Consider the following 55754-nt stretch of genomic DNA (forward strand, 5'->3'; position numbering starts at 1 on the left):
CTGGATCATACTGGATAATCAACACCCTTGTTATATTTTATTGAAATAAAGATAAGGAAAAACGGCGACGTTCCTTATTACTACGGATACGAATGATCATATTTGGCTTTTTCATTTATTGCATCGACAAGTCTGCGATACGCATCGTATATTTCCTGTTCGGTTGCGTTTTTGTTGGCGACGACAGCCTCAGCATGTGCAATAGCTTCGGCGAAAGTGTCATGTAGTGCATACGGATATTGGTAAGGATTTTCCTTTATCTCTTCCCATTCGAATGTGGCAATACGAAGTTGAGTAATTAATTTCCACTTATCGGCGGGCAGTGCGTGTTGGCTGGCATAGAAATCAATCCGAGCAGAAACGTCCCGCTTCCTGTTTGCTGTGTGTTTATGAGTGTCGGAAGCTTCCTATCTTTAAGAACAAAGGACGCATAGCTTATTGCAAATGTCGGATTTTTGCGCAAGTCATGAATTCCCGCAGTTATAAGTGCTGCCTCTTCGAGCGGCTGATTTTGATCGAAGCCGACACGTAATACACGGGAGGATGCCTGAGCAAGATGCTGTATGGGGATGATTTTACCCCGGCTGGTTACTTCCAGAAGAACATCTTTATCAAGCCATGCCTGACGCAGGGCATTGAAGTCAAAAGGACGGGAAAACGTAATGTATATGTCGCTTGCTCGATCAGAAGCTGCTTTTGTGATTTTATTGATGGATTGTCGGCTACGTATTTCCTGTATCGGCTGGTCAATCCTCTGATTGAGGATGGTTCGCCATTCGCTGCCTCCGCTTCCCAGTATCAGCGCAAAATCACGAAGCAGGGGAGTAGCCTGTAGCCGGGAAATCCCTTTCTTCTCCGCTGCGGAGAAGAAAGATGATAATTCTTTCAATGAAGTCAGTGAAATTAACTTCTCAGGCTGTACTTCTTTTTCTTCAGAGGGAATTTCCTTTTTATCCGGCTCAGAAGCAATAGGGGCGGTGAGTGCGTGTACAGAAGCGGGTATGACCATTACACAAAAAAGTAAAGTAAGAGAAAGACGACGTAAGAGAGAAGAGAAACAATACATACAATCCTCCTTAAAAAACATTGCTTGCTTATATTGTAAAAAGAATGAAAAGATTGAAAATGGTTCATTCTCACTCTCTTTGCAATTGAAATGGATACAAAAGATACAGCAAGGAGGAAGGAAAAGTTGTCGTATAAAGCGTTACCTGTGCGTATATTTGGATAAAAAAGGATTATAACAATAGAAGCATAAAGGAAGGGGAGCTATGATGCATCAAGATGATAAGAGCAAGGAAATGGTGAAACGGCAGTTTGCACAACACGCGGATAAGTACGTAGCCAGTGAATCACATGCAAAAGGAAACGATCTGGCTTTATTAGTAGCGTGGTTGCAGCCGCATTCGGCATGGGTAGCGCTTGATGTAGCGACAGGGGGAGGACATGTGGCAAAGACGCTGGCTCCACATGTTGCGCATGTATTCGCCACCGATTTGACACCCCGAATGTTGATGCGAGCAGCAGAGCATTTACGGCCAGAATGCCCAAATATCTGGTATATGGTAGCGGATGCTGAAGCGTTGCCATTCCTGGATAGGACATTTGATGCGGTAACGTGCCGTATTGCTCCTCACCATTTTCCCCGACCAGAGGAGTTTATCCGTGAGGTGGCACGTGTATTAAAGCCAGGTGGAAGGTTTTTGCTGATTGATAATGTATCGCCTGAGGATAAACAGCTAGGTTTATTTATAAATAAAATAGAAAAAACAAGAGATGAGAGCCATATCCGCTGTTTAACGATAGAAGAGTGGAGAACGCTTTTTGCAGCGGCTGGTTTAACGGAGCGGAGGGGGGCATTACGAAGAAAAACGTACGATTTTCCAGTATGGGTGGCGCGTATGGCACGCGATACAAAGCAGATTGAAGCTGTTGAAAAGTTATTGATAGAAGCTGTGGACGAAGTGAAGCAATATTTCGCAGTGAAAATACAAAATGAAAAAGTTATATCTCTACAAGTTGATGAATGGATGGTTTTATTGGAAAAATAGTATAGCAATAAAGAGCGCTTGAAAGATGCAGGCGCTTTTTTTGTGGAGCGTGAGGCATAAAAAGATAAACTGATCGGCAATGTTGGCGCGTGTTTTTCATTGGTATGGTATACTTTTTGCTTATATTATAAAGGATAATAATTTAACAAACATTGAGGAGAGATATTGTGTCGGCGAAAAGAAAGATGTTTCTGGCTAATGCTGCGCTGCTCGGCGTAGCGATTTCATGGGGCTATACATTTGTCCTGACGAAAGATTTGCTGGAGGAGATACCGCCGTTTTATTTTCTTGGCACCCGCTTCCTGCTTGCGGCCCTACTTCTTCTGCCATTCGTGTGGGGAAGTCTGAAGCGAACCGGTTGGCAAGTGTGGAAGATGGGAATTGGCTGCGGCATAGCGCTCTGGGCAGCCTTTATGCTTCAGGTTATTGGAATTGATTTAACGACGCCTGGAAAAGCAGGAGTAATTACAGGCACGATGGTGATGATAGTTCCATTTTTATACTTTGCTTGGGCGCGTATCCCGATGCAGCCAGGACCAGTGCTTGGAAGTCTTTGTGCATTTAGTGGACTTATTCTTCTTTCATGGGATGGAGGATGGTCAGGGATTAATATCGGGGACGTAGTCACATTTGTTGGCGCCATTTTTTTTGCGGTCCATATGGTTATGGTAGATCGTTCATATAATCGTAATGTTACATTTGACGCACTTGTATTCGTCATGATTCAATTGCTAGTAGTAGGCATAATTGATACCGGTATAGCTGCTTTTATCGAACCGTTTCCGCATTTGGGAAGCATTTCGCCCTACGGATGGTTTGCATACGGTTTCGACTTACTCTTTGGAACGCTTTTGGCCTATATTGTACAGGTAAAAGCACAGAAGTATTCCCCACCGACACATGTTAGTCTATTGCTTGCCTTCGAACCTGTATTTGCATTTGTTTTTTCTTGGTTGTTATGGGGAGAGGCGGTTAGCGCTGCTATCATTACAGGTGTGTTTCTAATTTTATCCGGAGTTTTTGTGACGGAGGGCTTTGATATGCTACGTGCGAAAAGCAAATCTCCTGCTCCTGAGCTTAAACGTTCTTCTTAATGTAATGAGCAGTAAGACCCTAATACGTATAACGCATCATCAGCCTAGGATGAAAAAAGCCTAAGCTGATAGAAGCTTTACTTTATATGAACCAAAGGCCGGCCTTTTTAAAAGTCGGCCTTTGGTGTATTTTTCGATTGTTTTTAGCTGCATATGGATGCTATTGATATCGCTTACTTGAGAAAGATGATATAAAATGGAGAAAATTAGGCTATGAATTTCCGCATACGCTATTCTGTTTCGCATAGTGTTAGCAACCTACTGTCTGATGGTTGATTTATCCCGAAAAGGAGATGATTGCATGGTCTATGTACTCAATCAGGATATAAACCACTTACGTTAACATAATGGTTATGGGGTGATGCGATTGAGATAACAGAAGTTTGGAAAAATTGCATAAGGCAAAGTATATCGACATTCGCCAGGTGGGGAGAGCATTCGAAAGGTATATGTTCCCCTTTAACCAAAGGATGAAGTAAAACACGAGGAAAAGATTAACGATAAATGTAGGAATTAAAGTCGGCGGAAGTATGGGGAGGAGAAGGCTTTGTTAGGGATTGAAAGACTTTTGCTGAACATCTTATTTATCATTTTACCAATTTTCCTATTTCAAATTTTCTTTGCAGAAAAATTGTTTAAAGCACAGAAGATATGGTCCACCATTATCGTTGGATTGTTTGCTTCCGCCACCATTATTTTGTGCATGACGTTTCCATTTACGTTTCTGCCCGGATATATATACGATATGCGGACGATCCCGCTCATCATTGCCACACTGTATTGCGGATATAAAACGGGAATCGGCACGCTGGCAGTATTGCTTTTATATCGCTACTACATAGGCGGAGAAGGATTCTACACGACTCTTTATACATATCCTATAATTACAATGGTCGCTCTTGCCTATGTACCACGCTTTTGGTGTGCTGCCAGGGAAAAACGGGAGACAATAGCTATTTGGTTGGCTATTTTTTCTGCCTCGCTTGTTCTCTTTATGACATTACTCCTGTTGTCTGAAGAGAATAAGATAGAGTTTAAATTCGTACAGTTTGCCTTTGAATATTCGTTGATTCAATTAGGGGGGATATGGATAGCTGTCTATCTGATTGAAAATATGCGTAAAAGTATAATGATGCAGCAGGAAATTCAACGGGCAGAGAAGCTATATGCAATGGGCGAACTGGCAGCATCGGTCGCTCACGAAATACGTAATCCGCTCACTGTTGTGCGAGGGTTTCTTCAATTGTTTGGCCGCCAGCAGATTTCTGTAGAGAAACAAGGAGACTATATCGACATTATGCTAAAAGAAATGAACAGGGCGGAAGAAATTATTAGCGATTATTTAACATTTGCCCGCCCGCATATCGAGATTCGGGAACGTATCGAAGCAGGCGAGCAAATTAAGCAGGTAGCAGGAGTTATGACTTCGTATGCACTGCTGAAAAATGTAGAGATTTATACCGAGACAGAGGAACATTTATTTCTTGAACTGAATCGATCAAAGTTCTCCCAGTGCATGATTAACATTATGAAAAACGGTGTGGAAGCGATGCCAGAGGGCGGGACTCTTACTGTACGCGCTGCTCGTCAGGATAATAAAATCGTTATCCAAATTATCGATACAGGAAAAGGAATGAGCAAGGAAGAAATAAAGCGGTTGGGTAATCCTTTCTACTCGACTAAAGAAAAAGGGACGGGCCTGGGGCTTATGGTATGCTATCGAATCATTGAGGCATGGGGAGGAAAAGTGGAGGTGCAAAGCGAAAAGGGGAAGGGAACTCATTTCTCGATTATTCTTCCAGCCGTATCTGATGAATAAAAAAACTTGTGGGCCTTGTCGAGCATGTTTTTCAAATAGTACTTTTTTATCCATAAAAAAGAAGAGGGACCACCAAAGACAGTCTCTCTTCTTTTTCCTTTATATAAAGACAGGAAGCACGGTGTATCCGGCTTCCTGTTCTTCTTATTTTCCGATTTTGGCGGATACCCGCTTTTCCAATCCATCCAGAATTTCCTTGCCTTCTTCTTTGTTCAGCAAGTCGAGACGAATCAGAAAATCTACGACACGAGAGAGACCGAACATCTGTGTATCAAGTACTTCTTCATATAAGGGGCACTTCGGCATTGTTAGGTTTGTCCGCTGTACCTCGATTAGATGTTCAATCTTATTGGCTTCCGCCCGTAACAGTTGCATGGTTTGTTCTTTCAAAGCATCCATTCAAATAGCCACCTTCTCCTTGTCCATCCTCGCAATGCTAGAAGGAAGTCTTTTTTTATACGTTATCTTGAGTATAGCAAAAATGGAGAAGAAATGTAGCCTTTCATGCGTTTATTCAAGTTTTCGGTCATCCTGAATGGTACGTCCTGGATAAAACATTTGCCCGGGATGGACGGGGTTGATTTTTCCAGTTATCCGTAGCGGCGTAATCCGGTATACGGATGTAGGGCTGCCAAGGCTGGAACGGTATTTATCCACATGTGATGAAGCAAGGGTGCTTGAGTAGTATCCGGGTACATATTTGCCCAGCATGGCTTGAAGCGCCTCTGTAGCTTCTTTAAGCAATTCGACTTTCTCTGGATAGCCGAATACCATTACGCTTCGATAGGCAGTGCTTGTGTGGGCTGGAATGGGGTGAGCGATGGTTCCCCAATCTTCTACTGCTGTAAAACAGACAGGTGCTTCTTGCTGGGCCAGAGCGTCCGTCTTCCGACCCTCACTGCTCCCATGAAAGTAAAGACTTCCATTATGCCAAACAAAATTAAGCGGTACAACATACATGCCTTCATTATCTTGCAGACCTAGATATCCGGTACGTACTGTTCTTAGGCATGTTTCTATTTCTGTCTGCGAGGTTAATTCGTTGACCGTCCGTCGGATTGGGCGTGTATTCTGATTTTTGATTTGTTCTGTCATTTTTCTTCCTCCCTTGTATTGTATGTATATAATTGTTCTGCTAGTCTGAAGGAGCAGAACAATTGGGCAAAATTTTTAGAATTATACTGAAGGGAGAATAGGATGTCAATTCCTTTTTTACATATACAAAGAGCAAGCCGGATGCCTTTATCCGAGCAAATAGAGACACAAATTATACGCGCGATTCGAACCCGACGCATGAAAGCAGGACAGGCTCTGCCGACGGTGCGCCGACTGGCGGCTTCGCTTGGGGTCAGCATAGAGACGATTCAAAAAGCATACAGCGCCTTAAAAAAGGAAGGGTGGATTGAGAGTCGGCCGCGCTATGGTACAACGGTCAGCCATACGCTTCCAGATTCTCTTCTTATGCTATCACCGAAACGAGAGGAAGAGAGGGAACCTTTTCTGGCAAGGATCAAAGAGTATAAGAAGGCAGATGGCCTTATTCCTGTATCCGGTATTTCACTGCCTCCGACAGATGGGGAATTTATGCGCGCATTCCGTCAGGCCGGAGAGGAGGCGGTTGAAGGAATGTTTGCTGCAGGAAATCCAGACCCATTCGGTCTGCTTTCGCTTCGCAGTCGAATTCAGGGGTTGTTGGCTGCACGGGGATGTTGGACGGACATAGAGGACATATGTATGGTGAATGGTACACAGCAGGCGCTCTGGCTTCTGGCGGATCAGATATGCAAGCCGGGTGATGCAGTGGCCGTACCTGCAATGTGCTATTTGCCGGCAAGAGATGTGTTTTGCGATCGGGGGTTACGCGTAATATCCATCCCGTTAGGCAGTGAAGGAATGGATATAGACACTTTGGAAAAGATATGTGAGAAGGAGAAAATTACAGCCTTATATGCAATGCCGAATGCTCATTATCCGACAGGAGCCTCCTGGTCTATGTCAACAAAACAAGCAGTGCTTGCATTAGCCGAACGGTTTGGATTTTCCATTATTGAAGACGAATACTTTGGTGAATTATATTATACGCCGTATCCGCCTTCTACATTGTATGGGATGGCAAGGGAGAAAGGAGAAGTGTCTGTTTTCTATATGAGCTCATTTAGTACCATTGTACATCCAAATCTACGGCTGGGTTATATGGTGCTTCCTCGGACATACAGAGAGAGGTTGCAACAGGCAAAATATTTGCTTGATGGAACGACGGCAGTACTAAGCCAGCAGCTTTTTCTCCATGTATGGGATCGTGTGAATTTTCCTGTTTATATGGAACGCAAGCGGGAGGAGCTCAGACAGGCGCGCAATGCGGCGATGGACAGCTTACACCGTCGTCTGCCTGCGGAATACATGTTTCATACACCAGATATGGGGGTATGTACATGGGTGTATGCACCGCAAAATTTCGATAGCCTTCGTTTTTTCGATTCATGCCTCAAACGCGGTGTGTATGTCCTTCCTGGGGCTGCATTTGCTGTAGAGGACCCCATTCCGGGATTTCAAGTGAAATTCGGATCGGTAGCACCGGCGGTGTTGGATGAAGGACTGCAATGTATTGCTGAAGTCCTGTTGTTTAATTGGTAATTCTTCGGTTTTTTTTCTGCAAATTTGCTTGACTTATACAGATAGAAGAGTATAATAAAGGTATATTAATTATAATAATTATAAATAAATAATAAATACAAATTAAAACTAACAGGAGGACGTAAAATGAAAAACATTGCTGAAGTATTGAATCAACAAATCGCAAACTGGACTGTGCTGTATACAAAACTGCACAACTACCATTGGTATGTGAAAGGCAGCCAATTCTTCACGTTACATGCAAAATTCGAGGAATTCTATAACGAAGCAGCGCTTCATATTGATGAATTGGCCGAAAGACTGCTGGCCTTGAAAGGTGCGCCGGTTGCGACAATGCGTGAATCTCTGGAACTGGCTTCCGTGAAAGAAGCAAGCAATAAGGAAGATGCACGCGAGATGGTACAAGCACTCATAAATGACTTTGAACAAATTAATAAAGAATTAAAAGAAGGTATGGAGTTGGCTGAGAAGGAAAATGATGAAGTAACGGGTGATATGCTGTTGGCGATTCATTCTTCGCTAGAGAAGCACATCTGGATGCTTACTTCCTTTCTCGGATAATTGCTACAAAAAAGCGAAGCGCAAAGCTTCGCTTTTTTGATGGATAAGAATATTGACGGATAAGTCATACAATTATAGAATGTAAAGCGTAACAATTATTATTTATTTAGATGAAGAAAGGCTACGCCATGAATAAAAGGCGAGGAGTGAGTTGAATGGCAACGTGGGATTTATCCGGCACACGGCATCATGTGTTTATTTGCAACGGAGGAAGCTGCATGAAGCATGGTGGAGAAGCGGTTACGCAGACTATTCGAAAAGCGATTGCTGAAAAAGGTGCAGACTCACTCATTCATACGACACGGACACGCTGTAACGGTCGGTGTGAGGATGCTTGTGTAGTGATCGCGTATCCGCAGGGAATATGGTATCGTGGAGTAACGCCGGAAGCATGTGCGGATATTATAGCGCATCTGCTGGATGAAGAAGAGGTACGGTCCCCGCAAGTAAGCTATACATATAATTGCACTGAAGGGTTAGTTTTTTCTGAAGAAGTGGCGACAGGAACAAAAAAGTAAACAAAAAACGCTCCGGTATGGTATGTTTTCCGGAGCGTTTTTATATGCTGATGCATTCCTTGTACATTTTTATCTATGCTCCTTGGTTCCTGCATTTGCAAACGAAAACAGCAGGAATGGGGAGGAAATTAGCAGGATGATAAATAAAATTACTTCAATCATATATATATCCATAATTCTCTCCACCTCTTAATTGAAAATAATTATTATATTCAATTATAAAGACAGCAATCGATATCGTCAATAAAAGTTCGTCTATTTTTATATTCTGCTTTTCAAGAGAAAAAAATTAGATTATAATAATTATAAAATAGTTGCTTTAATACAAAAAAATTAGACTTAAGCAAAAAATGAAAATCATTCTTAATTAGAAACGGGTATGCTGCTGTCCAAAGGGACAGCAGCATTCGTGCTTTCTGCTACAAAATTGAGATTTATTATCAGGGGTGAACACGAATGGGCGAAATGAAAACAACATGCACGCAAACGGTATCGGTAAAGCCGGATTTGAAGCAGGCAGAATGGAAGCAGGCGTTGCAGCGGCATGGCGAGAGCATTGCGGCCATAGGATGCGGTGTATTGACGTTTGGTGCATGGCTGCTGCAAGGTAGCGGAACGGCCTGGACTTTGGTTTTGTATGTACTTGCATATTGCATTGGAGGATATGTAAAGGCGAAAGAGGGCATCGTGACACTGTATAAAGAGAGGGAACTGGATGTTAATTTGCTCATGCTGCTTGCAGCGGGCGGAGCAGCCGGTATTGGGTACTGGTTTGAAGGTGCGATCCTCATTTTTATTTTCTCGTTGAGCGGGGCATTGGAGAATTACACAATGAAACGCAGCAGTAAAGATATCGCATCATTAATGGATATAAAGCCGGAGACTGCCTTGCTGTATAAGGGCGGGAAGGAGAGTCAGGTCAAGATTGAAGAATTGAACATAGGGGATTTCATCATTGTGAAGCCGGGTGAGCGTATTCCAGCAGATGGTATCGTCCGTGAAGGTGTATCATCCGTCAATCAGGCATCCATTACCGGTGAGTCGATTCCTGTGGAAAAGGAAGTGGAGGATTCAGTATTTGCCGGAACCTTGAATGGAGAAGGCGCTCTTATAATCGAAGTAACGAGTGAGAGCGAATCAAGCTTATTCTCAAAAATTATCCGCCTCGTTCAGGAAGCTCAAAGCGAGATGCCCCCTACGCAGCAATTCATCGAGCGCTTTGAAGGAACTTATGCCAAGACGGTAATTGGAATTACGGTGCTTTTAATGACAGTACCGCATTATGCTCTTGGCTGGACCTGGTCTGAGACGCTGTACCGGGCTATGGTATTTCTTGTTGTCGCTTCACCTTGTGCGCTCGTTGCTTCTATTATGCCAGCGATGTTATCTGCCATATCCAACAGTGCACGTAAAGGTGTGCTGTTTAAAGGTGGGGCGCATCTGGAGAATTTGGCTGGTATTCGTGCGATTGCGTTCGATAAAACAGGCACGCTAACAGCAGGGCGACCGGAGATTACCGATGTTGTATCATTACAGGATTATAGCGAAGAGCAACTGTTATGGATTGCTGGATCGATTGAAAGTTTATCCGAGCATCCGATTGGTAGGGCCATAACGGAAAAAGCGGAAGCTTGCGGGAGACCGTTGCTTCGGCCGAAACAATTGACGGCAGTAACCGGATTTGGTGTTATGGCGGAATTCGAGAATGAAACATGGAAGATCGGAAAAGAAGCGTTTGTGGATGAGCGGGGCAGGCACGAAATGTTAGCGGAGTTAACCAAGCGTTTGGAGATGGAAGGAAAGACGGTCATCTTCATTCAGAACGACAGGGGAATTGCGGGCGTATTGGCAGTACAGGATACGCTGCGTCCTGAGGCGAAAGCGGCAATAGCCCAATTAAAAAAATTAGGGATTACGATTGTTATGCTAACGGGAGATAAGCGCTCAACAGCAGAGGCAATTGCTAATGAAGCTGGGGTGGATGAAGTGTATGCTGAACTCCTGCCGCAAGAGAAGGTTGAAAGCGTCAAAGCACTCAGAGAGCGGTACGGTAAAGTGGCGATGATAGGAGACGGGGTTAACGACGCTCCTGCTTTGGCAACTGCATCGGTTGGTATTGCGATGGGCAACGCAGGCAGTGATGCCGCACTAGAGACGGCAGATTTAGTGCTGATGAACGACGATTTGGGAAAAATTCCGACAGCGATTCGGTTAGGGAAAAAAACAGGGCAAATCATTAAGCAGAATATTGTCTTTTCGCTTGGCGTTATTTTGCTGCTCATTCTATCTAATTTTGCGCAGTCCTTGAGTTTGCCGCTTGGCGTTATCGGACACGAAGGCAGTACCATTCTCGTTATTTTGAACGGACTTCGTTTATTGAAATCATGATGAATGGAGCTAGAGATGTTAAAAGGAGGCTAACCGTTTTTTACCGGTGCCTCCTTTTTGTTTTTTCCTGGCTATGCGTGTGAAAGAATGGGTAACAAAAAGAGGCGAATATGAATGTTCCTGCTCTTGGTCATTGCTTCCAATGCGTTTTTAAAATATAAATTGTAATTATTATTTTTTATAAATTGCTTATTAATTAAAGATTGACGATTAAATGGAGTTCTTATATTATTTAAAACGTAATAATTATTATTTGTGGTAAAGGGGAACTGAAAATGAACCAGGGGAAAATTCCTGTTACGGTATTGAGCGGATATCTGGGTGCTGGAAAAACAACTTTATTAAATCATATATTGAACAACCGCGAAGGATTAAAGGTAGCAGTAATTGTGAATGACATGAGCGAGGTAAACATTGATGCGGAATTAATTGAGAAAGGTACATCGCTATCACGGACAGAAGAGAGGCTGGTGGAAATATCAAATGGCTGTATTTGTTGCACGTTGCGAGAGGATTTGATACAGGAAATTGAGCGGCTGGCCACTGAAGGGAAATATGATTATATTTTGATCGAATCCACTGGTATTGGTGAACCGATACCGGTAGCACAGACATTTACATATCAGGATGAAGAAAGCGGAATCGACATAACGAAGTATTGTCGCCTGGATACAATGGTAACGGTAGTAGATGCCTACCGCTTCTGGAAGGATTTCTCTTCAGGTGAGAGTCTTCTGGAACGTGAGCAGGCAGTAGGTGATGACGATAGACGCGAAGTTGTAGACTTGCTGATTGATCAGATTGAATTTTGTGATGTGCTTATTTTGAATAAGTGCGATATGGTGTCGGAGGAAGAACTGGAACAGTTAGAAGGTGTACTGCGCAAGCTCCAACCTTCAGCTCGCTTTATTCGCGCATCTCACGGACAAGTGGCTCCGAAGGAGATATTGAATACTCGGTTATTCGATTTTGATAAAGCATCTCAAGCAGCTGGCTGGATTCAGGAATTGGAGCAGGAGGAACATGCGCCGGTATACGAATGAGGAATATGGTATTTCCTCATTCGTATACCGGCGCAACCGCCCGTTTCATCCAGAACGGTTAGCTACCTGGCTTGCTGATTGGCCAGCGGAAGTCATACGCGCTAAAGGCTTTATGTGGCTGGCAACCCGCAATGAAATGGCGGTTAGTGTAAGCCAAGCAGGACCGTCCATTCAGCTTGGGGCAGCCGGATATTGGATAGCGGCTATGCCAGAAGAAGAAAGGCAGCTTTATTTGGAAGAAGATCCGGAATGGGCGGCGACCTGGGACCCAAAATGGGGTGACCGGATGACGGAAATCGTGTTAATTGGGATAGGGATAAACAAGAATGAAATTGAAAAGACGCTGGATCGATGTCTGCTGACTGCAGAAGAAGAGGAGGCCGACTGGAGCTTATTCGCAGATCCGTTGCCTGTATGGGAAGAGGCGGAAGGCATACAGGAGCAGAGCGTATAGAGTGATGTAGTAGCACCCTGTGATGTGAGCAGGGTGCTTTTTTATGTTTTTCACAAGAGGAAAATTCAAGAAGCAGGCTTACCGCGAAAACGTATTGCTAACCAAAGGATAAGGCCAGCGATTAGGAGAATACTAAGTGCCAACAACCCGTAGTCATGCACAGCGACGCCGATTCGATCAATGTACCGACCAAATATGCGTCCGATAAGGAAGAAAAAAAGCGTCCAGACGAAGCCAACTGTGTAGGAAAACAGCGCATATCTTGCAAATGACATGCGTCCTATGCCAACCAGATACGGTACAAGATGGCGCACAATTGGAAACGCATAGCTAAGACATAACGAATACGAGCCGTATTTGTTAATCAAATCATATGATTTTGTTAAGTATTTATCCACGTTTTTCTTTTTCTTAAGTTTATTTAGTACTGGCGGACCCATTACTCGTCCAAGCCCATATCCGATAGATAAACCGGATATGACACCCATATACGTAATGAGAAACGCCAGAACAGGATCGAGCAGATGAAGCGAGGTTACGAAGCCGCCGGTCATGACTACGACTTCATCCGGAATTGGCATGCCGACAATGCCTAGCCATAGGCAAAAAAAGAGCGCGGCGTAACCGTACTGCTCTATAAACGTAACTAACGTATCAACATCCATTACTATCCTCCAATTCATTCAGTTTCTCCCCAATTATAAGCACTTTGGCTGAAGATTGAAAGGTTGTTGATAAATTGCACGCAGGCGTTGCAGAATGACCAGTATGTGGTACGATAGAATGAGTTTTGGGAGGAAAGAGGTAAAAGCTATGATGAGTGAGAATTTAGTTGCAGAGATGAACAAACAGATTAATTTTGAGTTTTATTCCTCTAATTTTTATTTGGCGATGGCAGCCTATTGCGCAGCGGAGGATTTGGACGGTTTTGCTAACTTTTTTACTGTTCAAGCGCAAGAAGAAAATTTTCACGCGATGAAAATTTTTCATTTTTTAAATGCTACTGGTAATCGAGTACTTATTGAAGGGCTAGAAGCGCCACAAAATGAATTTACTTCGGTCGAAGATGTATTTCGCGCGGCATATGAACATGAGCAATTAGTAACAAAACGGATATATTATCTGGCAGATATGGCTGCGCAGGAGCGCGAGCATGCGACCAGCAGCTTTTTAAATTGGTTCATTGATGAACAAATTGAAGAGGAAGCGACCTTCAGCAGCATTCTAAAAAAATTAGAGCGAATTGGCGCTGACGGAAATGCATTATACATGCTTGATGACGAACTAGGCAAGCGCACTTTCGAGCCACAGGACGCTACCACATTTAAATAAATTTGAACAAATTGTGATAATCTCTGCAAGATGTGGGTAATAATTAATTATTACTACATTTTTACAAAGGGGTTTTCACACAATGAATTGGATTGCAAAGCAGTGGCATCATGCCTGGGCCAGTTATTATGCATCCAAGGTTGAGAGCCTGGATAAAACTACAGAAGATACGTATAATGCAGATTTACGCACTTATCATTCGAAAAAATTTGTTACTCATTATGAGGCGTTATATGGAAGCGAACGTCAGGAACAAAGCAATGAAAAATCGATGCGTACATTTTAAGCTCACTGAAGATATGCCAAGCAAGGAGTCTGCTATGTAATTGCAGCAGGCTCCCTTGTCACCAAGCGGATAAACGAGTATAATAATGTATACAGCAAGAACATAGCGCTTAACAAAGGGAGTACAAACTCCCTCTTGCAAAAATCGAGCCAATTATGTATGATAATAATCAATAAAGCAAAACATATTGCCTGCGATGTACGATTCATTTTTTTGTTTCGAACCTTACGAAGAAAAAGGGAGTCTAAAATTAGGCTATGGACGCTATGCTCGCCAAGACGGGACAGCGGAAGTGGCTTTGCGGACACCCACCTGCGAGAGCGGGTTTTGAAACATAAGGGTGAAACGGCATAGGCGGGGTTTCATAATGAACTAACCAGGACGCTTTTGTATTTTATGCAAGTGTTCTTTTTATTTATAACGAATAAAAAATGCTGTGCATGTAAAAACTCTCATCATTCGATGAGAGTTTTTTGTGTCAGAGGAATTACTTCACAAAATACTCGACAATCATCATACCGATAAAGATAACCATTAAAATGCCGAACGAAAAGCCAAATCCGAGAGAAGAATCGACTACATCATTTTGGTTTTTGTCTAAATTCAGGTTTGGATTTGTCATTGTTCAATCACCTCCATTTTTTCATCATATCATAGGAGGCAGGCCGTCGCCTACGAAGGTAAGGGGCAAACAAGTGACAAATTTGCTAGTTTTTCTTAACATAAAGAATCAGGAGTCAATTAAACTCTGCACTTTACGCTCCAATTGTTCCGGGGAAAGCAAGCCATTTGCAATAAACACAATCTTTCCGCTCTTATCGACAAAAATGTTGGTAGGAAAACCTAAAACCTGATACATTTCTGTCACCTCTCCCGTTCGATCGAACAGAATAGGGAATTTTATATCGAAGAAGTGAACAAATTTTTTTGCGTTCTCTTCTTTATCATTTACTGTCACATTCACGGCCAGTATTTCGAATTTTTCGCCATATTTATTATACAAGCGGTTAAGATCCGGTGTTTCTGCCCGGCAAGGACCACACCAGGACGCCCAGAAATTAATGAGCACGGGTTTTTTAACTTCAGAGAGACGGTGTTCATTTCCATCCATCCCGATTAGAGCAAAATCCGGGGCATAGGAGCCGACTTCTGCTTTTTCTTCTTTTTTGATTAAGATTCCATTCGTATAGAGCGTGTAGCCTATAAGAGCAAGAACGATGGCGAGCGCCAAAAAGGCTTTTTTCATGTTTTTCACCTGCTTTGTTTGTTATGCGACATGTCTTAGTTTATTATAGTTTGTTATGCACGGGAAGAGGATGCACCTGTTTGTTCAATAAATATCATGGACGCTTCCGCTTTTGTTTGCGTTCCGGAGTGCCATGGAGCAATCGGTAGGCGAGTGCAGGCCGGGGAGTGATAATTCCATCTGTTCCTAAGTCGATCATCTTCTTAATCTCGGCGAGCGTATTGACCTGGTAAGGAACAACTTTTAAACCCTGTTCACCGCAGGATAACAGTAATTCCTCGGTAATCTCCTGGATGGGCGGATGAATGTATGTACATGCGTATTCTTTAGCATATTTCCATGGCTCTTTAAGCCGGCCGAAATAAAGAAACGCAATGTCAGATGCGCATCCGTTCTTGTGCAAAAGCTCCAGGCTGAACGGATTGAAGGTCGAGATTGTGACCTGTTTTTCCATGTTATGAAGACGGATTAACTCAACCACCTTCTTCTCTAGCCCGTTTCGCATGGCGAAAAAATTTTTAAGCTCAATGTTTATCATGATATTTTTGCCGGTGAACTGTTTAAATACCTGCTCCAATGTCGGTATGCGGACCCCCGCAAATGTCGTATGTTTCCAGATGCCAAAGTCCATCGTCCGCAGTTGCTTAAGCGTGTAATCGCTGATTTTTCCCCGTCGTCCAGTAATACGTTGTAAAGTCCAATCATGAAATACGACAATCTGTTCATCGCGGGTTAACTGTACATCAAGTTCAATACCGTTTGCTCCGTCCTTTATTGCACGGGTAAAAGCGGGCAGCGTATTCTCAGGGAAGCGAATAGAGGAGCCGCGGTGCGCATAAATAAGAAACATATTATTCATATACCAAGCAGCCTCGCTTATTTTTTATGATATGTTTGTATAAACTATGCAGAAAAAGCCATACTAATGATAACGTTGGACAGTAGCCAAGCGGTAAGGCACCGGACTTTGACTCCGTTATACGAAGGTTCGATCCCTTCCTGTCCAGCCATTTTTGTATCTTCATAATGATGTATTATTGATTATAAAGGGGCTAGGATCTCAGATGAGACCTAGTCTTTTAGGCGTATAGGCATTATTTTTTTGAAAACACATTAGAAAATATACACTCGCAGCCAGACGGGGTTATACTTAAATTATATGGAACGGAGGGAAAAAATAATGGATGTTTCATGGTTCGTAAAGTCATTTCAGGAGGATTATTCCACACTTTACCAGCATCGGGATGAAGAGTCAGCACGAAAAGAAATTGATGGGCTCCTCCAAAAGCTGCCGTTGCCAAAGACGGGGCGGGTGCTTGATTTCTGTTGCGGCGACGGTAGACACACACGCGCATTAGCGCGACATGGCTACGAAGTGGTCGGCTTTGATTTGTCTGAGTATTTGTTAGAGCAAGCGCATCAAAAAACAAAAGATAAAAACATCACATACTACAGATATGATATGCGTGAAATCCCGTTTGACAGTGAATTCGATATAGTATTTAATCTGTTTACCAGTTTTGGTTATTTCCCGGACGATGCGGAAAACGAAAAGGTCCTGCACAGAATGGCGCAGGCGCTCCGTCCAGATGGTCATTTTGTGATTGATTATTTGAATCCGTTGTACATTGAAGAGCACCTTGTACCGGAGTCGAGTCGTGAAGTTGAGAATAAGCACATTGTTGAGCGCCGTAAAATTGAAAATGGCTTTGTTGTGAAAGAAATTAACATTACAGAAAACGACCAGACGCGCCAGTTCTGGGAAAGGGTGCGGCTGTACAGTCTTGAAGAGATGAAAGCAATGCTCTCCCGTGCTGGTATGGAAGTCGAAAGCGTGTATGGTGATTATGATTTCCGTGCGTATTCCAAAGAAGGTAAACGAATGATCATTTATGGTCACTGTCGTAAATGAAGGGAGAATAGCGCATGCTCTCCGGCTAGAGGAACGTTTAAAATAATAAAAATAAAAAACGAGGCCATAGCGCCTCGTTTTCTTTAAAATTTACCTAAATTCGAAATTTCACCACTGATTTCAACTAGTGCTTGCAGCGCTTCGACAGATTGAAACGCGAAAATCGGGAGAGCGACGATATAGAGTAAACCTTCACCAATCATGTTCATAATGCTCATCGCAATCACTCCTCTGTAAATTTTTATATAATTATGAATTTGAAGTATAGTTAATGATAAACTATTAATATTATAATTACAATGTTAAAAATGTAATTTTCAAGTATAAATATGGCTGCAAATTTTGCAATACTACTGTATATTCAAAAATAAAATATGGGAAACTTATGTGAGCATGAAGAAAAATTAATCCTTTTATTTGTATCGTTACTTATTCGTGATAGAATAGAAATGGAGGTGTGTGTCGTGGATTACAGCAGAATGTGTCCTAAGTACGAGTCTGCTATTGAGCTTTTGGGCAAGAAATGGTCAGGATTAATTATTCGTGTGCTGCTAGGCGGCCCAAGACGCTTCAAAGATATTAAAGCGCAAATTCCGGAAATGAGCGATAGAATGCTGACGGAGCGAATTAAAGAATTCGAAGAAGCTGGTATCTTAAACCGTAAAGTATATCCAGAGACGCCAGTGCGTATTGAATATGAACTTACGGATAAAGGGCGGGCCCTGGAGCGGGTTATTGAGTCCATTCAGCATTGGGGCGAGACATGGATGTAGGGAAAGGCCAGACGGAAGCCAGACCGCTAAACGATCTGGCTTGTTTTTCATCCAGGAATATTGATGTATGTGTGTACGTAAGAGGGGAGATTTAGAAGCGGCCGCCAAGCTGTTGCTCAGCCATTTGCACCAAACGCTTGGTAATTTCGCCACCAACCGAACCATTTTGGCGGGAAGTCGTATCCGGTCCCAGCTGTACGCCAAATTCGGAAGCGATTTCATACTTCATTTGGTCAAGCGCTTGTTGTGCACCGGGCACTACCAGATTGTTAGTGTTGGAGTTGCGTTGGTTTTGAGCCATGGTTTGTTCATCTCCTTACGAGAGTTTGTATTATCAAGGATAGTTATCCTTGTAAGTATATTGTCACAAAATATTCATCATCTTAAACATGGTAAATTATAGGATTTGAAGCGGTGAGGGAGGAGCCAGATGGTCATACAACTGGTATTATATTTTGGGGGACTTGTAACGTTTGCTGTATCACTTGTCACTTATTTCGCTACTAAGCGGGCATGGCCAGCGCCTGTTGTGCTAATGCCGATGTTCGCTTTTGTATCGTATTATTCGACAAACAAGCAAATGATTTTATGGATTGGGGCTGGGTTTTCGCTGCTGGCATATCTTGTTGCACTTACTATTAAAGTTCTGATAAAAAGAGAGAAGCAGCAGGGATGAAGAAAGGAGAACTAGATGAAACAGATTACATGCCCTTATTGCGGAAAACAGGTGACTGGAAATCATCGCTATGAGGTAAAGTGTTACCATTGCGGAAATTATAGCTATCTAACCAAAGGGCTGCCGGCCGAGCAGGAAAAAAAGGAGCTTAGTGAAGCAGCTCATGAATATGCATATGCGTATGTACCGCAGCATGTTCGGGAGTATGCTGATAAGTATGGTCTGGCTCAGTCCGGCCCAACGACGCTTCGCTGGTTCCGTGATCACGAGGAAGAAGCGTACAGAACAATTGTCCAGTTCCTCGATGAGAAATTGGACGAAGAAGTACTGAGCAAGCTGCATAAAGAACATAACAGAACAATGCCATTTGTATTGTTTGCACTTGATTATCTCCATTTTCCATTGCAGCGTGCTTCGTTGGAATGGGAAGCAGATCAGACGGGCAGCAGTGAATTTTAAGTATAAATGAGATGTCCAAGCTCTTATTTGCGTATGCCGATAGGAGCTTTTCTTATAAGCTGAGGAGTTGTCAAGCAGGATTTTCCTCCGGTATCGTACAATTGTAAATCAAGGAAAAGAAAAAGGAGAGAGAGTAGAGGAATGGGTAAACTAAATCAAGTGAACGTAAATCATAAATTTGACACAAAAAAAGAGTACAAAGAAGAGCTGAAAAAATATCAACTGGAGCTTTTGCGCTTGCAGCAACAGTTTTATCAGAAAGGTATTCCGCTTATTCTTGTGTTTGAAGGCTGGGATGCAGGTGGTAAGGGGGGGGCTATTCGCCGCCTTACGGAGAAAATTGACCCACGTGGATTCCAGGTTCATGCTATTAGTGCTCCGAATGTAATCGAAGCGAAGTACCATTATTTGTGGCGTTTCTGGAACAAGCTCCCTGCTAAAGGCCAAATCGGCATTTTTGATCGCTCCTGGTATGGACGTGTGCTGGTGGAGCGAGTGGAAAAGTTGGCAACTGAAGAGGAATGGAAGCGTGCCTACCGCGAGATTAATGAGTTCGAAAAAGTGCTCGCTGATGACGGAGCAGTCATTGTAAAGTTTTGGTTACATATATCTAAACAGGAACAACTTGAACGGTTCGAGGAACGAAAAAACAATCCGTTTAAAAATTGGAAATTGACAGAAGAGGATTGGCGCAACCGTGAGAAGTGGGATGATTATGAGCAGGCGGTTGATGAAATGCTGGAGAAAACCGATAAACCTCATGCTTCATGGCATGTTATCGGGGGCAATTATAAGTGGCATGCTCGTGTGGCAGTGCTGAAAACAATTGTTAAAACGATGGAAGCCCACCTGTGTACTGAAAAATAAATATTACAACAGTTGCACGAACAATACGGGGATGGTAGATTAATGACATAAAATGTACACAAAATATGTGTAGACAAATAAGAGAAACAGCGGTGAGTGGAATGATTGAAACAATAGAACGCCTATCACAGGCTCAGGAGGAGCGGGGCCAGGTACCCGCCGAAGTGCTGTATTATAGGGTTAAGAAGCTAAAGGAAGGCTTTGCTGCCGCAGGAGATGAGAAAAACGCCAAAAAAGCGGAGCAGTTGCTCGAAAAATTATACAAGAAAGAATTTACTGTTGCTTTTTGCGGTCATTTCTCTGCAGGAAAGTCAAGCATGATTAATGCGTTAATGGGTGCTCAAGTATTGCCGTCAAGCCCGATTCCGACAAGTGCCAATGTTGTGAGCATTAAAACAGGAAAAAAATCAGCCCGTATTTTTTTGAAACATAGTGCGCCTGTCGATTTTCCGGCGAATTATGATGTAAGCGAGCTTAAGAAATATGCAGTAAACGGAGATGAAGTAGAAACAATTGAATTATATCATCCATCCAATCTGCTTGGAGAAACAGTAAGCATTATGGATACACCGGGTATTGATTCTACTGATGATGCACACAAAGTATCAACCGAGTCGTCCCTGCATCTATCCGACGCTGTATTGTATGTAATGGACTATAACCATGTCCAGTCTGAAGTGAATTTCCAATTTACCAAGACGTTGAAAGACCGGGGAGTGCCGGTATATCTGGTCATTAATCAGGTTGATAAACATGTGGACTTCGAGCTGAGTTTTGAGCAATATCGTGCAAGCGTAATTGATGCTTTCCGACATTGGGATATCGAACCGGACGGTATTTACTTTACATCTTTAAAAGATGCAAACCATCCGGAGAACGAATGGTCTAAGTTGTTGGCAAAGCTGGGACAATTGTTCAAAGAGAAGGAAACGTTGATCATTCCGAGCATCATGCGGGCTGCTATGTATTTGATCGGTGAGCATCGCAGATTTCTGCATGATGCACATGCGATACAGCGTGAGCCGCTTGAGCGTTTGCTGGAGCAGAAGGCAGAAGAGGAGAATGTGCAAGAGAAATATGCGATGCTTGAGCACCGCCTCGCTTCTTTGTTTGAACCGGCTGATAAGCTTGAAGAAGAAGGAAAGCAAGAACTACAGAACATTTTGGATAATGCACCACTTATTCCTTTTTCGACGCGCGAATTGGCCCGACTATTTTTAGAGAGCCGTCAGCCCGGTTTCAAGGTCGGCTTTTTGTTTGCAGGTGGCAAAACAAAGGAAGAGAAAGCGAAGCGATTAAAAGATCTGTATATCGAGTTGTCCGAGAATGCATCTGCCCATCTTGAATGGCATATTAAAAGTCTTTTACGTACGCTTCCGGAGAAGTATGGTTACGATGATAGCGAGTATGAAAAGAAAGTTATGGAGTTTGCTGTACCTTTTTCCGAAGAAGTGCTGGAAAATGAAGTGAAGGCGGGCGCACTGACAGGCGGGGAAGCGATTCTGAATTATTCCAAAGACATCGCAAATAGCGTGAAGAGTTTGTATCGCCGTGCTGCTCTGGAGATGATTGAGAACGCCTCGCGGAAGATGCGTGAACAGGCCGAGACGAAGGCGGTAAATATTCGGCAGGAGTTGGATGCCGTACGCGTCTTGAAGGAGGCGGAAGACGGACTTCTGGCATTGGACAATCAGGAAGCGCTGGCTGAGGAGCGCCTTTCTGATATGGTCATACAAGGTGTTCCGGAGGAAGATCAGGCTGAACCACTTCCAGCATACGAGCAGCAAGTAGCTGAACAGGTGGTTGCACCGACAACCTCCCCTGACGGCACGAAAGCTCGGAATCCGGTTAGTTTAACGAACGTGCGGGAAGAAAAACCGGCAGATGAAGCTACAACGTATTCTTCATCGATTAAAAAAGATTATAAATCGCATATGCTTGAAACGGCAGATGTGTTAAGGCAAACTTCACAGCGTGTTCATGATATTCCAGGACTCGCGGGTATCGCGCGTGCCATGGAGCAGCGTGCCGAACGATTGGAGAAAAATCGCTTTACTGTTGCTCTATTCGGTGCGTTTAGTGCGGGAAAATCATCGTTTGCTAATGCGCTGATGGGTGATTTAATTCTGCCGGTATCACCGAATCCGACCACTGCCGCAATCAATAAAATTCTCCCACCTGATGAGCACAATCCACATGCCAGTGTTCGTGTGCGTTTGAAAACGCATCAGGATGTTACGAACGATGTTCTTCATTCGTTGGAAGTATTCGATGTTCATGCGGATACGATCGAACAGGCGATTGAGAAAACATCGACGCTTGATGCGGGCGACATACATCCGACAGCGAAGCCGCATTATAGCTTCCTGCGTGCCGTGCAGCGGGGGTATGGAGAGATTGAATACCAGCTCGGTCAGGATATCATCATCGGACTGCAGGAATTCCAGGAATTCGTTGCTCAGGAGCATAAAGCATGCTTCGTGGAGTGGATCGAGTTGTATTATGATTGTCCGCTCACCCGTCAGGGAATTATTCTGGTAGATACACCAGGAGCTGATTCCATTAATGCCCGTCATACAGGCGTGGCCTTTGAATACATCAAGAATGCAGATGCCGTATTGTTTGTTACTTATTATAATCATGCGTTTTCACATGCGGATCGGGAGTTTCTTATCCAGTTGGGACGTGTAAAAGACACGTTCGCTATGGATAAGATGTTCTTCTTGGTCAATGCCGCAGACCTTGCTCATTCACAGGAAGAGCTGGATGGCGTCGTAGAACATGTTGTGCAGAATCTTGCTACCTGTGGCATTGTGCGTCCGCGTATTTATCCTGTATCAAGCCAAACTGCGCTTCTGGCAAGAATGGGCGAGCGGGGCAAGCTAAGTGAATCAGCGACGGGTGTTCTCCGCAAGCGGCTTGGCATAGTCGAGGGCGAAGCACTTCCTTCGGTGGAAGAGGCGTTACGTTTCTCGGGATTACAGCGTTTTGAGGAAGAGTTTATTTCTTTTACATTGGAAGAATTAACACAAATTGCACTTAATGAAGCGTTTGCGGAAGTGCGACGGGTTCTGAAGACGATAGATGACTTCATCGCTGCGGCACGCCAGGATGTGAGCCTGCGAGAGCAAAAGCTGCGCGAAGCAAAAGAGCGTCGGGAAAGTGCGTTGCAGACGGTACAAGAGCTGGATGCAGCGGCCGATATTCAGGCGGTGGAAAAAGAGATTCAAGAACTTGTTTATTATGTTAAGCAGCGAGTGATGCTTCGTTTCAGTGAAGCATTTCGCTATTCATTTAATCCGGCTTCTATTCAGAGTGATGGTCGTAATATGCAAAAAGCATTGCAGCTTTCTTTAGATGAGCTCTCACGTTTCCTAGCATTCGATCTTGCGCAGGAGATGAGGGCCACTGCGCTCCGTATCGAGAAGTTCATGGCAGGTGCGGGAGTGAAGCTGATAGAGAAGCTGACGGGACGCGTGCATGTCGAACACTTCGAATTAAGGGCCTGGGAGCAGCCGACATACGATACACCGGACTTTGCTGCTGTTTTCCCTGAGGGAACAACCAATGACCTTAAAAGCTCGCTTAGCTTGTTTAAAAATCCGAAGCAATTCTTTGAGCAGGGTGGACAGGAAAAGATGAAGGAATCACTTGAACAGAAGTATCAGGTTCCGGTACAGGCTTATTTAGACAGAAGCGGGCAAGTGCTGCACGAGTACTATGTTCCCGCATTTGAACAAGAGGTCGAGGTGGCTCGTCAAAGGGCGATGACAGAAGTGGATGAGCATTTTGCTGGACTTATTGCTGCACTTGACATGAAAATTGATGTGGAAAGTCTAATTGTCCGCAAGCAAGAGGTCGAGGCTATGCTAAGTGTGGTAATGGACAAATAAATGTAAAATATAAGCAAACTTATCTCTCGCCACCCTATGTTTTTTTTACTATAATAAAGTAAAACTTCCACTAGCGGAGGTTCGTCACCCCTGCTAGTGGTTCGTTGCACTTATTGGGGTTTTAGGGGCAATTATTCCCCATGTAGTACACTTGAATTGAGGGTCTTACTGCCCGTTGGACCCGGATAATATGGAAGGAATACAGGGCAAAATAATAGGGTGGGTGAATATCGGATGAAAATTATCGAAACGAATCTTATAGGACAGGAATTCTCTTTCGATCTGGTAGACACGGTGCTGCATGATATCGGTTTCAACCGTGGTGAGATGTTTGAATACGATTGGGCTGCATACGATTATCCGCTGTTAACATCAAAACTGGAAGATTTTGTGTTCCTCCGTATTTTTACTCGGGCTACATCCGGTGAAATCGAACGCAGCAATTGTACGGTACAAGTGACTGATCTCATGATTACGGGTGCCAAGTACCTTGAAGGACTTGACTTCAGTAAAGAAATCGAGAAACGGTACGTAGACCGCTCCCGTGAAATCTTAAAAGAAGTGGCACAACGTTTGAAGCTTGATAGTATCGAAGTTGGCATCCGTGATGCCAGCACAGCGGATTGTGAAGTACGCAGTGGTGTTCGTCCTGTATTCTAGCCTGTGTAAAAGGTAAGAAAAGTCTCCGAGCGGTTTTTGGCGGAGGCTTTTCTTGTGTTGACAACATAATGAAAAAAGGGTGGGGAACATGAAAAAAAAACTAACGTTGTCCGTCGTGCTTTTGCTTGCCATATTTATGCTTGCTGCCTGTAGTTCAGGCAAAGGACAGGAAGGACAGAATGACGGAAAAGATACATCAGGCATGAACGTGGCTTTTAAGGCGCCAGAAAGAGTGGAAGCAGGCCAAAAGCTGGAGTATAGCGTTACGATAGAAAAAGATGGACAGCCAGTACGCGATGCAAATGTAATCGTTCATCTTGAGATGGCGGAGATGGATCATGGCGAGAATGGATTTCGCGGCAAAATGGAATCTCCTGGTATATATAAAGGACAGGCTGTATTACCTATGGGTGGCGATTGGATTGCATATGTAAATGTGAAGGCAAATGGAGTGGAAACGACACGCCAGTTTGCCTTTAAGGCTGAAGGTGATATGATGCTTCCGGAAGAATTGAAGAAAGCGGGATTAAATGAGGATGGTTCCATACAAAATCCAGATTTTTAATAAAGCGAAGCTTAAATCAGTGAGTTTTTTCTCCTTTTCCCCCTGATTGTCGGTTAAGCGTGGGATAAAGGTTTTCAAGGGTGTTGACTCTTCCGCCTTCAGAAGAACCAACACCCTTGGTGTCTATTTACGAGTGCCCTGTTTTCTCAAATTTTTTGGGAATTGTATACGTATTCATAGGCCGGCATATCGTCATAAGGTTTATTCGTCCACGAATCTTTCGGGTCAGGACCATCCAAGCGCCTGAATTCTTTAATGTCCCCTGATGCTTCTATCGCTTGTGATACTTGGTGTTTTGGGGTATGCGACAGGGACGCAAACGAGTGCAGACTTGTTGAATAGCTTACACATGTCTCAATGATTTCATCCCAATTGGCGAAGCTCACCCAGGTCATTCTCCCTTCATGTAAAATTCATTTTCCAATAACCGTTAGCCATTGTACGACGAGTAGTGTGTTGCCAGCCCTCCTTTCTGAATCTTTTGCCTTATTATAAGTAAAGAAAAATAAAAGAACAATACGTGTTTTTCTCATATAATATAAAAAGGACGGGAGGCCCGTCCTTTTTTACTGTACACATCCTATTTATTCTGTTACGGTTTTGCGAGAAGAAGGGTTAATGGAAGAGAGAATTCCACCAATGATAATCCCTATAAGTGCCGGAATAATCCAGCCAAGTCCCTGCGTCATAAGCATACCCATAAGAGGTAGCTGTTGCAAGGTTTCTGTAATTGCTGGGAATGCAAAGCCGGCTGCAGCCAGACCATCAATAATGGAGATGCAGGCAGCGCCAATTACGCCTCCGGTATATACTGCTTTGCGTCCACCGAATACATTGTTGGTTAACGTCAATATAATGAGTACAATCGCAACCGGATACAGCATGACCAGCAGTGGTACCGAAATCTTAAGAATAGTGGAAAGGCCGAAGTTTGTAATAATCAAACTGAACAAAATCAGCACAGACAGTACCAGACGATATGATAGTCGATTGTTTGTCAAGTTTGAGAAAAATTCGGCGCTGCTTGTTACCAAACCTACACATGTAGTCAAACAAGCGAATGTAACAGCGAGCGATAGCAGTATAAGTCCGATTGAGCCAAGTAATTGCCTGGCCATAAGTGTAATAAGTTCTCCACCGTTCTCGTACGGACCAACCATATGTCCGCTGGTAGCACCTAAATAAGTCAGGCCGATATACAGGAGTCCTAAGCATGCGACTGCAATAATACCTGATTGGATAATGATCCTGGCTTGTGCACCTCTCTCGGTTATACCACGTTCGCGTACGGTATTTGCAATGACAATGCCGAATACGAGCGCAGCTAGCGTGTCCATTGTATTGTACCCCTCCAGAAATCCTTTGGAGAATGGATTATCCAGTGTAGGTGGTGCATATTCTCCACCTAGAGGATACATCGCTCCGCGTATAAGAAGCGTTGCCAGCAGTACGATCATAATTGGTGTAATAACTTTACCAAAGCGATCGACTAGCTTTCCGGGATTCAGGCAAAGCCAGAAAGCGAGTGCAAAGAATACGATACTATATAAGAACAAAGTGACGGCCGATGTTTTGGTATCCTGGGACAGAAATGGAGCCAGTCCAATTTCGAATGCAACAGCCCCTGTCCGCGGGATAGCAAGTAAAGGACCGATTGCTAGGTATGTTAACACCGAAAAAATAACAGAAAATACAGGGTTTACCCGATTGCCCATCAGGCGGACATTTCCACCCGCGCTTGCTACGGCTGCAACGCCGAGTAAAGGGAGACCTACGCCGGTAATCAGAAATCCGAGAATGGCTGTCCACATTGCAGGTCCTGCATCGTGTCCAAGTGTTGGTGGAAAAATGATGTTCCCTGCACCGAGAAAGAGAGCGAACGTCATCAGCCCAACAGCTATTAGTTCTTTGAATGATAAAACTTGCTTCATACAGCCTCCTTATACATACACAATAAATTGACTGAATTTTTTGTCGTGTCTGTCAAACACCTCATTCATCATACCATATTTTATTTATAAATAAAGTATAATGAATAAATTCAAAATTGAAAGTTTATTGTATTATTTGTTCGGATATATAATGGAAGGCCATTGAGAGAGTGTGAAGCTTAATAATAGACGGTATTTTTTTGTAATGATTTCAAGAAAACCGAGTTTTTCTTCGTTTTCGATGAGGATGGGTTCTTTTCGGCGTAAAAAAAGAGGAGCATCTTCCAAGGAGAAAAAAATATTCTCTTCCTGATCGTAGAAATATATAATGCGCTTTTGTTCACATACGCTTATGCTACGTAGTTGAATGGTACGCCCCTGGTGAATGCGTCGCCATTCAAACAAACCAATGCGTGTTGCTTGATTATGCTGTCGGTATGCAGATAGCGGAACAAAGGAAAAATATAGGGAGGAAGTTTGTCCTTTTGCGCGCAGCAAGCTGGACACACGGAGTATTTCACGCAATTCTTGTGTAAGATATGTAAAGCGGATAAGAGACATATGTAAGTGCTCCTTTATTTATGAAACAATATGTATCATTTATGTAGTATGTCCTAGTCGTAAGAATAACAAACGAAAGAAATAAAAAGGTGCATAATTATGAATTTTTCAACTTTGTTATATGAATGAAATAATGCTAGGTTCGTTGTGACAAATTTGTTACAATTGCTGTAATAGGGAAGAGAAATTTTAAAGGTTGGAGGGTATCTTAATGCCAGAGACTCAGTTGAAAGAAATCTGTGAGGAGTCTTACAACAGGCTGAAGAAAGTGTGTATGGAACTTGAAAAATTCTTGAACACTACGACACTGAATGCACTCGTGCAAACCTCTTCGGATCCTGAGCAGTATGAGCCGTATTACCGGGACTACTTATCTGATTTTCGCCATCTCCTTGTCAATTGTGAAAACGCGTATGAGAAACTGGGCATCTGCTTACGACGCGCTCGCTTCAACAAAGAATTCGCGGAAGAGGCACTCTATACGGTGTATCACACTTGTGTGAATATGTTCTTCTATCCAAAGGGAGAAGTATATGAAGAAGATGGACGCAATTCATACACCGGACGCGATGCAATTATCTTCCATAAAGAAGTAACTCCTAGTTTGAAAGTGCTTACTTTAGGATTATCAAAAGTTTTTGAGTATTTGCGTGATGAGCTTCAATACTATGAGACAGATTATGTAACGATGAAACGTATGAGCGCTGCGCGCTGAAACGAATTATTTCAATACAATCCCCCGCTGTAATCGTCAGCAGGGGATTTTTGTATTGTGTGATGCCTTGTACTTACATAAATAAATCTTTCAGTCGTTCGAAAAATCCGCCCTTTTGCTTCGGCACAGGCTGTGGTTTCCGGTTTGTATTTTGCATCTGTACCCCGGCCAAATCAAGTGCACGAGGTGCATCCATAATGCCATAACCGTAATTCTGATCCCAGCCAGGCTCACCAACATCACGAGTTGCCTGACGCATAATTTTCATTACCTCGGTGTTTTTTAAGGATGGATTTAGCGAACGGATTAGTCCGGCTAATCCTGTAACATGTGGACAGGCCATTGACGTACCTGATAATGAAGCATAATGGTTTTGTGTATAGGTACTTGGAATATCCACACCGGGTGCGGATATATCGATATGAGAGCCGAAATTGGAGAATTCAGCCTGTTTTCCTTGCCAATCCACAGCTGCTACGCTGAGAACTTCCGGGTATGCAGCAGGAAAGCTAGGCTGGGATGTGTGATCATTTCCGCTGGCTGCCACCATGACAACATTTTTACTAAATGCATATTTAATTGCATCGTGGAGTACGTTTGATGGATGATAGTTGCCGACGCTCATGTTGATTACGCTGGCGCCGTGGTCCGCAGCCCAGATAATGCCTTTGGCAATATCGAACGAGGAACCGCTCCCGTCGCTGCCAATACCTTTGATTGGCATAATTTTGTTGTTCCACGTGATACCGGCAACACCCTGCTGATTGTTCGTTTTGGCTGCAATAATACCGGCGACATGAGTGCCATGCCCGTTGTCATCCTGTGGACGGTCGGAGCCATTCAGTACGTTATAGCCTTTCACTAACTTTCCCTGGAATTCCGGATGATTAAGATCAACCCCGGTGTCGACGATAGCAATAACGACATTTTCACTCCCCTTAGTAATATCCCATGCATTTTCCATGTCGATAGCAGACATGTTCCATTGATATCGAGGATAGAGTGTATCGTTTGGTGTGACATTTGGAAGCAGAAGATAGTTCGGCTCCGCGAATTGGACGTCCGGCCGTTTGCTAAAATATGCGATAAGCTGATCCGTTGACATGGTTCGTGATTTGAAAATAAATATATTGCCGTGATGCGCTTTTTGCCATCCATTAATTGACGCAAGTGTCTGCTTTAGAACAGCTGGAGATGGGGAGCGCTTGAACTTTACTGTTACTTCGCGTTTCATGTAATGGCTGGTCTGATTGCTGCTATGATGGATAGTAATAACATTTTCATTGTTATGCAGTTGTGTCCGCGACTCCTGTACTTCACTGATGTAGTTGATGCGGTAAAACTTGCTTTTTTTCTCTGCCTGTTGCACAACAGGTGGAGATGCAGGCTTGGGTGGTGCCGCACTGCGCTCGGGCTGGGCCAGCAAGAAATACGCAGCCGCCAGAATCGCTAGGCCTCCCACGCTGTATCGGGCGAAGCGTCCCATTGTTATTCCTCCTTATTGCGATTACACGGTTGTACATAGGTTTTAGCGGGAGGATAGATTATATGAACGGTGAATTTTAACAGGGAAAGCATACCAATAGAATAAGACAGCTAATTATAAAGAAATCACAATTTTTTGAAGGTAAACGCTTTATTTTGTCGAATAGCTATAGTACAGTTGTTGTATAACAAAAAAGTTGTCCTACAGTAAAAAGCTCTGTATAAGAGCCGAAATAACCTTAGGATGGGAGTTGGAACCATGACTACAAAAGAAAGGCCGCAGGACATTATGATGCTTGACGACACCGCAAATTTAAAAAATTATACGGAAGCGTCCCATACCATGGATTGGAAAGAAGTAGAAAAGAATTTTTCATGGTACGAAACGGGAAAAGTCAACATCGTCTATGAGGCGATTGACCGACACGTGAAGAACGGAAATGGCGACAAGGCGGCATTGTTCTACACCGATGGAGAGCGGGATGAACACTATACGTATGCACAGCTTCAGAAGCTATCTTGCCAGTTCGCCAATGGCTTGAAGGCGAAAGGAATCAAGCGAGGGGATCGCGTCTTTATTTTTATGCCGCGTAGCCCGGAGCTTTTTATAGCATTGCTAGGGATTGTACGCATCGGTGCGATTGCAGGACCTCTGTTTGAAGCCTTTATGGAGGACGCTGTGCGTGACCGTTTGCTTGACAGTGGCTCGGTAGCAGTTGTTACTACACCTTCTCTTTTGCCTCGCGTGCCTGTTAATGCACTTCCAGAATTAAAACATGTGATTTTGGTTGGTGCTGATAAGAAGGCGGCTGACAATCAATTACTATATCAAGAAATAATGGAAGGATCTGATAAGTACACAATTGAGTGGGTAGAACGAGAATCAGGCATGCTTCTGCATTACACATCAGGCTCCACAGGTAAGCCGAAGGGTGTTTATCAAGTTCATGATGCAATGATTCATCAATACGTGTCCGGCAAATGGGTATACGACCTGCGTGAAGGCGACATTTATTGGTGTACAGCCGATCCTGGCTGGGTAACCGGAACATCCGCAGGCATGTGGGCTCCATGGCTCAACGGTGTGACCGTTGTGTTGCGTGGAGGACGCTTTAAGCCGGCAGACTGGTACGCTACACTTGAGAAATACAAAGTGAGTGTATGGTTTAGTGCTCCTACAGCGTTTCGCATGCTGATGGGGGAGGGAGACGAGTTGCCGAAGCGATTCGATTTATCCAATTTGCGTCATGTTCTTTCGGCAGGGGAGCCGTTGAATCCGGAAGTTATCCGCTGGGGATTGGACGTAATCGGTCACCGGATTCATGACAACTGGTGGATGACGGAGACTGGATCGACGATCTGTGCCAACTACCGTTCGATGCCGATTCGCCCAGGTTCAATGGGAAAGCCGCTTCCAGGTATTAAGTTGGCGATTGTGGATGATGAAGGCAATGAGCTGCCGCCGAATACGATGGGGAATTTGGCGATTATGCCGCCATGGCCGGCAATGATGCGTCAGATTTGGAATAATCCGTCCAAGTATGAAGAATATTTTATGACAGGATGGTATATGTCCGGTGACTCAGCCTATATGGATGAAGATGGATATTTCTGGTTTGAGGGCCGGGTAGATGATGTAATTAATACATCTGGTGAGCGTGTCGGTCCATTTGAAGTCGAAAGCAAGCTTGTGGAGCATCCATCGGTAGCTGAAGCAGGTGTTATCGGCGTTCCCGATCCGGTACGTGGTGAGATTATTAAGGCGTTTATCACGCTTCGTACGGGATATGAGGCGAACGATGAATTGAAAGAGGATATTCGAAAATTTGTAAAAGAACGGTTGGCCGCACATGCAGCCCCCCGTCAAATCGAATTCCGCGATAAGCTGCCAAAGACGCGTTCCGGTAAGATTATGCGCCGTGTGCTAAAAGCATGGGAACTCGGACTGCCAACAGGCGACTTATCGACGATGGAAGATTAAAAGATAGGGTGAAACTTCCTTGTTTCCTTAGTGCTTCGAGATGTGGACCTGTCTGTTAAGAGTTCGAGCAAAAAGGCGAGAGTGTAAGCTTCTCGCCTTTTTTGTCATATTGTTGTGCTATAACGGAGCATATCCTGACTCTGTACGTTGGCGCAGCAGGTGCATGGATTTAATGTAATTCTCCAAAGAATGGAGCGTATGGATACCTCGTCTTTCTAGTTCTTCGATGAATTTTAGATACAGCTCCGCTGTCATTACTGCGTCACCAAGTGCAGTATGGCGTCCTTCTACCTTGATTTTATGCTGCTCAAGCAGTATATCGAGTCCATATGATTGATTCGTAGGAAGCAGATGATAGGCCAGTGTCATCGTGTCGATGACCGGGTTATACAGCTTGGTCTTGCATAGCTTTTTGAGTTTGCTATTCATAAAGTTCATATCGAAGTCGGCGCAGTGAGCTACAAGATAGTTCTCGCCGACGAAGTGTAGAAATTTGTGCAGTATCGGAAGAGGGGGAGGCGCATTTTGTACATCGCCATCTGCGATGCCGGTAATTTTTGTGACGACAGGCGGGATGGCAGTAGTAGGTCGAATGTATTCATGAAAAAAATTACTTTCTTGTATTTGTCCATTTTCAATTATAATCGCCCCGATGGAGATTATTTCATCCCCTGCATATGGATGGAATCCGGTTGTCTCCGTATCGAATACAACAAATCGCATGTTACGCAGATGACGGTCTGGATAAGATTGCTTTCGTATCGCTTCAGTCATGTGCTGTATTTCTTTAATTAAATTCGGGTCAAGCGCAGGTTTTTCCTTATACCAATTCGTGGTGATGTGTTTGATGTATTTGCCTAAAGGAAAAGAGTACATCGTATTCACATCCTTCTCTCTATGAATCTATTCTCGTTCATTGTGGTGAAGTGAGTCTTAAGGTTCGTTATTTTTGAAAGCGTTGTCGTTTTTTATCATACCATAGGAGTATACTAAAAAACATATTATTTAGAAAATTTAGATTGCTATTTGTTTCTTGACGTAAATATGTTTGAACAGTACGATGAAAAGAAAATGTAGCCACTAGGGGTGCTTATTGATGAAAGTAAGCAGAGCGTTAACAATAGCTGGTTCTGATAGTGGTGGAGGCGCGGGGATTCAAGCTGACTTAAAAACATTTCAGGAACTTGGTGTATATGGAATGTCCGTTCTTACCGCACTTACTGCACAAAATACACAAGGTGTACATGGGGTATATGCGATTCCGTCAGAATTTATTGCCCAGCAAATGGATGCCGTACTAACGGACATCGGGTGCGATGCAGTAAAGAGTGGAATGCTATTTGACAGTAACATTATCGAAACGGTGGCACACAAGCTAAAAGAGCATAGCGTGCCCAATTATGTGCTTGATCCGATTATGATCGCCAAAGGAGGAGCTCCGCTTCTGCTACAGGAAGCTGTAGAGGCAGTAAAGGAGCTTCTGCTCCCACTAGCAACTGTCATTACGCCGAACCTGCCGGAAGCAGAAGTACTAACTGGAATGAAGGAAATCAAGACCAGGGAGCAGATGGAGGAAGCTGCACGCATTCTTCATGACTGGGGTGCGCAAAATGTTGTAGTAAAAGGCGGGCATAGCGAAGGGGAGATAGTAACCGATTTGTTATATGATGGCCGCGAGTTTATTGAGTTATCTTCAACCCGGTTTCATACGCAGCATACACATGGTACAGGATGTACATTTGCGGCAGCGATTACATCGGGACTTGCAACTGGTAAACCGATACGTACAGCAGTAGAGCAGGCCAAGCGCTTCATCACGGCAGCCATTAGTAATCCACTTGGTATCGGTCATGGACATGGACCGACCAATCACTGGGCCTATCGGAAGGAAAATTTTTAAAACCAAAACAGGCGGGGGTGAAGTCCCCCGCCTGTTTTGGTTTTATCTCGGTTTAACGGGCAGCAAGGTGCCGATGTGTATGACGAGCCGGGAAAACTCCCTCGCACAGGAGTTTTGCTTTATGCGTTCGCTTTTTTAGCAGAGCTTTTCGCCGATTTCTCTAGTGTTGTTTTAATCTCGTCCAATCTTGCCATAACCTCATCATCTAATCGTTCATCCAGCTTTTCCACTTTTTCTTCCAGTTGAATGACCAGCTGTGCCACACGGGCAATCTCTTCCTTGCTCGGCATATTATTCTCGTTAAGGAATTGATCCATCCATTTCTTATATTGCTCCTGGGAATAAAAAAACCACTTCTGATATTCGCCGACCATAGCCGAGTATTCAGATGTTTTCACAAAATCATCCATTGACTTCCCCCATGTTTTCTCGACCAGATCGTACCAGCTTTTCCACATTTGTACCGGGTCAAACGTTTGATTGGATGCCATGCGAATCCCTCCTGTGTTTTAATCCCTCCTTCTTATATTACGTGGGATAGAAAAAATATACAAATAGAAATTGTGAAAAAATTAGAAACTAATTGATAGGCATTTTTAGAAAGGGACATTCGTATAGTAAATTATATCCACATACCTTTTAATATTAGAGAAGAAGAGAGAGGAGGTTGGAAGAGATATCCTACCTCCTCATTAGTATGTGAGATATACATCCAGCCTTGCTGTTGCAAAATATTTATGTGTCATCAAGATATTAGGATATGAAAGGAAGGAGGAGTATATATGGGGAACGAAAAAGATAAAACCCATGCTTACAGCGCACCGAAAAATTTGCTTATCCCCTGTGTGCTGCTTTTGCTCCGAAGGATGAGCAATTATGGATATCGAATTATTCAAGAACTAGTAGAGTTCGGCTTTTCTTCTATCGATCCGGGTTATGTTTACCGGATTCTGCGTCAACTGGAAAGTGAAAGGCTTGTGCAATCTCATTGGGAAGTATCGAGTGGTGGCCCGCCGAAGCGTATGTACGCTATTACAAGCGCTGGAACCGAGTATTTGGAAGCCTGGTCGCAAACACTGGAGAAATATCAATACACTTTGGAGCGCTTTTTTACTATGTATGAGCGTCTTCTCTTTCTTTCGACAGAAAAAAATAAATAAAAAAGAAATTGTGAAAAAAATTAGGAAAAAGTATGGAATACAAAGAGATTACCATATAAGATATAAGCGATATGTAATGTGCCTAAGGGAGGAAAATGTATTGTTTCAAAAGATAAATAATATGTCAATTAAATTAAAATTAACGGCAACTATTTTGCTTATTACCCTTATTCCGTTAATGGCATCAGGATTTCTAAGCTATCACTCTGCTTATGATAGCGTCTATGATATGACTGTACAGGATTTGAAGTATATGACTAAAGTAAAGGCAGAGGAAATCGCCGCTTATACAAAAGACGGTCATGTAGATGCAGCTATGTCAGAAAAAATAAAAGCACTGGTGGATGATGTAGAGACAAGTTATTACAAGGCTAATGGATTGAGTGGATACGCTTACATTATAGATGATCAGGGAAAGGTATTGTACCATCCTGACCCTCAAATGATAGGCACAAGCCTTGCGAATGAATCATTTGCCCAGGAAATTCTTAAAGAGAAAACCGGATACATTACATACCCCTGGAAGGGGGAAGAGAAAGTTGCTTCATTCTCGCAATTGCCGAATGGATGGGAGCTGGTTATCGGCAGCTATTTAAAAGATATGATGAAGCCCCTTCTGTTTATTCGTAACCAGATGTTCGTTATTAGTCTTGTTTCCTCATTGCTTGCCATCGTCATCGGATACGTCATCGTACATATGTTGACAAAACCGATGAAAGAGCTTGTACAGGCCATGGAAAAAGCGGAGGCAGGAGACGTTACTGTACAGGTTACACCAGGCTCCAAGGATGAAGTGGGACAACTCACTCATATGTTTAATGAGATGATTCGCGAATTCAGAAATATGCTACGTCAGGTACATGAAGTTTCAGAGCAGGTAGCGGCCTCTTCCGAGCAGCTGACAGCCAGTGCCAATGAAAGTACGCGTGCATCGGAACAAATTTCGGAGGCATCACAGGAAATTGCCTCCGGGTCGGAAGGACAGATGGAAAGCGTACGCGCGACAACTGAGGCGCTGCATGAGATGAGCGGCAACATACAGTCAATTGCTGATAAAATTCAAGCTGTCAAACATGACTCATCAACGGTAGTAAAATATGCACATACGGGCGAAAGTTCTCTGAAAAAGGTAATTTGGGAAATGAATGATATTTCTGAAAAAGTTAGTAATACAGAAGTGCAGATTCGTGAACTGGGAAACCGTTCGGAAGCGATCAAGGGAATTATTGGAACGATTCATGAAATTAGCGAACAGACCAATCTGCTTGCATTAAATGCAGCGATTGAAGCGGCACGTGCCGGGGAGCAAGGAAAAAGCTTCGCAGTAGTTGCTCAAGAAATTCGTAAGCTGGCAGAGCAATCGGGTAAATCAGCAAGAGAGATTGCGATGTTGATCTCTGATATTCACGCCAAAATCGGTACCGCTGTTACTTCGATGGGCGAGAGCAGCAAAGCCGTATCGGAAGGTCGCAGCGTAGTAGAAGAGGCGGGGCAATCATTCTCTAGCATTCTTAAAGCGATTGCCGATTTGAATAAGCAGATCGAGCTTGTGACGGCTTCTTCCAAAACGATTTCCGAAGGAACGGAACATATTGTACGCCAGGGAGATGAAATATCACGCCTGGCATCTATTGCTGCGGCTGATACACAGGAAGTGGCTGCTGCATCGGAGGAACAAACCGCCACGATGGAGGAAATCAATGCCGCATCCGAGATGCTGGCCAAGATGGCGGAGGAGCTGCAAGCACATGTCAGCCGATTTAAAATCTCATAGCGTGTAGCATTCCGCTCCTTAATTAGCTAGAATGAGAAAAAAGGGGCGGGAGGTGAAAGAATTGGATTATGTGGATCGCAATCGTGCTTCTTTTGATAAGCTGGCAAATGAGACAGGGGGAAAGTGGCGTCACCGCGAGCTGACTATGCAGTTTATTTCCGGATTTCAAATGCTTTTGGGCGGCAACAGCGTGCTTGATCTCGGGTGCGGGGTAGGCCATGATGCGCTTAGACTAAAGCGTTATGATCTGCATGTGCAGGGATTGGACATCAGTGAGGTAATGCTTGAACAGGCCAAACAGCAGGTGCAGGGTGTCGAGTTTATCCAAGGGGATTTCCGGCATATTCCGACCGGGAATGAACTGTACGACGGAGTATGGGCTAACGCCTCGCTGATTTATTTAACAGAAGAAGATTTGCATAAAGCATTGGATGAAGTGTACCGGGTGTTAAAGCCGGGTGGTGTTTTCTTCTCTTCATACCGACTTGGTGAAGGTAATGTCGTTATTGATAATATTTTCAACCAGTTATATAGGGAGGAGGAAATACAGAATATCCTGCGTTTGCACGGATTTCGAATTTTTGACCGGACGAATACCGGGGGCGAGGAAGAGCCGTACTTAAGCTTATATGCTATTAAGCAATAATTTCACCTATATATTTTGTGCATACATAGAAATAGCCACGGAAAGCCCGTGGCTATTTTCTTTTTTTTAGGCGTTCTTTTGTGAGCTCACGACGTCGACTGCGGATTTCGAAGCGCTCAGACGCGGTTTTGTAATTCCAACGTTCTTCTTCTGTCTCGGGAAGCACAGGAGGAACAGGCGTTGGTTTATCGTTTTCGTCAAGTGCCACGAATGTCAGGTACGCTTGCGAAGTCAGGCGCCGTTCGCCTGTTAGCAGATTTTCCGCTTCGACTTTTACATATACTTCCATTGATGTGTGATGGGTCCAGGATACGTAACCTTCGAGGCAGATAGCTTCCCCGGTACGGATAGGCGCAAGAAAATCAAGGCTATCGCTTGATGCGGTTACGACCTGTCTTCGGCAGTGGCGCATGGCAGTAATGCTTGCAACTTTATCGATATAAGCCATAACATTTCCGCCAAAAATCGTTCCATGATAGTTCGTATCAGGTGGGAGTACAATATCGGTCATGATTGTGCGTGATTCGCTCGTTTTCTTTCCGTTCAAAGGAACTCACCTCAATTTTTAGAAGTTCGAGTAGGTATGCACCTAATTTCCCAGCTATGGGCAGATGTCGTGTCCTAACGACCCATAGGTGAATACAGTGTAGCAGATTGATAAATAAATTGATAACGAATGGAGGATGTTACACGTGAATTATTATCATGACCCGATGGGCATAGTTCAAACCACGGACGTAGAAGTGGTCAAATTTCATTACCACGTCGAGAGGATGAAGTATTACGAGTACAAGTGTCATAAGCATGTACATCATAAGAAACACTATAAAAAATATTATAAGCGTTATTGTTACCACAAAAAAATGTATGAATTTTATTACAAAAAAAGCTATCATAAGATGTATAGTATCGGACCGGTTTCGCAGGCGGAGATGTACCCTCATCCACCGGTAGCTCCTATTTATCCGGTTACTCCGAATCATCCGGTGGGTCCGAGCTATCCAGCATCTGAGGGCAAAAAACGTGAAAGTTCCGCCTGTTGCTAATTGTGAATACAATGTAAGGAAGAACGGGCCTTATACGCTCGTTCTTCTTATTTCCAGCCTATGTATTGGTGAGCTCGGGTGAACAGCGTAGGATAGACAAGAAAGCCAAGGATAATGCTTGTCATGGCTGATGCCGCTGTATATGAAAACATAATAAGCAATTGATAGCGAACGGCTTCGATCGGACTGGTTCCTGCAATAATAAGCCCTGTCATCATGCCAGGAAGCTGAACGAGTCCAACGGTTTTTAATGCATCAACAATCGGGATCATACCTGCGCGTATCGACTCCCGAATCAGTCGTTCGCTGGCCTGTCGACTGGTGGCGCCAAGAGACAGCGCGACAAGGATTTCTTCCCGCATGGATGCGGCCTTCTCTTTCATCTGATTTAGTAGAAGTGAAGAGACGATCATGCAGTTGCCGATGACCATACCGCTGATTGGGATGACGGATTGCGGCTTCCATTGCAGCATACCGAATGCAAGCATCATTGCGAGTGTGCCTGCTGCAACAACCATAATAGTAAAGAATACGCGGACAAATATATATGGAATTCCGTCTCCTCGCTTGGCCGAATTTTGGGCAGCAACCAGGAGCATTATTAGCAATATGCACGCGATAAATAGAGGATGTCTGCTCGAAAATACAAATTCGAGCACATACCCAATCGCAACAAGTTGGATGATGGCGCGTATTGTGCCAATGAGCATATCGCGCTCCAGCTTTAATTTCAGTCGAAGCGATAAAAGCATAGCAATAAATACAAAACCAACGGTCATAATGGTTGCAAGTGTACTCATGGCACAAGCTCCGTCTCTAACAGTCCGTCTTTCAGGCGCCATAAAATACTCCCCAGCCGCTTCGCCTGTTCAGGGGAGTGTGTAATCCACAATACTGTGTGTCCAGCCTCATGATAAGCTTTGATCTCGCTTTCGATGTGTTTTGCGCTCTTTTCATCGAGGGCAGATGTCGGTTCATCAAGCAGAAGAACGTCGGGGGCAAGTGATAAGGAACGCGCGATGTTCACGCGCTGCTTTTCTCCACCGGATAATTCTTCGATACGGCGCGATATATAGTTTTGTGGAAGTGCGACCCGGCGCAGCAAATCTTCCATCTCTTCCGTTTGTAGTGTATTCCCCTTAAGCCTTGCCGAATAAGATAAGTTATCGGCTACTGTGCCAGGAAACAAGACGGGTGCCTGAAAGACATAATGAAGCTTTTGACGCAGCTCAGGTGGATGCCATTCAAAAAGCGGTTTACCTAAATAAAGGATCTGGCCTTCATCAGGTTCCTCTAAACGTGTTAATAGACGGAACAGTGTACTTTTCCCCGTGCCGGACGGGCCTGTAATGATAATAAAATCTCCATTCGCTACGTTGGCGGTAACGTTTTTTAGCGGTGTGGAGCGATGGTGTGGTGTCCGGTACGATTTTGATATGCATTGGAGTTCAAGTATAAATTCGCTCCCCATAGCGTGACTATCTCCCCTTTGTGTATCGTATCGTTTTTCATATTTCATGTACGTATAGTATATTATATGTAAATTCCGCAGAAAGGAAGAATCGTTTGGATATTACGTTAGCACAGCAGTATATATGGAGAGTGGCATATCGCCTCGTGACAGAACAAGAATACACAGTAGTAGGTTCCGGAGGAGAGAACATCGAGCTTCTAAGCCGGAAGGGGAAGGAGCTGCGTTATGTCCAGCTTCGGCTGGCGGACTTTCTATGGGGCGCTACGATGGGGTATGACTTGCGTGAAGGTGCCGGACGCATGGATGATATTCGCAGACAGCTCCGTGCCAGAGCGATTCAAGGGCAGATCGTGTATGTATGCTATAAACCGGTGACAGAAGGCATGCGCGATGCCCTACAGCAAGAAGAAGGTATACATGAACAGCAAGTTTCACTTGATCTGGCAGGATATGATTTTACACAGAGACAATGGATTATACGAGATCGCAGAGAAAAGGAACCGGAGATTGTGTCGCCGCAATTATTAGACGATACGCCGTATGGGGACGAAGAGCCGCCTGCTTCTTATTGGATGCGTAGCATTGAACAGGCGGAGATGGAACGGGAAAGTGAAGTGCGTTCAACATTTTTTTACGGAAAACCGCGTTTTACTTATGCATTTCTTGCCATTATTATTGCTGTATTCATTCTGATGGAATTGAGCGGCGGTAGTCAGGATCCCCGTGTGCTGCTATTGTTCGGGGCCAAATTCAATCCGCTCATTCTTGCAGGAGAATGGTGGCGTTTTGTGACACCGATGTTTTTACATATCGGCTTTATGCATATTCTTTTCAACGGTGTTGCGCTGTACTCATTAGGTACCCTAACCGAGCAGATTTACGGTTCAGCGCGATTTTTTGTTATCTATATGATATCCGGAATTAGCGGTGTGGTTGGCAGTTTTGCATTTTCCGATAATATTTCCGCTGGTGCGTCTGGTGCAATTTTTGGCCTGTTTGGAGCGCTGCTATATTTTGGTACACAGAATAAGAATTTGTTTTTCCAGACCTTGGGTACCAACATTTTGGTTGTATTAGGTATTAACCTTGTCATCGGATTTCTCTCCCCCGGTATCATTGATAACTATGCCCATCTCGGAGGGTTGGTGGGGGGATTTCTTGCTTCAGCGCTTATGGGAATGCCCAGGCATGGATCACGCACAGGCATAAGAATAGGTGCAATTATTCTTCTTGTTCTTCTACTCTGGTGGGGCTTGCGAACGGGAGGATTGTAGGTAGGGAATAATTTCTTCCGGAAAAGCAAACGGATAAAGGGAAGACCGTTTTCCGGAAGGAGGAGTTTCATGCAGGATACGTATGATGCAATTGTAGTCGGCGCGGGTCCATCCGGATCTGTGGCCGCCTATATGATGGCGCGTGGCGGGCTTAAAGTTCTGCTGCTTGAAAGAGGTCCGCATCCAGGTAGCAAAAATATGTTTGGCGGCACGATTTATGCGTTACCGACGGCTGATATTTTTCCGGAATTTTGGAAGGATGCACCGTGGGAGCGCTTTGTAACAACTGAATACTTGTATTTTTTGGATGATGACTCTGCGTTTCAAATAGGCTTTACTAACATGGTATATGGCAAGCCGCCTTACAATAAGGTCGTGGTTCATCGTGGAGTTTTCGATAGGTGGGTAGCACAGAAAGCGGTGAACGAAGGAGCAGTTCTGCAGACGAATGCCCTTGTGACAAATCTTATATATGAAAAATCTTTGTTTGGCAGAGACAAAGTGCAGGGTGTGCAACTGGATAACGGCTGTATTTATTATGCGGACGCTGTCATTCTATGTGAAGGCATTAATTCATTTTTGACGAAACAGGCAGGACTGCGTACAGATATTCCGGCGGAAACGGTCAAGCTGTATGCCAAGCAGGTGTTTCGTCTACCGCGTTCTATTTTGGAGGATCGGTTCCATTTAGAGGGGGATGAGGGAGCCATATATGCATTTACCGGGTACCCGACCGCTGGTGTTATTGGCAAAGCAGGTATTTGGACTGGAAAAGAAACCCTTGCGCTTATCACAGGCGGTTTTTTGGATCAGTTGGCGGAAAAGCGTATGAGCCCATATGAGTTGCTTGAGCGAACAAAACGTCACCCGTTAATCCGACGCTTATTGAAAGATGCGGAGCCGATTGAATATGCTGCACATATGATACCGAAAGGCGGCTTCAAAATGATCCCCCAGTTGTATGATCATCATCTTCTGATCGCGGGGGATGCCGCTACAATGGTCAGCGGACGCCGTGGTACTGACCTGGCTATGCTGTCAGGGAAGATGGCAGGTGAGACCATTCTTCAGGCACACGCCAAAGGAGACTTCAGTCAGAAAATTCTAAGCAACTATGGCTGGAAAATTAACCAAAGCTTCTTCATGACCGATATCCGGAAAAAAAGAGGAACAGATAAGTACGTCGCAAAATATCAGGACAGCGACTATCTCATCAGTCGGGCGATGAACGAATTCGGCTCGGAGTTTTTTCATGTAGGCATGGGTACGGAACAAGACAAGATGAAGAAGATTCAGCAGGAGCTTAAACAAATTCAATTACCGCTTAAATCATTCGAAGATGTATGGCAGGCGCTAAGACACTGGGAGGTGCTGTGATGGAGGAGTTTGGTGTGACGAGGACCGACATGGCGCCAATGGATCAGGTGCAGCGCATACCGGTTACAGAAGTTTTCATCGATATTTATGATCCGACCATTTGCTTAAATCGCTGCGTTAATAAGCCTTGCACATATTTCTGTCCGACACAGGTATATCAATGGCAGGATAATCAGGTGGTTATCAATCAGGATCGGTGCGTGGAATGCGGAGCTTCGGTAATGGGGTGCCCATACGGCAATATTGACTGGAAATATCCTCCGGGCGGCACTGGAGTTGTGATAAAACATGGATAAGCCTTCCCCCTTCATGAAATGTCCGATATAATAAAAAATTGAGAGTAATTTCTCATAATGCCCCATGATTTTGACCGGAAGCCTGGTTATAAAGCAATTCGATAGAAACCATGGGGACAGGAGATTGGGAAAAGGGGTAGGAGACCATGAATCAATTTAAAGACAGCGTATACCAGCTGATCGTTGAAACATCCACCAACCTGCCGCCGGATGTGCGCCGTGCGGTTGCAAGCGCAAGAAAGAAGGAGAACGCAGGTACGCGTGCCGCGCTTTCGCTTACAACGATTGCGCAAAATATTGAAATGGCGGAAACAAATGTGTCCCCCATCTGTCAGGATACCGGTATGCCGACATTTGAAGTGCATACACCGGTGGGGGCTAACCAGATCGAGATGAAAAAAGCCATCTGTGAAGCGATTGATCTGGCAACGAAGAACGGTAAGCTTCGTTCGAACTCTGTTGATTCGCTGACAGGGGAAAATAGCGGTAATAACCTCGGGCCTGGCACTCCGGTCATTCATTTCGAGCAGTGGGAAAAAGACGAAATTGAAGTAAAGCTTATCCTCAAAGGTGGCGGCTGTGAGAACAAAAATATTCAGTACAGTCTTCCAATGGAAATCGAAGGTTTGGGCAAAGCGGGCCGTGATCTCGATGGTATTCGTAAATGTATCCTACATAGCGTATACCAGGCACAGGGACAGGGCTGTAGCGCCGGATTCATCGGTGTAGGTATCGGTGGCGATCGTACAACCGGTTATGCGCTTGCTAAAGAACAATTGTTCCGTAAAGTTGACGATGTGAACCCAAATCCGCAGTTGGCGGAATTGGAAAGCTATATTATGGAGAAGGCGAACGAACTTGGTATCGGAACGATGGGCTTCGGCGGCGAGACGACGCTTCTCGGCTGTAAAATCGGTGCGATAAACCGCCTTCCGGCCAGCTTCTTCGTATCGGTCGCCTATAACTGCTGGGCGTTCCGCCGTCAAGGTGTGACGATTCATCCGGCCACCGGCGAAATTACAGGCTGGCTTTATAAGGATGGAACGGCTGATCTGCATGAAGGTGTACAGCAGCCAGAGCAGACGGAAGAGCGTCGTGAAGTGGTGCTGCAATATCCGATTACAGAAGAGCAAGTACGCAGCTTGAAGGTGGGCGATGTCGTAATCATCAATGGCTTGATGCATACGGGCCGTGATGCGTTCCACAAATATATGATGGATAATGACTGTCCGGTTGATTTGAATGGTGGCATTATTTATCATTGTGGACCGGTTATGCTTAAGGATGATAGCGGCGAATGGCATCTGAAAGCGGCAGGGCCGACAACAAGTATTCGGGAAGAGCCGTATCAAGCAGATATTATGAAGAAATTCGGCATTCGCGTTGTTATCGGAAAAGGCGGAATGGGACCGAAAACATTGAAAGGCCTGCAGGAGCATGGCGGCGTTTACTTAAACGCCATCGGCGGTGCTGCTCAGTATTACGCAGATTGTGTGAAGAAAGTTGAAGGTGTGGATTTCCTTGAATTCGGTATTCCAGAAGCGATGTGGCACTTGCAAGTAGAAGGCTTTGCTGCGATCGTAACGATGGATTCACACGGAAATAGTTTACATGCCGACGTAGATAAAAGCTCGCTGGAGAAATTGGCGAAATTTGCCGAACCGGTGTTTAATTAATACGAGTTTTGTCGAACTGAAGAAGTCAGCAGATTCCCTGCTGGCTTTTTTTGTATGGCAGAGTATAATGATTGAGAAAAGACTGTTGCCAAAAGGAGTGAAGTGCTGGTGCAGCCTCCCGTTTCCTATGAGGTTCTCCGTAGATATGCACGCACGATTACAGACCGGCATTTTATCGAGCTTGTGACGCATACCGAACTGGCGAGCAATATCCAAGTCGAGAAGCTGAACAATAGAAGATGGCGGTTTAAATTTTCTGTGCGCACCTTCTACTTGCTTTATTTAATTTTTTACAGAAGGAAGGTAGGACGGGCACGTAAAAAATCGTTGCATGATGCTTACAGGATTGGCTATAAGATTGGAGCCAACAACGTTGGCTTCCAGACCACGCTTCTTTTTGCCAATTTATATCGAAGGACTTTTATGGATGGTGTACGAAGACTGTTTCGCGAAAAAGGGTATGGAGACTACGAACGGGCTGAGAGCGTCGTGGATGAATTTGTTGATCAGTACTTGCTTGGTTATTTGGCTAAGAAAGAAAATACCATTGAACGCCTGCATGAACAAAGGATGGCTATTATGGGGCAGATGGCGGCCAGCATGGCACATGAAGTGCGTAATCCACTTTCGGCCATTGCTGGATTTCTAACGCTCATCCAGCAGGATGAACAGATGGATAGACAAAAGCGCGAGGAATATATGCGTATCATTTTACATGAAACAAAAGAAACAAACAGAATTATCACTCAATTCCTTCAATTCTCGCGCAAGGGACAGGCGGAAGATTCATCTCTTACTGCAGTATCGCTCGTGTCTTTACTTACAGAAGTACATGAATTCGTAAGGGCGAAAACCATTCAGGAAAATATCAAATTTTACCTGTGTCTGCCTAGAGAGGATTTCATGATTCGGATACATCGGGAATCAATTAAGCAAGTGCTTGTCAATGTAGTTCATAATGCGTTTGAAGCTGTGCACAATCAAGAAAATCGTCGTGTGGACATATATGCGTATAGGAAGAATACAGAACAAGCACGCATCGAAATTGTGGATAATGGGCCCGGTATGTCCCTTGAAGTTCTGGATCGTGCATTTGAGCCATTCTATTCAACAAAAGATACGGGAACAGGCATTGGGCTTGCATTGAGTAAAGAGCTGGTTAAGAAAAGCGGGGGAGACATCCGTATTCTTACCGGACAATATGGTACAACCATTGTGATTACGCTGCCGGTGACACAGCGGGAGCGGGGCAAAGCAAAGGAAGGGAATGAAAATAGTGAGTACATATACGATTGCAATGATACAGATGGACATTGTATTCGGGAATCCGGAGGAAAATAGAAGGCGTGTTCGTGAATGGTTTGAAAAAATAAAAGAGCTGACGCCAAAGCCAAATATTGTGCTGCTGCCAGAGTTGTGGGATACTGGCTATGATTTGAAAAGGCTGGGTGAAATTGCCGATCCGGACGGTACCTACGCGAAGGAAATGCTTGCTGAATTAGCGCAGCAATACGGGGTCTACCTTATTGGAGGCTCCATTGCAGAACAGAAGGCGGAAGGTACATATAACACCTCGTTCGTATTTACACCTGATGGACAATTGGTGCATGAATACCGCAAAGCCCACTTGTTTCGTTTGATGGAAGAGGAGAAATATCTACAGGCAGGACAAGAGCTTCCTGATTTTCGGATAGGAGATATGCCGGCGTTTCTGCAAATCTGTTATGATATTCGTTTTCCGGAAGGAATTCGCACAGGTGCGCTAACTGGAGCGGAAGTGCTGTTTGTCGTGGCAGAATGGCCTAATCCGCGCCTTGTACATTGGCGGCAGTTGCTTATTGCACGTGCAATTGAAAACCAGATGTATGTTGTGGCCTGTAACCGGGTAGGAAGCGACATAAACAATACATTTTTTGGTCACTCGCTCATCATTGATCCGTGGGGCGAAGTTATCGCTGAAGGCGGTGAAGAAGAAGGGATTGTTACAGGTACAATAAGCAGGGAGTTAGTAGCCGATGTACGCAACAGGATTCCGATTTTTTCAGATCGAAGGCCCCATTTGTATACGCTATAGATAGGCAGGACAAGAGGAAACGCGGGAGAAACTCCCGCGTTTTTTTACATATCGTGTACGATCCTAGCGTTTGACTAGAAGAAGTCATCCTCGTTGTGGCGATTATCACGCACGGTGTCGATAGCGCCAAGCACGATATGTGCAAGGCCAAACCCTGCCAGTCCCCAGGCGTATGGATTATCAACCCTGTTATCGGTGTGCCGGCGGTTCAACATGCTAACACCGGTCAATGTAACGGCTGTTCCGAGCGCAATTGGAATAATACCCTTTCTCATCAGTCCAACACCTCCTCTTAACAGCATGCCCGGACAGTTTATCCGATATGTTTGGCATTGTTTTCTTAATAATTGTAGTAGAATAAAAGAGAAGATTGTGGGAAAGGAAGTTGGTGGATGGTTTACTGGCGTTCTGTTCTGTTTGTTTTTTTAGGTGCATGTAGTTATGGCATGTTATCGACATTTGTAAAGCTTGCGTATAAGGCAGGCTTCTCGCCTGGAGAAGTGAGCGGCAGTCAGATGTTTTTAGCAATGGTTTGCATGTGGGGAGTTGCACTCTTGTTTTCGCGGCAAAGAATTGGGACAAAGCAGTGTATTGCGCTGATGGGAGTTGGTGTTGCGAGTGGACTGACCGGCATTCTTTATTATCAATCATTGCAGTATGTACCGGCTTCGATAGCAATCGTTCTTCTGTTTCAGTTTACATGGATCGGTGTAATTATTGCAGCAATTATGGAACGTAAGAAACCAGGCATAGAGAAGATAGTGGCTCTTGTATTGTTGATGGTCGGTACACTGCTTTCCGGAAACGTATTTACTGGTGAATTCGGGCAATTTAATCTCATTGGGATTGTATTCGGATTGCTGTCGGCGATTACGTATGCGCTGTTTGTTATTTTTAGCGGCAGGGCAGCATCTGGTGAGCTTTCACCCTATACGCGCGCGGCCGTTACTTTAACGGGGGCAATGCTAGTTACATTTATCATCTATCCTCCCTCGTTTCTTATAAACGGTGCGCTAATGTCAGATTTGTTACTGTATGCGTTGCCGCTGGCACTATTTGGTGGCATTATTCCTGTTCTCTTTTTTACACTAGGCGTATCGCATATTGGGGGCGGGCTGGCTACGATTCTAAGTGCTGCCGAGCTGCCGACTGCGGTGCTGCTGTCCAGAATCGTATTGCATGAGAATGTAACCATGCTGCAGTGGCTCGGTGTTTTAATTATTCTAGGCGGGATTGCTTTTCCTGAGTTTGTGCGTAAACGGCGGGCAAATCGTATGCAAACGGATATAATATCAATGTAACTGAGCAGTCTTCTATTATATAGCTTGATATGACTAAAAAATTGAAGAGGATGGGATGTATGGATAAGCAGATGACTTTGTTCCGGCGGTTAACGGAGGCCTGCGGTGCCCCAGGTTTTGAAGAGGATATACGTGGGATTATGCGTGAATACATAAGTAAAACGACAGAAGAAATCATATATGACAACCTTGGAGGTATTTTTGGTGTATTGCGCGGGAATGAGAGCGGTCCGAAAATCATGGTAGCCGGTCATATGGATGAGGTCGCATTCATGGTGACGCGGATTACGGATAAAGGTTTTATTCAATTTCAACCGTTAGGCGGCTGGTGGAGTCAAGTATTGCTGGCACAGCGGGTACAGATTGTGACTGCGGATGGGATAGTGATGGGAATTATTAGTTCGATTCCGCCGCATGTATTGCCTCAGGGTCGAAGAAACAAACCAATGGAGATAAAAGATATGTTCATTGATGTGGGGGCGGATAACAAGGAAGATGCGGAGCGTATGGGAATTCGCCAGGGCCAGCCTATCCTCCCAGTTTGTCCGCTTACGGTAATGGGCAATCCGAAAAAGCTCATGGCGAAAGCATGGGATAATCGATACGGCTGCGCACTTGCTATTGAGATGATGCAAGAAATGAAAGAAGAGGAGCATCCAAATATAATTTATGGCGGTGCTACGGTGCAGGAAGAGGTAGGTCTGCGTGGTGCGGGTGTTGCTGCAAATATGATTGAGCCGGACCTATTTTTTGCATTGGATGCAAGCCCGGCAGGGGATATTCCAGGCGTTCAGGACGGCGTGGGAAAACTTGGAGACGGTCTTCTGATGCGGATTATGGATCGGACAATGGTCACCCTGCCAGGCCTGCGCGACTTCATGATTGACACGGCAGAAGAATTAGGGATTCGTTATCAGTTCTTCGTATCGCCTGGCGGTACGGATGCAGGCAGAGTACATTTGACAGGCAAAGGAGTACCGTCCGCTGTCATTGGCATTCCGGCGCGCTACATCCATAGCCACGCTGCCATTATTCATCATGATGATTATGAAGCGGCAAAGCAATTATTGCTGGCGCTGCTTAAGCGAATCGATACCGATACGCTCGGGCGCATCAAGGAACGACAGTAACAGTAAGGAGGCCTGCTGTGCAGTACTTGTATTTACACAGAGTTACACAGCCTGAGAAGCAAGCGGTGCAGTATATATACCAATTCGATGACCATAATCTTTCACCGAGCAACCTGGTAATCCGCAAGCTATTTTACTGCATGCTGGATACGCTACAAGCTGAGCTGACAGGGGTGGAAATAGAATATAATGATGCGGCAATGGTAAAGTTGGTGGGGATGGAACAGGCAGTAGCTTTTCTCACGGTAATGGGTGCTCGTGAAGCTGAGCAGCATGAGTACTGGCAAGAAGGGGTACTGCTCAGCCGGACGTTTACGACAGAATTGACACCTGTACGTCTTGAGTACTTCTACTCTCTCAAGGATCTGGATATTGCATATCGCCTGCGTTTTGTGAGAAACGGAGAAGAACGCATTCAGATATACTTTGCGGAAACGCTTCGTTGTTTGCTTCCTGAGGCAAAAGAAGAGGCTTTTTTGGCGCATTTAACGAAGCAGCGTGTACCTCATAAAGTTTTGGGGGAGAACCGTTAAAATTTTGTCGATTTTTGCTTAAAAACAACCATTTTTCCTAAATTTTCTATTGTTTATTGCCGAATTTTATATTATTCTTTTTATGACAACTTATTCAATTGGTTGAGAGTTGTTGTTTTAGCTCCGCTTTGGCGGGGCCTTTTTTTTCGACAAAAATTTTTGCCGGTCCAGCCTTGGCGCCACAAAACGGCCGTGTCCCTTCCTTGTGAGAAAAAGATGAGGGAACACGTCGACGCGTGTCCCCTCTTTCCTCCATCTTATGGATAATCAACAGGTGTGTATAAATATTGATTGTATAGCATGTAGAGAGTTAGTTAACTAGCCGGTCGGCCTTTTTCCAGAATGGCTCACGCAGAACGACCTTTTGGATTTTACCGGAAGCGGTCTTTGGAAGCTCTGTAACGAACTGTACCGACTTCGGGCATTTGAAGTGTGCCATACGTTCCCGGCAGAAAGAAATAATCTGCTCCTCGGTTACGTTTGCATCCTCATGTAGAACACAAACCGCGTGCGGCACTTCGCCCCACTTTTCGTGCGGTACGGCAATGATGGCTGCTTCCAGGATATCCGGGTGCTCGTACAGTGTACCTTCAACCTCGATTGAGGAAATGTTTTCGCCGCCGCTGATGATAATGTCTTTCTTACGGTCGACAATATCAATATAGCCATTCTCATCGATCGTAGCCATATCTCCGGTATGATACCATCCATTAATGATGGAACGGGCCGTTTCTTCTGGCTGCAGCCAGTAGCCGTCCATCACAGAATTGGAACGGCAGATGACTTCACCTACTTCCTGACCATCAGGTTTAACATCTTCTCCGTCTTCGTTTATTACGCGAGCCTCCACATTAATCATGCTAATGCCAGCTTTCGCTTTCAGCCTATGGATACGCTCTTCGTCACCCTCATCGCGAATGGCTTTCTTAATATGGCCGACGGTGATGAACGGGGCAACTTCTGTCATTCCGTATACTTGTAAAAAAGTCCAGCCAAGTTCCTGTTCAACCGCTTTAACAAACGATGGCGGCGGAGCAGAACCGGCAATGACTACACGAACATTTTGCCGAATGTTCGTCGTTTTGGCCGCAGGTTCATTCAAGATCATATTCAGTACAGTTGGTGCCATACAGGCGACCGTTATACCTTCCGTTTCAACCAAATGTACAATGTGTGCTGCATCAATTTTACGCAGCATAACGTGTGTAGCACCCATTCCTGTAAAAGAGAACGGTGTACCCCATCCGTTCACATGAAACATTGGCAACGTATGAAGAAGAATATCCTCATCTTCGGCACGCGTATGGATAATCGTATTGATTGCGTTCATATACAGGCTACGATGTGTTTGAACCACACCTTTGGGCCGCCCGGTCGTACCGCTCGTATATAGGATGGTTGCCATATCCCTCTCATCTACATCTTCATATACCGGGGCAGGCGAAGCGCTTTCAAGCATAGCATCATAAATAAGCCAACCGTTCCGGTTATCGAAGCCTTCCACCTGCAAGGAGACATAGTGCTTTACATTTGTAAGATTGGTCTTTACAGGTTCGATGAGCTGAGCAAGTTCGGCATCCACCAGAAACATCTTAGCGCCCGAATGATTAATAATGTATTCATAATCGGCGGGCATGAGTCTGGTATTTAGCGGTACAATAACCGCACCCAGTAGAAAAGCAGCATAGAAAGCTTCGTACATTTCCAGACGATTCGGAGATAGTACGGCGATGCGATCGCCTTTTACAATTCCGTTTGAGCGAAAGGCGTTCGCAAGGCGGTTTACACGTGTTTCGATTTCTGCGTACGTAAGGCGGCGTTCACCATCTATGACCGCTGTTTTTTGTGGATAATGATAAACCGCCCGTTTTAAGAAATCCTGAAGCAATAAAGGTACATACATCGTTTCTCTCCTCCTAAAAGTAAACAGATATTTACAAGTTCGTACAGATTCAAAATAACATAAAAATTCCAAAAAGAAAGATATTATTTTTGTCTTTTTAAAGAAAAAAGAAACCCGAACGGCATGTTATATGCTGTTCGGGTTTGCTATAGTAAGTTAGACAACTGTAAATCCGATAATTCCTTGAATCGGTTGGCCGATGTTCCGCCCGTCTCCGAAGTAAAGATGCACAGGTCCATTCTCACGAATTGGCTTGCCGTCGATGGCAAAGCAGAGGACCGCTTTATAAGCTTCTTGAAGCGGGAGGGAGAGCTCTTCTCCGTTCTCCAAGCGACAAACGAGTGTGGATGCATTTTCTGCAGGTTCTGCATTTTTCAGGAAAGGCTCCAGATACATTCCGTAATCACCAACGATTTTCTTTTTCTCTACGAACAGTTTTTCACTTTGCTTGGTTGGGGCAACCCCGTGTGTTAGTTCCCGATCCCATTGCTGTCCTATTTTCATGAGCGACTCGTCGCGTTCTGCTTCTTTTTCCTCGCCGATGCTCGCAAAAAAGTCTTCAAGCTTGAATTTGCGATCATCAAAAATCCATACGCTCGGATCAAGCGTAATACTAAATTTAACATTTCCATTAACTGTAATTATATCTGCCATATTCTCTCTCCTTTATGCTAGGAAGTAAAATGCCGCACCAAGAATAATATAAACGATGACAAGCAATACGCCTTCGTACCAATTTGTGCTGCCGTCTCGTGAGATAGAAGATGCGATAAACGCCCCCACTCCGATGGCAGCTAGCTCATATGACGTAAATACGAGATCCATCGGTTTGCCGAACAGCAGGCTTACGAATACAAGGGTCGGGGCGACGAACAAGGCAATTTGCAGGCTGCTGCCGACAGCGATTTCCACAGAGGCACCGATTTTATTTTTCATAGCAAGAAAGACAGCCGCACTATGTTCGGCAGCATTACCGACAATGGCGATAACGAAAGCCCCCACGAAGATTTCCGACCAACCGAGATGAGCTGCCACTTCTTTGATGCTATGCACCAGCCATTCGCTTGTAATTGCAACGAATACAGTAGCAACAATAAGTATAAGAATCGAAGTACCTTTGCCCCACATATGACCTTCTGCTGCTTCTTCTTCCACTGCTTTATCTGCTAGTTCTTCTTTATGGGTAACCATGGAGAAGAACAGCCAGAGTATGTAGGCGATGATGAGAAGACCGGAGATAATTAGGCTAAGCGTTTCGGTTCGTTCTGCATGAATCTGTTTTAAAAACACGGCTGGAATAAACAGCGCAATCACCGCAAGCAGCATAAGGGAAGCATTGTGTCCGGCAAGCATCGGATTAAACCGCTGTTGCTTAAACTTCAGTCCCCCGGCAATAACACTTAGGCCCAGTACCAGCAATAGGTTTCCGATGATGGAACCGGTAATGCTGGCCTTTACCATATCGAACAGGCCCTCTTTAATTAGAAAGATAGCGATAATCAATTCTGCCGCATTTCCAAATGTTGCGTTCAGAAAGCCCCCCACGCGCTCACCCGCATAATGGGCAACGTTTTCCGTCGCTTTACCGAGTAGAGCAGCTAGCATAATAATGGCCGCTGATGTCGTGACGAACTGTAGCCCGGCGGAATGGGTAAAGTAGTGAGCCCAGCCGCTGAGAGCGGTCAATACGATGACAAGCGTGAAAAACAATTTCTGATTCAAATAATTTCCTCGCTTTCCTTCATGAATGTGCTTGATTTTTAATGAAACGATGCCTAACCTAAACTTTAGTGTAAAACATGGATACTACAAAAAGCAAAAATTTTTCAGTTTATGATAGGAGAAAAGTGCATGAAAAAAGTAGCTGTCATCGGAGCGGGCTACGCCGGATGTTACGGCGATTTTCTCCGTTGTTGATACTATTGCCCAACATATACGAAAAGATGTTGTCATCGCTATAAAAAGCACTGTGCCTCCAGGAACATGCGGAGCGGTTCAGGCACGTCTGCGCGAGCAGGTGAGCAGTAGGTGCTGATGTTAAAGTATTGACCAAGGCTTTGGGGGCCGATCTGCACAAAAGGATAGCCTGGTATACAAAAAGGCGGAGCGGGAATAAAAATCCCTGCTCCGCTTTTCCTTTTTAGTTGCAGAAAATATGTTTACCAATCTTTTTAATCTGCGGCCGTGTCCAAATCCACTTTGATGTCGCTGTATCAGGGTTAAAGTAATAGGTGGCTCCACCGGTTGGATCCCAACCATTTAATGCATCCTGTACCGCATTTTCGGCCGTTTGATTCGGCGTCAGCCAGATTTGTCCATCAGCTACTGCAGTGAACGCGCCCGGTTCAAAAATAACTCCGCTTGGAGAGTCCGGGAATGATGGACTTTTTACCCGATTCAGGATAACAGCAGCTACGGCTACCTGCCCGGTGTAGGGCTCGCCCCGCGCTTCTCCATATACTGCATTAGCCATGATTTTTAGTTCGTTTTTTGAAAGAGATGTATTCGTTTTTGGCAACGCTTTTTTGGCGGCTGCTTTCTCGGCACTAGGTTGTGGAGCGGTAGTTGGGCCAGGAGAGACAGCAACTTCGCCGGGACCCGGTCGCCAATTTTTCGTCGCTTCCCAGAGCTTCAGTTTTGTTTTCGGACCGAGTATGCCGTCGATTTTCATTCCGAACTCGTATTGGAAATTGCGCAAAGCGTGATATGTACGCCAGGAGAACGTTCCATCCACCTTGCCGGTATAAAAGCCGAGGAATTTCAAGCGTCCCTGCATTTCCTTTACGTCGTCCCCAGATGAGCCGACATAGACTGTTCCCTTGCTGAATGCGTGTGTTACTTGCTGTGGAAGCCAGGGGATACTAGCACACAGAAGTGTCAGAACCAAGGAGAAGCTGAGAAGCCAAACGAACTTTTTCTTGTCCATAAGGAACCTCCATTTACAAAGATTAAGCGTATTTACCCATATTTTGAACGTTAAGATGAAAAAACATGTGTATAATGAAAAGTGAAAAGAAGGGAATGATTGGAGAACGATAATTATGGAACATAAACTGGATGAGATGGCAAAAGCATGCAAAGCGCTCGGACATCCTGTGCGCTTGAATATCCTGTATATTCTCGCCCGTCAGGATGAGTATTACTGCGGTGATATTGTCTCATTGGTCGGGATGGCACAATCGACCGTATCTCATCACCTCAAAATATTAAAAGATAGCGGGTTAGTGGAGACAGAGGAACGAGGCACCTTTGTGTGCTATCGTGTGCAACGTGAGAAAATGAAAGAGCTTTCCGTTTTCTTACAATCATTTTAGAAAAAATTTCAACGCTTTCTGGAAACAAGTTGCCTTCGCCCATATGAAAGAATAAAATGAGAACTAACTAGATATATAAAGGAGGAATTCCCATGGCCGATGTAAAAGGAAACGGAGTTGTGCGCATTGCGGATGATGTGGTAGCCGTAATTGCCGGAATTGCAGCAAGTGAAACCGAAGGTATTGCCGGGATGTCGGGCGGGATTACTGAAGGGTTGGCCCGAAGAGTAAGCGGTAAGAATGTGCAAAAAGGAGTATCTGTCGAAGTAGGAGAATTTGAAGCGGCCATCGATTTACGCGTAATTGTCTCCTATGGCTCCAAAATTGATGAAGCATGCCGCAATCTGCAGCAAAGCGTAAAAGAAGCGGTAGAGTCCATGACCGGACTCCGTGTTGTCGAAGTTAATGTAAAAGTAGAAGGTGTGGAATTCCCTAAACCGGAAAAAGAGACGTTGCCAGAACCGGCGAACCGCGTCAAATAACTATAAATGAAACAAGGGCTGCTGAAAATACTCGGCAGCCTTTTATATTATATGTAGGCGCTTGTTAGTTACAGGATGCAGGAGCGGAAAGAATACGCTTATCTTGGCTCGACAAGGTAAAAGCTTCCTGTGCCAGCAAGGACAAGGCGTCCCTGTTCGTTATGTATTTTGCACTCGCAGACACACAGCGTTTTGCCATGCCGCAGCACAGAAGCGGTGGCGATAAGTCGATCACCAGTACCTGGAGTGAGATAGTGCACATTTATTTCTGTTGTTACGACTTTATACCCGGTTGAACGGCTTGCTACCGCTCCCATGACCGAATCAGCCAAAGTGGCGGTAATGCCGCCGTGTGCCGCTTTCATTTGGTTTAGCATAAACGGAGTAATGGGTACTTCGAATCGATAAGTACCATCTTCAAGATATTCGCCCTGTAAACCTAGAAACCCGGCGATATAGGCTGTTTTTCGTTCCCGCATATATTCGATTG

At 44.5% G+C, this 55754-nt stretch carries 60 protein-coding genes, 1 tRNA gene, 1 other RNA gene and 1 pseudogene (1 of these 63 running past the window's edge); 39 read left to right on the forward strand and 24 right to left on the reverse strand.

The annotated features are described in order from the left end of the window. Window positions 1-298: 298 nt before the first annotated feature. On the reverse strand, window positions 299-1066 hold the full coding sequence (locus tag HMPREF0083_RS01665; RefSeq protein WP_040301138.1) for a hypothetical protein: 768 nt from the start codon (window positions 1064-1066) through the stop codon (window positions 299-301). Between the two features lie 208 nt (window positions 1067-1274). On the opposite strand from HMPREF0083_RS01665, the gene HMPREF0083_RS01670 reads away from it, so the two are divergent. The 3 genes from HMPREF0083_RS01670 (at window position 1275) to HMPREF0083_RS01685 (ending at window position 4964) form a co-directional block, all read left to right on the forward strand. Further along, window positions 1275-2051: a class I SAM-dependent methyltransferase gene (locus HMPREF0083_RS01670; RefSeq protein ID WP_040301178.1), complete on the forward strand. Its 777-nt coding sequence runs from the start codon at window positions 1275-1277 to the stop codon at window positions 2049-2051. 167 nt (window positions 2052-2218) lie between these two features. Then, the gene (locus HMPREF0083_RS01675) at window positions 2219-3145 is read left to right on the forward strand and encodes a DMT family transporter (RefSeq protein ID WP_040301139.1); all 927 of its coding nucleotides are present in this window, start codon (window positions 2219-2221) and stop codon (window positions 3143-3145) included. Window positions 3146-3692: 547 nt separating this feature from the next. Beyond that, entirely contained in the window at window positions 3693-4964 is a 1272-nt protein-coding gene (locus HMPREF0083_RS01685; RefSeq protein ID WP_021619207.1) for an ATP-binding protein, read from the forward strand. A 144-nt stretch (window positions 4965-5108) separates the two neighbouring features. On the opposite strand, the gene HMPREF0083_RS01690 is transcribed toward HMPREF0083_RS01685, so the two are convergent. Together HMPREF0083_RS01690 and HMPREF0083_RS01695 are read right to left on the reverse strand one after the other, a co-directional pair. Then, window positions 5109-5363, reverse strand: a complete 255-nt coding sequence (locus tag HMPREF0083_RS01690) for a DUF1507 family protein (RefSeq protein WP_021619208.1) — start codon at window positions 5361-5363, stop codon at window positions 5109-5111. Window positions 5364-5474: 111 nt separating this feature from the next. Continuing rightward, window positions 5475-6059 (reverse strand): pyridoxamine 5'-phosphate oxidase family protein, encoded by a 585-nt coding sequence (locus HMPREF0083_RS01695; protein WP_021619209.1) that lies wholly within the window; start codon window positions 6057-6059, stop codon window positions 5475-5477. A 102-nt stretch (window positions 6060-6161) separates the two neighbouring features. Here HMPREF0083_RS01695 and HMPREF0083_RS01700 point away from each other — a divergent pair, with 102 nt between their 5' ends. The 5 genes and pseudogenes from HMPREF0083_RS01700 (at window position 6162) to HMPREF0083_RS01720 (ending at window position 12562) form a co-directional block, all read left to right on the forward strand. Then, the gene (locus tag HMPREF0083_RS01700; RefSeq protein WP_040301140.1) at window positions 6162-7598 is read left to right on the forward strand and encodes an aminotransferase-like domain-containing protein; all 1437 of its coding nucleotides are present in this window, start codon (window positions 6162-6164) and stop codon (window positions 7596-7598) included. Between the two features lie 126 nt (window positions 7599-7724). Continuing rightward, complete coding sequence (locus HMPREF0083_RS01705; protein WP_021619211.1) at window positions 7725-8159, forward strand: Dps family protein; 435 nt, start codon at window positions 7725-7727, stop codon at window positions 8157-8159. 155 nt (window positions 8160-8314) lie between these two features. Beyond that, window positions 8315-8677, forward strand: coding sequence for a (2Fe-2S) ferredoxin domain-containing protein (locus HMPREF0083_RS01710; protein WP_040301142.1), 363 nt, complete (start codon window positions 8315-8317; stop codon window positions 8675-8677). 456 nt (window positions 8678-9133) lie between these two features. Beyond that, entirely contained in the window at window positions 9134-11065 is a 1932-nt protein-coding gene (locus tag HMPREF0083_RS01715) for a heavy metal translocating P-type ATPase (protein WP_021619214.1), read from the forward strand. A gap of 275 nt (window positions 11066-11340) precedes the next feature. After that, a pseudogene (locus HMPREF0083_RS01720) lies at window positions 11341-12562 on the forward strand (GTP-binding protein). 65 nt (window positions 12563-12627) lie between these two features. Here the strand turns inward: HMPREF0083_RS01720 and HMPREF0083_RS01725 are convergent. After that, entirely contained in the window at window positions 12628-13227 is a 600-nt protein-coding gene (locus HMPREF0083_RS01725; RefSeq protein ID WP_040301143.1) for a DedA family protein, read from the reverse strand. A 148-nt stretch (window positions 13228-13375) separates the two neighbouring features. Here HMPREF0083_RS01725 and HMPREF0083_RS01730 point away from each other — a divergent pair, with 148 nt between their 5' ends. The 3 genes from HMPREF0083_RS01730 (at window position 13376) to ssrS (ending at window position 14545) form a co-directional block, all read left to right on the forward strand. Next, entirely contained in the window at window positions 13376-13894 is a 519-nt protein-coding gene (locus HMPREF0083_RS01730; RefSeq protein WP_040301144.1) for a ferritin, read from the forward strand. 82 nt (window positions 13895-13976) lie between these two features. Beyond that, window positions 13977-14180: a hypothetical protein gene (locus HMPREF0083_RS01735; protein ID WP_040301145.1), complete on the forward strand. Its 204-nt coding sequence runs from the start codon at window positions 13977-13979 to the stop codon at window positions 14178-14180. Between the two features lie 185 nt (window positions 14181-14365). Next, a non-coding RNA gene (gene ssrS, locus HMPREF0083_RS26885) (6S RNA) lies at window positions 14366-14545 on the forward strand. A 122-nt stretch (window positions 14546-14667) separates the two neighbouring features. Here the strand turns inward: ssrS and HMPREF0083_RS26890 are convergent. From HMPREF0083_RS26890 to HMPREF0083_RS01745, 3 genes are all read right to left on the reverse strand, one after another. Further along, a complete protein-coding gene (locus HMPREF0083_RS26890) occupies window positions 14668-14802 on the reverse strand; it encodes a YqzM family protein (RefSeq protein ID WP_021619221.1) in 135 nt (44 codons plus the stop codon). Window positions 14803-14910: 108 nt separating this feature from the next. Further along, window positions 14911-15426, reverse strand: a complete 516-nt coding sequence (locus HMPREF0083_RS01740; protein WP_021619222.1) for a TlpA family protein disulfide reductase — start codon at window positions 15424-15426, stop codon at window positions 14911-14913. A gap of 94 nt (window positions 15427-15520) precedes the next feature. After that, complete coding sequence (locus tag HMPREF0083_RS01745; RefSeq protein WP_021619223.1) at window positions 15521-16285, reverse strand: glycerophosphodiester phosphodiesterase; 765 nt, start codon at window positions 16283-16285, stop codon at window positions 15521-15523. Window positions 16286-16361: 76 nt separating this feature from the next. Between HMPREF0083_RS01745 and HMPREF0083_RS01750 the strand changes: the two genes are divergently transcribed. Next, a tRNA-Gln gene (locus tag HMPREF0083_RS01750) sits at window positions 16362-16436 on the forward strand. 170 nt (window positions 16437-16606) lie between these two features. Continuing rightward, a complete protein-coding gene (locus HMPREF0083_RS01755) occupies window positions 16607-17338 on the forward strand; it encodes a class I SAM-dependent methyltransferase (RefSeq protein ID WP_040301147.1) in 732 nt (243 codons plus the stop codon). Between the two features lie 83 nt (window positions 17339-17421). On the opposite strand, the gene HMPREF0083_RS29645 is transcribed toward HMPREF0083_RS01755, so the two are convergent. Further along, a complete protein-coding gene (locus tag HMPREF0083_RS29645) occupies window positions 17422-17556 on the reverse strand; it encodes a hypothetical protein (protein ID WP_021619225.1) in 135 nt (44 codons plus the stop codon). Window positions 17557-17802: 246 nt separating this feature from the next. Here HMPREF0083_RS29645 and HMPREF0083_RS01760 point away from each other — a divergent pair, with 246 nt between their 5' ends. Beyond that, window positions 17803-18111: a winged helix-turn-helix transcriptional regulator gene (locus HMPREF0083_RS01760; protein ID WP_040301148.1), complete on the forward strand. Its 309-nt coding sequence runs from the start codon at window positions 17803-17805 to the stop codon at window positions 18109-18111. A 91-nt stretch (window positions 18112-18202) separates the two neighbouring features. Here HMPREF0083_RS01760 and HMPREF0083_RS01765 read toward each other — a convergent pair whose 3' ends face one another. Continuing rightward, a complete protein-coding gene (locus HMPREF0083_RS01765) occupies window positions 18203-18412 on the reverse strand; it encodes an alpha/beta-type small acid-soluble spore protein (RefSeq protein WP_021619227.1) in 210 nt (69 codons plus the stop codon). Window positions 18413-18541: 129 nt separating this feature from the next. On the opposite strand from HMPREF0083_RS01765, the gene HMPREF0083_RS01770 reads away from it, so the two are divergent. The 6 genes from HMPREF0083_RS01770 to HMPREF0083_RS01795 all read left to right on the forward strand — a co-directional run bounded on the left by HMPREF0083_RS01770 (window position 18542) and on the right by HMPREF0083_RS01795 (window position 25231). After that, the gene (locus HMPREF0083_RS01770) at window positions 18542-18787 is read left to right on the forward strand and encodes a hypothetical protein (protein ID WP_021619228.1); all 246 of its coding nucleotides are present in this window, start codon (window positions 18542-18544) and stop codon (window positions 18785-18787) included. A gap of 15 nt (window positions 18788-18802) precedes the next feature. After that, the gene (locus HMPREF0083_RS01775; RefSeq protein ID WP_021619229.1) at window positions 18803-19246 is read left to right on the forward strand and encodes a hypothetical protein; all 444 of its coding nucleotides are present in this window, start codon (window positions 18803-18805) and stop codon (window positions 19244-19246) included. A 141-nt stretch (window positions 19247-19387) separates the two neighbouring features. Further along, window positions 19388-20113 (forward strand): polyphosphate kinase 2 family protein, encoded by a 726-nt coding sequence (locus tag HMPREF0083_RS01780; RefSeq protein ID WP_021619230.1) that lies wholly within the window; start codon window positions 19388-19390, stop codon window positions 20111-20113. A 101-nt stretch (window positions 20114-20214) separates the two neighbouring features. Then, window positions 20215-24006 carry a dynamin family protein gene (locus tag HMPREF0083_RS01785; protein ID WP_245191300.1) on the forward strand — a complete coding sequence of 1264 codons (3792 nt, stop codon included), beginning with the start codon at window positions 20215-20217 and terminating at the stop codon, window positions 24004-24006. Window positions 24007-24240: 234 nt separating this feature from the next. Further along, a complete protein-coding gene (locus HMPREF0083_RS01790; protein ID WP_021619232.1) occupies window positions 24241-24666 on the forward strand; it encodes a YugN family protein in 426 nt (141 codons plus the stop codon). An 88-nt stretch (window positions 24667-24754) separates the two neighbouring features. Beyond that, on the forward strand, window positions 24755-25231 hold the full coding sequence (locus tag HMPREF0083_RS01795; RefSeq protein WP_021619233.1) for a FixH family protein: 477 nt from the start codon (window positions 24755-24757) through the stop codon (window positions 25229-25231). A gap of 146 nt (window positions 25232-25377) precedes the next feature. Here HMPREF0083_RS01795 and HMPREF0083_RS01800 read toward each other — a convergent pair whose 3' ends face one another. The 3 genes from HMPREF0083_RS01800 to HMPREF0083_RS01810 all read right to left on the reverse strand — a co-directional run bounded on the left by HMPREF0083_RS01800 (window position 25378) and on the right by HMPREF0083_RS01810 (window position 27723). Continuing rightward, the gene (locus HMPREF0083_RS01800) at window positions 25378-25617 is read right to left on the reverse strand and encodes a hypothetical protein (protein ID WP_040301149.1); all 240 of its coding nucleotides are present in this window, start codon (window positions 25615-25617) and stop codon (window positions 25378-25380) included. Between the two features lie 198 nt (window positions 25618-25815). Beyond that, on the reverse strand, window positions 25816-27162 hold the full coding sequence (gene brnQ / locus HMPREF0083_RS01805) for a branched-chain amino acid transport system II carrier protein (RefSeq protein WP_021619236.1): 1347 nt from the start codon (window positions 27160-27162) through the stop codon (window positions 25816-25818). Window positions 27163-27294: 132 nt separating this feature from the next. Continuing rightward, window positions 27295-27723, reverse strand: a complete 429-nt coding sequence (locus HMPREF0083_RS01810; RefSeq protein ID WP_021619237.1) for a hypothetical protein — start codon at window positions 27721-27723, stop codon at window positions 27295-27297. A 211-nt stretch (window positions 27724-27934) separates the two neighbouring features. Between HMPREF0083_RS01810 and HMPREF0083_RS01815 the strand changes: the two genes are divergently transcribed. After that, the gene (locus tag HMPREF0083_RS01815) at window positions 27935-28438 is read left to right on the forward strand and encodes a DUF3907 family protein (protein ID WP_021619238.1); all 504 of its coding nucleotides are present in this window, start codon (window positions 27935-27937) and stop codon (window positions 28436-28438) included. Window positions 28439-28511: 73 nt separating this feature from the next. On the opposite strand, the gene HMPREF0083_RS01820 is transcribed toward HMPREF0083_RS01815, so the two are convergent. Further along, the gene (locus tag HMPREF0083_RS01820; RefSeq protein WP_021619239.1) at window positions 28512-29924 is read right to left on the reverse strand and encodes a S8 family peptidase; all 1413 of its coding nucleotides are present in this window, start codon (window positions 29922-29924) and stop codon (window positions 28512-28514) included. A gap of 258 nt (window positions 29925-30182) precedes the next feature. Here HMPREF0083_RS01820 and acsA point away from each other — a divergent pair, with 258 nt between their 5' ends. After that, the gene (gene acsA / locus HMPREF0083_RS01825) at window positions 30183-31904 is read left to right on the forward strand and encodes an acetate--CoA ligase (RefSeq protein ID WP_051354502.1); all 1722 of its coding nucleotides are present in this window, start codon (window positions 30183-30185) and stop codon (window positions 31902-31904) included. A 117-nt stretch (window positions 31905-32021) separates the two neighbouring features. On the opposite strand, the gene HMPREF0083_RS01830 is transcribed toward acsA, so the two are convergent. Continuing rightward, complete coding sequence (locus HMPREF0083_RS01830; protein ID WP_021619241.1) at window positions 32022-32780, reverse strand: 3'-5' exonuclease; 759 nt, start codon at window positions 32778-32780, stop codon at window positions 32022-32024. A 220-nt stretch (window positions 32781-33000) separates the two neighbouring features. Between HMPREF0083_RS01830 and thiD the strand changes: the two genes are divergently transcribed. After that, complete coding sequence (gene thiD / locus HMPREF0083_RS01835; protein ID WP_021619243.1) at window positions 33001-33804, forward strand: bifunctional hydroxymethylpyrimidine kinase/phosphomethylpyrimidine kinase; 804 nt, start codon at window positions 33001-33003, stop codon at window positions 33802-33804. A gap of 119 nt (window positions 33805-33923) precedes the next feature. On the opposite strand, the gene HMPREF0083_RS01840 is transcribed toward thiD, so the two are convergent. Next, on the reverse strand, window positions 33924-34295 hold the full coding sequence (locus tag HMPREF0083_RS01840) for a DUF4349 domain-containing protein (protein WP_021619244.1): 372 nt from the start codon (window positions 34293-34295) through the stop codon (window positions 33924-33926). A 291-nt stretch (window positions 34296-34586) separates the two neighbouring features. Between HMPREF0083_RS01840 and HMPREF0083_RS01845 the strand changes: the two genes are divergently transcribed. The 3 genes from HMPREF0083_RS01845 to HMPREF0083_RS26055 all read left to right on the forward strand — a co-directional run bounded on the left by HMPREF0083_RS01845 (window position 34587) and on the right by HMPREF0083_RS26055 (window position 37384). Continuing rightward, window positions 34587-34964 carry a helix-turn-helix transcriptional regulator gene (locus HMPREF0083_RS01845; protein ID WP_021619245.1) on the forward strand — a complete coding sequence of 126 codons (378 nt, stop codon included), beginning with the start codon at window positions 34587-34589 and terminating at the stop codon, window positions 34962-34964. Window positions 34965-35064: 100 nt separating this feature from the next. Next, a complete protein-coding gene (locus tag HMPREF0083_RS01850; protein WP_240961273.1) occupies window positions 35065-36738 on the forward strand; it encodes a methyl-accepting chemotaxis protein in 1674 nt (557 codons plus the stop codon). A 70-nt stretch (window positions 36739-36808) separates the two neighbouring features. Then, window positions 36809-37384, forward strand: coding sequence for a class I SAM-dependent methyltransferase (locus HMPREF0083_RS26055; RefSeq protein ID WP_245191301.1), 576 nt, complete (start codon window positions 36809-36811; stop codon window positions 37382-37384). A 52-nt stretch (window positions 37385-37436) separates the two neighbouring features. Here HMPREF0083_RS26055 and HMPREF0083_RS01860 read toward each other — a convergent pair whose 3' ends face one another. After that, entirely contained in the window at window positions 37437-37931 is a 495-nt protein-coding gene (locus tag HMPREF0083_RS01860) for an acyl-CoA thioesterase (RefSeq protein WP_040301151.1), read from the reverse strand. A gap of 145 nt (window positions 37932-38076) precedes the next feature. On the opposite strand from HMPREF0083_RS01860, the gene HMPREF0083_RS01865 reads away from it, so the two are divergent. After that, a complete protein-coding gene (locus HMPREF0083_RS01865; protein ID WP_021619249.1) occupies window positions 38077-38430 on the forward strand; it encodes a hypothetical protein in 354 nt (117 codons plus the stop codon). A gap of 47 nt (window positions 38431-38477) precedes the next feature. Here the strand turns inward: HMPREF0083_RS01865 and HMPREF0083_RS01870 are convergent, their stop codons facing one another. Next, complete coding sequence (locus HMPREF0083_RS01870; protein ID WP_021619250.1) at window positions 38478-39230, reverse strand: ABC transporter permease; 753 nt, start codon at window positions 39228-39230, stop codon at window positions 38478-38480. Next, window positions 39227-39901 (reverse strand): ABC transporter ATP-binding protein, encoded by a 675-nt coding sequence (locus HMPREF0083_RS01875; RefSeq protein WP_051354504.1) that lies wholly within the window; start codon window positions 39899-39901, stop codon window positions 39227-39229. The genes HMPREF0083_RS01870 and HMPREF0083_RS01875 overlap by 4 nt, the downstream gene beginning before the upstream one ends. Before the next feature lie 95 nt (window positions 39902-39996). Here HMPREF0083_RS01875 and HMPREF0083_RS01880 point away from each other — a divergent pair, with 95 nt between their 5' ends. The 6 genes from HMPREF0083_RS01880 to HMPREF0083_RS01905 all read left to right on the forward strand — a co-directional run bounded on the left by HMPREF0083_RS01880 (window position 39997) and on the right by HMPREF0083_RS01905 (window position 46601). Continuing rightward, complete coding sequence (locus HMPREF0083_RS01880) at window positions 39997-41178, forward strand: rhomboid family intramembrane serine protease (protein ID WP_021619252.1); 1182 nt, start codon at window positions 39997-39999, stop codon at window positions 41176-41178. Between the two features lie 69 nt (window positions 41179-41247). Beyond that, entirely contained in the window at window positions 41248-42555 is a 1308-nt protein-coding gene (locus HMPREF0083_RS01885; RefSeq protein WP_021619253.1) for an NAD(P)-binding protein, read from the forward strand. Further along, window positions 42555-42851, forward strand: coding sequence for a ferredoxin family protein (locus HMPREF0083_RS01890; protein WP_021619254.1), 297 nt, complete (start codon window positions 42555-42557; stop codon window positions 42849-42851). Before HMPREF0083_RS01885 ends, HMPREF0083_RS01890 begins: the two co-directional genes overlap by 1 nt. Before the next feature lie 146 nt (window positions 42852-42997). Continuing rightward, window positions 42998-44527 carry a fumarate hydratase gene (locus HMPREF0083_RS01895; RefSeq protein WP_021619255.1) on the forward strand — a complete coding sequence of 510 codons (1530 nt, stop codon included), beginning with the start codon at window positions 42998-43000 and terminating at the stop codon, window positions 44525-44527. Window positions 44528-44635: 108 nt separating this feature from the next. Then, window positions 44636-45868 (forward strand): sensor histidine kinase, encoded by a 1233-nt coding sequence (locus HMPREF0083_RS01900; RefSeq protein WP_040301153.1) that lies wholly within the window; start codon window positions 44636-44638, stop codon window positions 45866-45868. Beyond that, window positions 45795-46601 (forward strand): carbon-nitrogen family hydrolase, encoded by an 807-nt coding sequence (locus HMPREF0083_RS01905; protein ID WP_040301155.1) that lies wholly within the window; start codon window positions 45795-45797, stop codon window positions 46599-46601. Before HMPREF0083_RS01900 ends, HMPREF0083_RS01905 begins: the two co-directional genes overlap by 74 nt. A gap of 74 nt (window positions 46602-46675) precedes the next feature. On the opposite strand, the gene HMPREF0083_RS01910 is transcribed toward HMPREF0083_RS01905, so the two are convergent. After that, window positions 46676-46876: a hypothetical protein gene (locus tag HMPREF0083_RS01910; RefSeq protein WP_040301156.1), complete on the reverse strand. Its 201-nt coding sequence runs from the start codon at window positions 46874-46876 to the stop codon at window positions 46676-46678. A gap of 117 nt (window positions 46877-46993) precedes the next feature. Between HMPREF0083_RS01910 and HMPREF0083_RS01915 the strand changes: the two genes are divergently transcribed. Genes HMPREF0083_RS01915 through HMPREF0083_RS01925 form a run of 3 tightly spaced genes read left to right on the forward strand, consistent with a single transcriptional unit; the run spans window position 46994 to window position 49565 of the window. Further along, on the forward strand, window positions 46994-47902 hold the full coding sequence (locus tag HMPREF0083_RS01915) for an EamA family transporter (protein ID WP_021619259.1): 909 nt from the start codon (window positions 46994-46996) through the stop codon (window positions 47900-47902). Window positions 47903-47961: 59 nt separating this feature from the next. Further along, complete coding sequence (locus HMPREF0083_RS01920) at window positions 47962-49032, forward strand: M42 family metallopeptidase (protein WP_040301158.1); 1071 nt, start codon at window positions 47962-47964, stop codon at window positions 49030-49032. A gap of 17 nt (window positions 49033-49049) precedes the next feature. Then, entirely contained in the window at window positions 49050-49565 is a 516-nt protein-coding gene (locus tag HMPREF0083_RS01925; RefSeq protein WP_021619261.1) for a hypothetical protein, read from the forward strand. Window positions 49566-49875: 310 nt separating this feature from the next. On the opposite strand, the gene HMPREF0083_RS01930 is transcribed toward HMPREF0083_RS01925, so the two are convergent. The 3 genes from HMPREF0083_RS01930 to cax form a co-directional block, all read right to left on the reverse strand. Beyond that, the gene (locus HMPREF0083_RS01930; RefSeq protein WP_021619263.1) at window positions 49876-51468 is read right to left on the reverse strand and encodes a long-chain-fatty-acid--CoA ligase; all 1593 of its coding nucleotides are present in this window, start codon (window positions 51466-51468) and stop codon (window positions 49876-49878) included. A gap of 156 nt (window positions 51469-51624) precedes the next feature. Beyond that, entirely contained in the window at window positions 51625-52122 is a 498-nt protein-coding gene (locus HMPREF0083_RS01935; protein WP_021619264.1) for a hypothetical protein, read from the reverse strand. Window positions 52123-52134: 12 nt separating this feature from the next. Beyond that, window positions 52135-53190, reverse strand: a complete 1056-nt coding sequence (gene cax, locus HMPREF0083_RS01940) for a calcium/proton exchanger (RefSeq protein ID WP_021619265.1) — start codon at window positions 53188-53190, stop codon at window positions 52135-52137. A 142-nt stretch (window positions 53191-53332) separates the two neighbouring features. Between cax and HMPREF0083_RS30010 the strand changes: the two genes are divergently transcribed. Beyond that, entirely contained in the window at window positions 53333-53503 is a 171-nt protein-coding gene (locus HMPREF0083_RS30010; RefSeq protein ID WP_081695974.1) for a hypothetical protein, read from the forward strand. Window positions 53504-53608: 105 nt separating this feature from the next. On the opposite strand, the gene sleB is transcribed toward HMPREF0083_RS30010, so the two are convergent. Then, window positions 53609-54394, reverse strand: a complete 786-nt coding sequence (sleB, locus tag HMPREF0083_RS01945) for a spore cortex-lytic enzyme (protein ID WP_021619268.1) — start codon at window positions 54392-54394, stop codon at window positions 53609-53611. A 115-nt stretch (window positions 54395-54509) separates the two neighbouring features. Between sleB and HMPREF0083_RS01950 the strand changes: the two genes are divergently transcribed. Together HMPREF0083_RS01950 and HMPREF0083_RS01955 are read left to right on the forward strand one after the other, a co-directional pair. After that, window positions 54510-54782 (forward strand): ArsR/SmtB family transcription factor, encoded by a 273-nt coding sequence (locus tag HMPREF0083_RS01950; RefSeq protein ID WP_021619269.1) that lies wholly within the window; start codon window positions 54510-54512, stop codon window positions 54780-54782. A gap of 92 nt (window positions 54783-54874) precedes the next feature. Continuing rightward, window positions 54875-55264 (forward strand): Asp23/Gls24 family envelope stress response protein, encoded by a 390-nt coding sequence (locus HMPREF0083_RS01955; RefSeq protein ID WP_021619270.1) that lies wholly within the window; start codon window positions 54875-54877, stop codon window positions 55262-55264. Between the two features lie 98 nt (window positions 55265-55362). Here the strand turns inward: HMPREF0083_RS01955 and HMPREF0083_RS01960 are convergent, their stop codons facing one another. After that, window positions 55363-55754: the 3' portion of a PaaI family thioesterase gene (locus tag HMPREF0083_RS01960; protein ID WP_021619271.1), read on the reverse strand. 97 nt of this gene lie beyond the right edge of the window; 392 of the gene's 489 nt are visible here — the last part of the coding sequence; its start codon lies off the right edge, out of view; it ends in the stop codon at window positions 55363-55365.

This window comes from Aneurinibacillus aneurinilyticus ATCC 12856 (assembly GCF_000466385.1).
GTDB lineage: Bacteria > Bacillota > Bacilli > Aneurinibacillales > Aneurinibacillaceae > Aneurinibacillus > Aneurinibacillus aneurinilyticus.

Excerpts from the sequence above, each read along its gene's own strand:
- HMPREF0083_RS01770 (WP_021619228.1), top strand. The coding sequence starts at position 18,542 with ATGGTCATACAACTGGTATTATATTTTGGGGGACTTGTAACGTTTGCT.
- HMPREF0083_RS01670 (WP_040301178.1), top strand. The coding sequence starts at position 1,275 with ATGCATCAAGATGATAAGAGCAAGGAAATGGTGAAACGGCAGTTTGCA.
- HMPREF0083_RS01890 (WP_021619254.1), top strand. The coding sequence starts at position 42,555 with ATGGAGGAGTTTGGTGTGACGAGGACCGACATGGCGCCAATGGATCAG.
- HMPREF0083_RS01830 (WP_021619241.1), bottom strand. The coding sequence starts at position 32,780 with ATGTACTCTTTTCCTTTAGGCAAATACATCAAACACATCACCACGAAT.
- HMPREF0083_RS01745 (WP_021619223.1), bottom strand. The coding sequence starts at position 16,285 with ATGAATAATATGTTTCTTATTTATGCGCACCGCGGCTCCTCTATTCGC.
- HMPREF0083_RS01755 (WP_040301147.1), top strand. The coding sequence starts at position 16,607 with ATGGATGTTTCATGGTTCGTAAAGTCATTTCAGGAGGATTATTCCACA.
- HMPREF0083_RS01820 (WP_021619239.1), bottom strand. The coding sequence starts at position 29,924 with ATGGGACGCTTCGCCCGATACAGCGTGGGAGGCCTAGCGATTCTGGCG.
- HMPREF0083_RS01695 (WP_021619209.1), bottom strand. The coding sequence starts at position 6,059 with ATGACAGAACAAATCAAAAATCAGAATACACGCCCAATCCGACGGACG.
- HMPREF0083_RS01715 (WP_021619214.1), top strand. The coding sequence starts at position 9,134 with ATGGGCGAAATGAAAACAACATGCACGCAAACGGTATCGGTAAAGCCG.
- HMPREF0083_RS01955 (WP_021619270.1), top strand. The coding sequence starts at position 54,875 with ATGGCCGATGTAAAAGGAAACGGAGTTGTGCGCATTGCGGATGATGTG.
- HMPREF0083_RS01775 (WP_021619229.1), top strand. The coding sequence starts at position 18,803 with ATGAAACAGATTACATGCCCTTATTGCGGAAAACAGGTGACTGGAAAT.
- HMPREF0083_RS01815 (WP_021619238.1), top strand. The coding sequence starts at position 27,935 with ATGCCAGAGACTCAGTTGAAAGAAATCTGTGAGGAGTCTTACAACAGG.
- HMPREF0083_RS01935 (WP_021619264.1), bottom strand. The coding sequence starts at position 52,122 with ATGGCAGATATAATTACAGTTAATGGAAATGTTAAATTTAGTATTACG.
- HMPREF0083_RS01700 (WP_040301140.1), top strand. The coding sequence starts at position 6,162 with ATGTCAATTCCTTTTTTACATATACAAAGAGCAAGCCGGATGCCTTTA.
- HMPREF0083_RS01735 (WP_040301145.1), top strand. The coding sequence starts at position 13,977 with ATGAATTGGATTGCAAAGCAGTGGCATCATGCCTGGGCCAGTTATTAT.
- HMPREF0083_RS01690 (WP_021619208.1), bottom strand. The coding sequence starts at position 5,363 with ATGGATGCTTTGAAAGAACAAACCATGCAACTGTTACGGGCGGAAGCC.
- acsA (WP_051354502.1), top strand. The coding sequence starts at position 30,183 with ATGACTACAAAAGAAAGGCCGCAGGACATTATGATGCTTGACGACACC.
- HMPREF0083_RS01765 (WP_021619227.1), bottom strand. The coding sequence starts at position 18,412 with ATGGCTCAAAACCAACGCAACTCCAACACTAACAATCTGGTAGTGCCC.
- HMPREF0083_RS01930 (WP_021619263.1), bottom strand. The coding sequence starts at position 51,468 with ATGTATGTACCTTTATTGCTTCAGGATTTCTTAAAACGGGCGGTTTAT.
- thiD (WP_021619243.1), top strand. The coding sequence starts at position 33,001 with ATGAAAGTAAGCAGAGCGTTAACAATAGCTGGTTCTGATAGTGGTGGA.
- HMPREF0083_RS01920 (WP_040301158.1), top strand. The coding sequence starts at position 47,962 with ATGGATAAGCAGATGACTTTGTTCCGGCGGTTAACGGAGGCCTGCGGT.
- HMPREF0083_RS01810 (WP_021619237.1), bottom strand. The coding sequence starts at position 27,723 with ATGTCTCTTATCCGCTTTACATATCTTACACAAGAATTGCGTGAAATA.
- HMPREF0083_RS01875 (WP_051354504.1), bottom strand. The coding sequence starts at position 39,901 with ATGGGGAGCGAATTTATACTTGAACTCCAATGCATATCAAAATCGTAC.
- HMPREF0083_RS01710 (WP_040301142.1), top strand. The coding sequence starts at position 8,315 with ATGGCAACGTGGGATTTATCCGGCACACGGCATCATGTGTTTATTTGC.
- HMPREF0083_RS01950 (WP_021619269.1), top strand. The coding sequence starts at position 54,510 with ATGGAACATAAACTGGATGAGATGGCAAAAGCATGCAAAGCGCTCGGA.
- HMPREF0083_RS01870 (WP_021619250.1), bottom strand. The coding sequence starts at position 39,230 with ATGAGTACACTTGCAACCATTATGACCGTTGGTTTTGTATTTATTGCT.
- HMPREF0083_RS01665 (WP_040301138.1), bottom strand. The coding sequence starts at position 1,066 with ATGTATTGTTTCTCTTCTCTCTTACGTCGTCTTTCTCTTACTTTACTT.
- HMPREF0083_RS01790 (WP_021619232.1), top strand. The coding sequence starts at position 24,241 with ATGAAAATTATCGAAACGAATCTTATAGGACAGGAATTCTCTTTCGAT.
- HMPREF0083_RS01795 (WP_021619233.1), top strand. The coding sequence starts at position 24,755 with ATGAAAAAAAAACTAACGTTGTCCGTCGTGCTTTTGCTTGCCATATTT.
- HMPREF0083_RS01895 (WP_021619255.1), top strand. The coding sequence starts at position 42,998 with ATGAATCAATTTAAAGACAGCGTATACCAGCTGATCGTTGAAACATCC.
- HMPREF0083_RS01780 (WP_021619230.1), top strand. The coding sequence starts at position 19,388 with ATGGGTAAACTAAATCAAGTGAACGTAAATCATAAATTTGACACAAAA.
- HMPREF0083_RS01730 (WP_040301144.1), top strand. The coding sequence starts at position 13,376 with ATGATGAGTGAGAATTTAGTTGCAGAGATGAACAAACAGATTAATTTT.
- HMPREF0083_RS01725 (WP_040301143.1), bottom strand. The coding sequence starts at position 13,227 with ATGGATGTTGATACGTTAGTTACGTTTATAGAGCAGTACGGTTACGCC.
- HMPREF0083_RS01845 (WP_021619245.1), top strand. The coding sequence starts at position 34,587 with ATGGGGAACGAAAAAGATAAAACCCATGCTTACAGCGCACCGAAAAAT.
- HMPREF0083_RS01915 (WP_021619259.1), top strand. The coding sequence starts at position 46,994 with ATGGTTTACTGGCGTTCTGTTCTGTTTGTTTTTTTAGGTGCATGTAGT.
- HMPREF0083_RS01705 (WP_021619211.1), top strand. The coding sequence starts at position 7,725 with ATGAAAAACATTGCTGAAGTATTGAATCAACAAATCGCAAACTGGACT.
- HMPREF0083_RS26890 (WP_021619221.1), bottom strand. The coding sequence starts at position 14,802 with ATGACAAATCCAAACCTGAATTTAGACAAAAACCAAAATGATGTAGTC.
- sleB (WP_021619268.1), bottom strand. The coding sequence starts at position 54,394 with ATGGACAAGAAAAAGTTCGTTTGGCTTCTCAGCTTCTCCTTGGTTCTG.
- HMPREF0083_RS01910 (WP_040301156.1), bottom strand. The coding sequence starts at position 46,876 with ATGAGAAAGGGTATTATTCCAATTGCGCTCGGAACAGCCGTTACATTG.
- brnQ (WP_021619236.1), bottom strand. The coding sequence starts at position 27,162 with ATGAAGCAAGTTTTATCATTCAAAGAACTAATAGCTGTTGGGCTGATG.
- HMPREF0083_RS29645 (WP_021619225.1), bottom strand. The coding sequence starts at position 17,556 with ATGAGCATTATGAACATGATTGGTGAAGGTTTACTCTATATCGTCGCT.
- HMPREF0083_RS01785 (WP_245191300.1), top strand. The coding sequence starts at position 20,215 with ATGATTGAAACAATAGAACGCCTATCACAGGCTCAGGAGGAGCGGGGC.
- HMPREF0083_RS01885 (WP_021619253.1), top strand. The coding sequence starts at position 41,248 with ATGCAGGATACGTATGATGCAATTGTAGTCGGCGCGGGTCCATCCGGA.
- HMPREF0083_RS01740 (WP_021619222.1), bottom strand. The coding sequence starts at position 15,426 with ATGAAAAAAGCCTTTTTGGCGCTCGCCATCGTTCTTGCTCTTATAGGC.
- HMPREF0083_RS01840 (WP_021619244.1), bottom strand. The coding sequence starts at position 34,295 with ATGGCATCCAATCAAACGTTTGACCCGGTACAAATGTGGAAAAGCTGG.
- HMPREF0083_RS01905 (WP_040301155.1), top strand. The coding sequence starts at position 45,795 with ATGAAAATAGTGAGTACATATACGATTGCAATGATACAGATGGACATT.